The following is a 57,671-nucleotide window of genomic DNA, read 5'->3' as shown; positions in this document are numbered from 1 at the left end:
GTGATCGGGACTGACCATCCAGCCGACCCCGAGAGGGGCGGTGTAGGATTCGTAGATATTCCATGAATTGAGCAGCATTTGCTTAATGGTAGAAATTAAATCTGTGTCGCCGTCGCTATTCCCTTGTCTGCCAAACGTCAGCCGAACCCACTCGTCAGCGATTTCGTCTGCGGACAGGTCCGGGTCCCATGCCAACCGACCATAGCCATAAAGATTGGACTGGGCGAGCAAATGTCCGGTCCAATTGGTGTCTGCACCAATATTGGATACAGCGGCTATTCCATAGTTGGTATGCTTGGGAGAATGCAGAGCGCCACTCACGATACGCTTGATGGTGGAACCTTTTCCTTGGGCGTAGGTGTCAAAATCCAATACTTCCTTCCATTGGGGAACAAGGTAACATAGATGTTTCTGTTGGCCGGTGTACTCTTGCGCAATTTGAAATTCCAGCAGTACCTGAGTGGATTCCAGCGCACCGAATAGGGGGGAGACAGGCTCCCGTACCTGAAAATCCATGGGACCATTTTTGATCTGTAAAATGACATTTTCTCGAAACAGTCCATCCAGCGGTTTAAAATGGTCAAAGGCTGCGCGAGCCCGATCCGTCTTGCGATCGCGCCAGTCCTGCTTGCAGTTGTAGACAAAGCAGCGCCAAATCACACGTCCGCCAAAGGGCTGCAACGCATCTGCCAGCATATTGGCTCCATCGGCGTGATGGCGTCCGTAGCTGAACGGTCCAGGCCGATTTTCGGAATCGGCTTTGACCACAAAACCACCCAGATCAGGAACGGCGGCGTAAACTTCCTGGGCTTTGGTCTGCCACCATTCAGCTACAGCTGATTCTAAGGGATCGGCCGTGGTTAACCCGCCGAGCTGAATAGGACTGGCATAGTTAATGCTCAAGTAGATCTGTATGCCATAGGCGCGAAACACCGCAGCTACTTTAGCCACATCCGGTAGGAATTTATCTGCAATCAGCTCAGTCTCTACCTGATGGACATTCACATTGTTGATGGATAGTGCTTGAATGCCTACAGAAGCGAGCAGACGGGCATAGTCACGCAGGCGCTCCATATTTGTAGTAAAGGCATTATTGTCGTAGAAAATAGATCCGCCCGCATATCCACGTTCAACACTACCATCCATATTATCCCAGTGGTTGATCATGCGGATGGGATTAACAGGGTTGGATAATTGGTCTAGAATGGGGGCGTGCAATGATTCGGTGGTGGGCTTCAACTTCCCATCTAGTCCTCCCTGCAGGTAGCGCAGCAGATGAAAGACTCCGTACAATACGCCTTTGGAGGTCTGCCCTGCGACTGTAACGTATTGTCCTTTGAACTCATCGTTACCATGCGAAGCTGAATATGCCGGATCTGGCATCTCTATCCCGCGAATTCGGTAGCCTTCTGCACCCACTTCTGCCTGTTCCTCTGCGCTGAATCGTTCTGCGACCAAAGGATGCGCTGGGAACGTACCCAGCGCAATGAATGGCGCATTCACAGGAACGGCGCTGATCTTCGGCTGCTGTCCAAACATGGAGGTCAATCCGTGCTGAAGCTCACTCGCAGCCGATTCAAGCACTTCATCTGTCTCATGGACCACGATGACCCTGCACCAAGCGGGCAGCTTTTCTACCTTACTATTGCGGCTGTAATGCAGCCAAGCCGCATAGCCGCTCTCTTTTGGCATATCCATAAGCTTGCTCATATTGGAGCCTCCTTTTGGGCAGGTGAAGATGATCCTCAGACATGCTGTTCCTGATCCTGACTCATATGCTCAGGGAGAGTCAGACGGTTGCCGTTGCCTTCATACAGCCACAAAATAGCAGTAACTCCGCGTGGATAGTATTTGCTGCCGTGAGCAATACCGGAGAGTATCTGATCACTCCAGCACCAATAGGATTCTTCAGGGTGAAGGAGCCATGAGACGTGGGCAGCGTCTGCGGCCTGCCCAGCTTCTTCCCAAGGCAGTTCCAGCAGCTCGCGGGCAATAAACTGTGACAGATAGATTTTGCTCAGCCAGGAGTTGTTACTGGTCGAGGACAGCTTCCAGCCTCCGTCTTCAAACAGACAAACTCCCGGTACCAGTACAGTTTCCAAATGGCGTCGCAGTGCTTGGATATATCCACCGAACCGTCCATCAGGCTTAAGCGCAGCCTCACATCCTGTAAAGTAAGGGAAGATCAGCCCCTCAATGGCAGGAATAATCTGCGAGTCATTGCCTTCCTTAATAACTGCAGGAATATAGCCCTTGTCTGTCATATGTGCTGTGATTGCGGCTGCGCATTTGTCCGCCTGTAAGCCAGCCTCCTGTGAGAGGGAGTCAAGCCCTTTTGAGGCAAATATTTTTTCCAGTGCAACATATACCGCCCAGCATTTGCTGCCTAGATAAATGTTGTTGCGGGACTGACCCAGAGATACGTCCAGACTGTCGTAGGTCGTAATTTCCGCGCCTCCCCGGGTTCTAGAGCTGTCCAAGCCCATCAAGCCGTTTCGTTGTGCCGGGTCGGGGTGATCCCGCCGCAGCATGCTTTCGAAGCAGTCACACAAGACAGGCAGCATGCGTGTTGTAAATGACTGATCCTGTGTCTGCTCGATATATACCGTGGCGCAGCAAAGCCAGTTCACCAGCTCCTCATGGCTCATATAAGAGAAGCAGTCGTCAATCCCTGCCAGCTCATAACAGGAGTATCCCTGCCGGGAGAACACGTTGGCCACGCCCATATCATGCGTAAACGTGATACCACCCGGATAGGTCTGTTCCTCTCCCGGAAAGCGTACCTCATCCCGATAACTGTACCTTTGGACAAACCACTCCAGCTCGTTGCGCACCGTCCATGGATTTAAAATCAATTCATAGTAGAGCTGATCTGCCGTCAAATCGAGTGTATTCATCATCCGATACTCGCCTTCGTTCACAACCCAGATCGGTTCTCCGTCCGCTTGGTGACTAAGCAGTTGGGTGCTGCCGTAGTAGCTGTGGATCGCCTGAGCGAGCATGAATTCCTGGTCTGGGCTCAGGTTAGCCGACTCCATCCAGCGATTAGCCTGAACACAGGCTGCGGTGAGGTCTGTAAAATGCTTCAATGCATAGCTCCCCACGTCTTCAATATCCTTGAACAGCCGGGTATAGTAATACGATGCTTCGATGCCTGTCGTTACGATGCCGCCGCGATAGAAGCATATGGCGAAGGTATACGTGCGCTTCTCACCTGCGGGAACGTCCATCAGAAGCGCACCCGTCACGCCCAGGCCAAAGGATAAATTCTCGGCCATGGTCTCCCCAAGCAGCTTCTCCATTGCAAATCCGCTGGCAGGTACCGCTTCTCTACTGTTGGTCACAATGGCTGTGCTGCGCCCTTGGCCGATGCCTGTGAGTCTTCCCTCCAATGGGGTAGAATCCGTAGCGTCCCTGCGCGGATCTTCTCCAATAATGCGTATGCCGCTATACGGATCACTGCCCTGATAGCCGAAAAAAGCTTTTCGTGCTGCAGTTCCTTGCGTGTTATCGACGGTTAGCTCAGCGAATAACGCCGGAACCAACGCTGCTCGCAGCTCATCCATACCCGCGGTTCCCGGCTCGGGCACCGGGCGAACAGGAGAGTACAGCCGGAACGTCAAATCACCAGCCTGCCATGTATCCGTTCCTGCTTTTAGCTCACGGGTAATGTCTGAATCGGCAAAGGCCATAAGCTGTGGTTCCGTTCGTTTACCCTTTTTCTCCACGTCGTAGCGGGCACTTTCATCCTGTGTGGATGCAAAAAAGGGAAGCGCCTCGTATGATCCGCCATCTCTGGATTGCAGCCCAATATATACATTTTCATCGGCAGGCTTGCCCAGCTCCAAACCGAGTCCGCCGCGATTGCCCTTAAACCCAAGCGTAAAGCTGGAAAAAGAACCGATCGGTGCATGCTGCGTGTTATAAAATATATTTTTCGACATATAATGAAACCCCTTTCATAGTAAGGTTTAACTTTGACTAACTTCACTTAGAGCCTAGCATGTCAAATGGCGGGGAACCATTGTCAAATCGCTCAACTATTTATCCAAATCGCGCTGAAAGCGATATACTGGAGTATATCCATGTAAGTAAGCCAGGAGGGAAAACATGTCGTCACCACGTTTACCGAAGCTTCCCCGTTATCCAGACCTTACAGCTGCCGGAGAGGAATTCTTTTTTCCCGATGTACGGACCACGGTCAATTTGTTTGCCATTCATACACGAAGTGTCGGAAGAGAGTGGAGCTATCCGCCACACGAGCATCCTCAATATGAAATTAACATCGTGCTTGCGGGAGAACAGATCATGGTTGTGGATGGTTGCAGCTATACCCAGCGACAGGGTGATCTGGTGCTGCTGCGCCCGGGGATTGTCCACTCCAGCCATAGTAACGGAGAGGGATTTACGTATTTTTGTATGCATTTCGACATTGATGATAAGCTGTTTCTCTCGCTCCTGAGTCGTCTGGAGCAGATGCTGTTTCCAGCTGAAGGCACCGTAGCAGGTCAGATGGGACCAGCGTTGAGCAAGCTGCTCGATCTTTCAACGCCAGAAGACATAGGAGTAGGTAGTGATTCGGTGGCAAAGCGTATGCGGATTCAATCTGCTGTGTTTGAACTGTTCGCAACGTTGTGGGAGGCTGTATCCAGTGAAGCGGCCGATCTGCCGGGGCGTGGATATGTGCAGGCAGAGCTTGCCCATCAGATTGCCAGTCGTCTTCAGGGCAGAGTGAATCAGCCTTATGGACAGGCCGGATCGGTGGAAAAACAGGATGGGATCGAGGGGATTTCATCCGAGCTAGGTATTAGCGTGTCCCATTGTAATCGTGTATTCCGTAGCGTTTTCGGTGTGTCTCCCCGTGTATACCTATCCGGGCTTGTGCTGCATGAGGCCAAGTTGCTGTTAGCTGACCCGCAATGGTCGGTGCAACAAATTGCCGATATGCTCGGCTATGGGGATATTGCGCATTTTAGCAGACAGTTCAAGCGCTGGTCGGGCCAATCGCCGACATCCTATCGCAAAAGCACGGTACAGGAAAGCCCATACGAATAAAAATGAGTATGTCTTAAAAATAGTTACGATATAATCCTTATAAAGGAGCTGAGAATAATATGAATTTACATAATCAACGTGTCGTCGTGATTGGCGGCAGTGCAGGTATAGGGCTGGCAACAGCCATAGAAGCAGCAAAGCAAGGGGCAAGCATCGTGATCGCTGGGCATGATCCACTCCGACAGGCAGGAATCAATCTTTAAACAAAAACCGGTTCAACACCATACAAAGTGTTGAACCGATTTTTTATGAAAACAGGCTTGGCCCTCTTGCAACTTTTTAGCTTTGCACATCTAACCCTTTATATTTTCGCAAAATACGTGGATAAATCAACTTAGACCCGATGCATACCATCGCCAGCATGGCGAACAGCAAACCGCTCCACAGCGTCCCATGGATCCCCGCTCTGGCAATAAACCACCCCCCTGCCAGCGAGCCCAGTGATACCCCTAAGTTAATAAACGAGATATAAAGACTGTTGGCAAACGCGGGAGCTTCTTTGGCCTCATCAATCACCCAAATCTGGGCGACAATCAGTCCGCTGGTATGAACGGCCCCCCACACGATAATGATGAAGAGCGTAGGGATAAATGAAGAACTGATCCCGTACAACAGCAAATAGGTGCCCCCCAAGACTACTGGATGAAAAAGAGCGGTGCGTACCTTATGCAAGCCCATGAGCTTGCCAGCCAACAGATTGCCGAGCATCCCGCCGATGCCGAAAATAATAAGCAGAAAACTGATAACCTTGCTGCTCATCCCTGTATTTTGCCCCAAATATTCGGCAGAATAGCTATACACCGAGAACATGGCTGCAAAAATAAAAGTAGCCGCCCCGATATTGAGCCATAGCGATACTTTACGCAAAATGCCAAGCTGCTTCCGATAGGAGAACATTTCGGCTTGTGGTGTATCCGGCAGCATAAATAAAATACCGATCCCTGCAATCCCATTCGCTACCGCAGTAAACCAGAAGGAGGCCTCGTATGAAAATTGATTGGCGATATAGGCTGTAATTGGGATACCGAGTACCATTCCCATGCTCGTGCCGAGAAAGGCCTTGGCGGAAGCTTGCGTTGCTTTTTCCGGGGGATATAACGCAGTGGCAGCGACAAAGGCAAGCGAGAAATACACCGGGTGAAACAGAGCCGGAATGATACGTAAAATCACTAGTAGATAAAAGTTGGACGTATAGGCTGACAGCAAGCTTGTTATGGCAAAAACAAACAACGACATTGTCATGATTCGCTTGCGGTTAAACCTGGACATCCATAGCACCATGAAGGGACCGAACAACGCGATGATCAATGCAAATGAACTGACAAGAAACCCGGCCTGAGCTGCCGTAATATAAAAACGTTCAATGATGACCGGCAAAATGCCAACCACACCGAACTCAATCGTGTATACACCAAATAGGCCAAGCGCAATGAAAAGCAGGGGCTTACTATATTTCATTGGTTTCATTCCCTCTCCACGTCTTCCTGCTTTACGTTCTTGATTTTGCATGCTAATATTTCATTAAATCATAAAATAATAAGGCAATATTCGAAATAATACATAATAATAATTGTGTTTTTGTGATATTACCTTGAACTTAAGGAGGCTGATTTGATGGATCAAGTGGATCATAAAATTTTGTTGTGTCTACAAAACCAGGCGCGTATCTCCATGACCGAGCTGGGTAAGGAGGTTGGGCTTTCCCAGCCTGCCGTAACGGAAAGAGTGCGGCGCATGGAGGATAAAGGTATTATCACTGGGTATCGTGCCATAGTTTCACATGAGAAAGTCGGAAAGCCGATCATGGCTCACGTGCTCGTGCACACGAATCAATGCAATTCATTTGTTGAGTTTTGCCAATCTGCACCTGAAGTCATTGAGTGCCATAGAATCAGCGGCGAGCAAAATTACTTACTGAAAGTCATGGTTGAGTCTATGCTCAAGCTGGAGCAGTTCGGGGATGAGTGTGGAAAGCACGGCCACTCTACCACGTTAATTGTCCTGTCCTCGCCTGTAGACCATAAACATGTAACCCCCACTTTATTAGACCCTATTTGAGCTACCGTAAATGGCTTGGCAAAGCTCGGTTGTAAACGGACCTGACATCCCTTCGAATGCTGTATTGGTAAAGGCGACAACACTAAGTCTTAGTGCGGGATCAACAAACCACGAATGACCGTAAGCTCCTCCGAGACGCCACGTTCCGGGTGATTCTGCTGTTCCACTTTCGTCGGGATTTTGGAGTACGGTGAATCCTAGTCCAAAGCCCCGCCCCGGCCAGCCTGCCAAGGGGAGGTTCCCGGTCTGGATGGTGCCCATTTCACGGACCCATTCCTCTGAAAGCAACGGATTGCCGCCGTTTCGCAGTGTTTCCAGCAGCCGCATGAAATCTTTTGCGCTGCCAATCATACCAGAGCCACCAGAGTGGAAAGCCGTGGGATCAAAGGCTCGTGCAGGCTGAAAACGAAGTCCTGCGGTGCCTTCAAAAACCTGCGCAACCTCAAGCTCACGCATCCGCCGGGGTTCTGATATATCGTTGACATAAGGAGCCGCAAGCCGTCCAGCATCCGCGACCGCAAAACTGGTGTCGTGCATACCGAGAGGTTCGGTAACGAGCTTTTTAACAGCTGCATCAAGGGTTGTGCCACATACACGGGTAATGATAGCGCCGAGCACATCAGTAGCAATCGAATATCCCCACGCTTTACCCGGTGTATATAACAGTGGCACAGAAGCCAAACGTTGCAAGTTCTCTTCCAGCGTAAGATTTGAGAAATCCATGCCATCTGATACGCCTGCACGATGATAGGGACCGCCGCCTTCTTCCTCTAAAAAGCCATAGGTCAACCCGGCTGTATGTGTCAACAATTGGCGTACTGTAATGGAGGGCTGCTCACCACTGATTAATCGGGGGCGAAAGTCGGGCAACCAGCGTTCAATAGATTCATCGAGCTTAATCAATCCTTGGGCTGCCAAAACCAAAGCCGCAGTAGATACAATCGGTTTGGATACAGAAGAAAGCCGAAATAAAGCATCCTCATGCATAGGACGTTGTTCTTCTCGATCAGCCAGCCCCGCCGCTCGGACATACACGGGTGAACCGTCCATATATATCATGACGACTGCGCCGACCAGGCGCTTCTCGGCAAGGGTTTGATCTATAACTGCATTTACACGTCCGTCCAGACCAGCTTGTATCGCAAAAACTCTATTATCCAAACCCATAAATATCTCATCCTCTCTATGATCCAGCGGTTACCGCTTGATGGAACTTAGTTTACAGGATGGAAAGACGACATTACATAAGGTAACAAAGGTATTCAGTGAGCATTTACGTTAAAATAAAATTATATTAAAAGAATGGCCTTGGATTTAAATGAATGGGATTTTACAAGAAGTTATGCTGCGTTTTACAGTGCCTTTTTAAGTTGAGATACGTTGAAAATAGGTGGTAAAATTTACAACAAAGGGGGTTTTATTTATTGAGGATTGTATCGCGTAATAAGTTGGCTTGCTTGGTTGTCTTAGGAGGGATTTTGACCGTAATTGCTACAGGTTTTGGAGGAGGTAAGGAATCTTATAAACTTCCCGATAAGCCCAAAGAGGCTGCTGTCTCGACATTTTCAGAATATATGAACGCTTCTATGAGTCGCGATTACGACAAGATGCTTTCACTGTCTGATGATTATCGCTTTAAAACAGAACGGGCACGGCTTGATTTTCTAAAAGCCCAGGGAACACCGATTGATTATCGTATCGTGTCTGTGGATGATTCTAACCCTTCCAAGATTGTTGTTTCGTCGATAACGAAGTATGAGGATATGGAGTTACCTTCCATTAAGCATATTCTTGCTTTTGAGGAAGGAAAGTACAAGCTACAAATGAGAAATGTTGTGATCAATATGATTCCTTCATCACCTGACTACAGAACGGTCGAGTACGAGCCTGAGAAGGTAGATGACAATTTAGAAGGTAATTTCAAGTGATTTTAATTTTTCAATTTTCTAATCCCACGGTCCAAAGCGTATCCAATGAGATACCAGAAAACTAGTGTAGTGAAGTAAACAATGGCTATGGGGATGTCTGCCTCTCGCACAAATCGAAATGATTCATACATCCAAACTAGCGGGCTAATGATAGCCAATAGTATATTATAGTCGTCGTACCCCATAATATTTACAGTAATAATTAGACATGAGATTAGAACTAGCCAAAAACGAAAAGATTTCATTGCCTATACCTCCGCAATTGTATTTGTTGTTATAGACGAATAAAAAAAGCTGAAGGTAGCATTTATTCCAAATTTATTTATTAAAATGTATTAAAAAGAACGATATTTCGATCCTATTTACTTGTCACGACTTTTAGCCGTGCGGTATTCGTATGGATTTGAGTGACGCTGGATTCTTTCAGACTTTTCGATTTATGATATACTCTCGATATATGATTTGGATGGGATGGTGATGGCTGAATGAATCGTACACACGACCTAGGCAAGTTAATCAAACTAACTGGAGATAGAGCAAAACTGGACGCTAAAGCAAATGGCACATATATCGTCTACAAAACACCGGATGGTCAATTTGTTAAAGAGTACAGTAATGGTCAAGTCGAACGAATTAAAGAACAGGATATTTTATCATGAATGAGCCGTTTGCTACTATGTTTGTATTCGCAGGAAACAACGGAAGTGGTAAGAGTACAATTCGCAATCTAATCGTTGATAGACTGGGTGTAAGTGTTAATATCGATCCAGATGCGTTAGCGCGAGGGATTGATCGTGAAAACCCTGATCGACACAAAGTATCGGCAGGAAAGGAAGCGATTAAGCTAGCGCGGGATTGTATAAGAAATAAACGAGATTTTACCGTAGAGACGACACTTGCTGGTGGCAATGTGATTCGACAAATGCGAGTGGCAAAAGAAAAGGGCTTTGAAGTTATTATGTTTTATGTGGGCCTTGGTGATTATCGTCTTAATATCGAGCGAGTTGCTGCACGAGTTCGAAATGGGGGTCACCACATTGATACCGCTGATATTATAAGACGGCATCAGACCTCACTGGACAATCTTCTCTTACATCTTAAACTTATCGATCATTTATTTGTCATTGACAACAGCAGCTCAGATGGCGTGATTGTATTGGAATCAGATAGTGAAACGATAAAACACCATGTGGCGTTGTTACCGGATTGGGTTAAAATCATTGATTTTTACTTGCAAAATAAAAATACTGGTCAAGAATAAACCGACAACTGTATAATTCAGTGATCGGTTTATTCTGTATTTACATCGTATTGTGTCCACAATGCCAATTCAATGTGTATTGCACCTCAAAACGGAACCCGTTAGTAATAGACTGTTACTATTTTTTAACAAACTTTAGCAAGACGATGAACGGCATCCTGATCGTAGAGGCTTATTGGGGTTTTTTCCCTACACTTTTTTCACTGGACGTAACACTGCGTATCCGTATCCTTCTGGGAAATGCCGCTGATAATCCTGCTTTGTTTCCTCATCCCATTCATACCCCAGGCTGCTAGGGTCAAAGTTCCAAGCCTTCTCCTCCACCATTCTCATAACGTCTCCATTGTTTTTTAAATAATTGAAGGGTGGGTGGAAAAACACCAGGTAATCTGATTCGGGGATGTCCCGGCACTTCATTCCTGCGGGAATCTCTCCGGCATAGTCAGCGGCAACCGGTATTCCATAGAGATAGCCCTTCTGACCATCCTGATAAAACCAGCCCGCAGTTTGACCCAATTGTTCGGGAAGTTTGAGATGAGACATGCTTTCCAATGTTCCGCAAATTTCATCACAATTGTGACCGTTTCTCCAGAAATCGCCGTAGTTTCGAGAAGAAGTATCCCAGATTCCAATAAATTTGTGTGCTGGTATATGCTCGATTTTGACTTCAGCTTCTTGCAAATGATCCTTAACCATCTTATCCCGCTCCTTCAAATGGTAATGATAAGGAGAGAATACCTCAACACGAATGGCCAACGGAATAGGTCGGGGCTCCTTCTGGTATACAGCCGGAGTTACCTCAAACGCTTTTACAAATGCCCGTGTAAAAGCCTCCTGTGAAGAAAACCCATACTTTACTGCAACATCGAGGATGCGGACATTGCTATCCCGGAGTTCCAGTGCAGCACGGCTAATCCGGCGCATCCACACATAATCCCTTAACGTCATTCCTGTAAGAGAATGAAACTGTTTTGTACAGTAGTAAGGGGAGTAGCCTAACTGATCGGACATTCTCAACAACGAAGGTGCTGAAGTAAGATTATTATCAATCCAATCGATCATGAGCTGAACCATTTCGTTCCATTCGTACACGAGGGTTCCCTCCTTTCGACTCCATCTTAACAGCCGGAATACAGGAATATTTGACTTGAGTTGCATGCACTCTTTTGTATTATTCATGAAGCTTTAGTCAAGGGCTATGTTAGTCCTTGTTGTCTTGTTCTATTTTACTCCTCTACATAACGGATATATGGGCGTTGAAAGTACCTTTGATCAGATACGAAATAATATGGTTTGCCTATAACCAGAGGAGGGATCACAGACTTTGAGGAAATATATAATTCTTTATATTCACCTCCGCTAGAAGCATCTCTCTGTATGACATGTAGTTTTAACTAATTTAGCGGTTTCTGCTGAGTGATGATCTGAATAATAATAAATCCAGCTGAAAATCAGTGAAAAAAATATAATTCTTAAAATAGTTGCAGCCGTTTTATTCTTTGTAATCAACATTCGCGCAAACCTCCCATAATCCATTCTTTCATTTGTAATAAAATATGTATGATTGGTTATTTAACCTGTTTATGTATATTGTAAGGTGTATGATCGGTTGACGAAAGTAACTTTCACACAAAAAGCCTATCTGCCGTTGTTCCGGCAGATAGGCTTTTATAACATAAACGTCCACTATACTTCATGTTTATATGCAGTCTGTGCCTCTACATTGCAATTGCACTGACCACATACTCCCTATTGTCAGTTATTTCTACGCTGACGGGCGCGGGCCTCGCCGCCTTTGCGGCCTGCTTCTTCCCTGCTCATTTTCCCGTCGCTATCACTTTGGTCTGAATTGCCACGGGCTTCGCCGCCCTTGCGTCCGATTTCTTGATAGAATTCCTTGTCATGGTTTTTGGCAGTAGCTTCGCCACCTTTTTCACCAATTTCTTGGTAGAAGTCCTTGCCATGACTTTTGGAAGTGGCTTCGCCACCTTTTTCGCCAATCTCTTGGTAAAATTCTTTGTCGTGATTTTTAGCAGTAGCTTCTCCACCTAGACGTCCTGCTTCTTCGCGACTCATTTTGCCATTTTGGTTGTTGTTAGCCATGTTCAATCACTCCTCATCGAATTTTAGTAAAGCGGGTACGTGTATCTATTAACCGTCATGTCAGGAATTAAACATTCTATTTTTTTATAGAAAATGGTAAATAACTGGAGATATCCACCTGATTAGCGTTCCCATGCTTCGGTATGCAGTTGTTGCTGGCGGTTAAATAATGCCGGATAAATGAACAGGCTGAGCAGCACGCTAGTCAAAATAGCAGAGGTCATGGTGGTAAATACGATGAGCAATTGCAAACGCACAGCGGCAATCGGATTGGCACCTGCGATGATTTGTCCGGTCATCATGCCGGGAAGCTGGACCAGCCCTAACGTTTTTTGCCCCTCGATGGTTGGAATCATACTGGAACGTATGCAATCCTTGAGTAAAGGGAAGATGGCTTGTCTAGGCGTGCCGCCTAGCGCCAGAATGAGCATGATTTCAGGCTTGCGCAGCAGGACTTCCGACTTGAGCCGGGACACCAGCAGGCTGGACAAAATCATGGAGCTGCCAATGATCATGCCGCTAATCGGAATCATATACCGTGCTGTCGCCGGAATGATATGCAAGCCAATCAGGAACGCCTGCGTAACGATTTCCACACACAGCAGCGTCAGGAACGATTTCCACATGAGACCGGGGATAAATCGCCCTTTGCGCGCAACATTTTGTGAGGCTACGGTAATCATGAGCAGAATGAATAATACGATAAATCCGTAGCTTTGCATCCCAAAAATCAAATGCAATACATATCCAATCGCCAGCAGTTGAACCGACGCTCTGATCGTGGCGATGATCATGTCTCGGTCCAGACCGAGTTTGAAGGATTTGGACATGACGATAGCGATAAATACAAAACCGAGAGAGAGAATCAAGGCAACAATCGTCATACCCATTCTCCTGCTACAAACCTGCGGGTCTCACTATGCTGCGGAGCATTAAAAAACGTCTCCGTATCCGCTTGTTCTACCAGTCTTCCGTCGATCATCAGCCATGTTTCGTGGCCCAACCTGCGGGCTTGTTCCATATGATGCGTAATCCAGATCATCGTTGTTCCCTCTTTTTTGTTCATTTGCAGCAGCAGTTCCTCAACCTCTTTGACCGAGGCAGGGTCCAGTGCAGAAGTAATCTCATCCAGCAGTAAAATATCCGGGCGGTTCGCGAGTGTCCGCGCCAAGGCCAAGCGCTGTCTTTGTCCGCCGGACAGTTCCTGCGCCTTCTGCTCCAACAGGTCGCGAGTAAGTCCTACGCGTTCCAACAGGCCGGCAGGATCATCCAGCACCGTACCGTGCAGCCGTTCTACGGTTTGGAGATTGTATAGGACCGTTCCCTGAAGCATGGGGGCATCCTGAAAAACCAATGCTACTTTCCGTCTCAGTTCAGGGATCTCCCACTCCGATATAGGTTTGCCGAGGACACGGATATCCCCTTCATCTGGTGTCATTAGGAGGTTGCACAGTGAAAGCAACGTGCTTTTACCAGCCCCTGATGGACCGACCAACGTGGTGATTTTGCCGGGGGAAACTTTTGCCGTAATCCCGTTCAGAACAGCACGTTGCTGTCCAGACCCGGCGAAATATTTGATAATGTGATTGAATTCAATAGCTGGAAATGGATTGAGTTCCATAAATATAGCTAGCTCCTTTGTAGGGGATCGGGAAAGGGATTAGATCCGTTTTATGATCTTATTTTTTATTATATCAGTAATGACTGCTATGCTCTTCTATAAAGGTTCGATGCAGGTTGGCTGTTGTAAACGGCATTTTCTTTGTATAAACTAACAGGATTAGTTAAAATAGAATCTGGATCGACTCTGTATATGTATAAGGAACTGGATTACATAGAAATTCGATGGAAGGGGACAGGATGATGTCGCCTAGAAACGGAGTAAAACTGCAAGATATCCTGCGGGCTGCCGAGGACATTGCCAATGAACAAGGGATGGGGGATGTCACGCTCACCACGCTGGCGCAAAAGCTGCACATTCGCCCTCCGTCCTTGTATAACCACGTGAACGGATTGAACGGACTGCGCCAAGTACTGGCATTGCACAGTCTCGAACAGTTGGAGGAAACTTTGATGAGCGCAGCGGTTGGTAGAGCGGGCGAAGATGCACTGACCGCTATGGGGAAGGCGTATATGCGGTATGCTCGCGAGCGACCCGGTTTGTATGAAGCGATGCTGTATGCAACTGATCGAAATGATACCGAAATGAGGCAGGCTGCGGATCGCGTGGCCGAGCTGGTCATTACCGTCCTGTCCAGTGGTTATGGCTTTAAGGAAGAAGATTGCATTCATGCAGCGAGGGGATTCCGTAGTCTGCTTCATGGATTTGCCTCGCTTGAACAAAAGGGCGGCTTTGGTTTACCTGTGGAAGTAGACCGGAGCATTGAGGTGATGATGGCTACCTTTTTGGCAGGTCTGCGTGTGCGGCAAAAGAGAGATGTCGAGCTTACCAAAGAAGTCTGATTTCAACCTGATGCAGCTAACATGATTGCGTCGTAGACCCGAAGGGTAAAATACATCTGTATAATGTAGATGAGAGACTGCGAATACAGGAGGGGTATGAGTAAACGTACTGGTGATTGGTGCAAATGGAAAAGTAGGCAGACATCTTGTCCGTCTACTGGGGCAAAATAAATCGCATCGCGTAAAGGCGTTGATCCGCCATTCGGATCAGGCCGAAGCGCTTGAACGTTTGGGAGCAGAAACGGTGGTAGCTGACCTCGAAGGGACGGTTGGTGATATTGCCGCAGCTATAAAAGGCAGCGATGCTGTCGTATTCACAGCAGGCTCCGGTGGAAAAACAGGAGCGGATAAAACACTGCTTATCGACCTGGATGGAGCGGTCAAGGCGATGGAAGCCGCCGAACAAGCGGGTATCCAGCGCTTCGTTATGGTCAGCGCCCTACATGCGGAGAATCGGGAGCAGTGGCCTGAATCCATTAAACCGTATTATGTGGCGAAGCATTACGCTGACCGCCTGTTGGAAGCGAGCAACCTGGACTACACGATTCTTCGTCCGGGTGGTCTGACGGATGATGTGGGCACCGGCAAAGTTGCTACCGGTGAGGAGCTCACCAGCCACACCATTTCTCGTGAAGATGTGGCGGCAGCGGTGGTAGCAGCGCTGGAGGAACAGCAGACGTATCAACGTGCAATTAATCTGGTGTCTGGCAGTACGCCTATTGCTGAGGCAATCCGGCTGTAATTACGGATGAAGTTGTTGCAGAGGACGCTTATAAATGACCATAAAGCGAGAAGACGGCCACAATGGTCATCTTCTCGCTTTATGGTCATCTGGAATTACTCCGTTTGATAAAGAGGAAATAGCTAAGAAGGCTTCGTTATTAATAACAGGAGGAAAAGATTAATTCTTGTTTTGAGAGGCATCCCCGGGGGCAGAGTCCCGGGGATGCTTTTTGCTGTTTTCTCAGTACGGCCGTCCCCGTAGCAGTTCCAAGCTCCAACTCCAGCTGAATAGCAGCAAAAGTATTTGCTTAAAACTAATTATATTATTTATAATACTAATATAATTAGTTTATAATTAAGTCAAGGAGATGAGATAAATGCGTATTGTTCAGGTGCAGCATGTGTATCAATTGACGTTTATGCCCCGGCTGTTCCCGGTGAACTGTTATTTGGTGGAGGAGAAAGAGGGGCTCACCTTGGTAGATGCCGGATTGCCATACAGTACCCGTGGTATAGCACAAGCTGCGGCGCGGATCGGGCAGCCGATTATTCGAATTGTACTTACCCATGCCCATGGGGATCATGTGGGTGCGTTGGATAAGCTCAAGGCAAGGTATCCTGACGCGCAAGTGTTCATTTCAAGGCGGGACGCACCGCTGCTACAGGGCGATGTATCGTTGGAGACAGGAGAACCGGATACTCCTATTCGAGGCGATGTACCGAAGCATATCCTTACCCAGCCTGACGTTTTACTGGAGGATGGGGATCATGTAGGTTCGCTGTTGGCGATCAGTGCACCAGGACATACGCCGGGCTCGATGGCATTTTTGGATACTCGCACCCGAGCGCTAATTGCAGGCGACGCCTTTCAGACCCGAGGTGGTATAGCGGTATCGGGAAGGTTTAAGCCGCTGTTTCCTTTTCCGGCACTGGCTACCTGGAACAAGGGAATTTCGCTGAAAAGCGCCAAAAAGCTGGCGAGTTTCAATCCATCTTTATTAGCTGTCGGTCACGGCAACATGCTGAAGCATCCGCAATCTCAGCTGGAAAGGGCGATTATGGAGATGGAACGACAATCTTCAGTATGATGATTCGGTATTCAGCCAACATTCAGCCAGAACTCACAAAGTCCTAAGCTAAGGCAGATACAATATGGGAAAATAGAAACAGAGAGAGGTGCATCGGATTTGAACGTTTGGAAAGCGAACGGTCTGAAATATATACTTCTATGTAGTCTCATATTGTGTGCTGTCGCTAGTGTCGTTTCGTTATGGAGTTATTCAGGTAGCTCCGCGTCCCAGTCTGCGGCTGTTAGGCAGGGCCCATCCGGCGGGTTTGGGGGAGGGGGCGGACCTGGCGGAGGTATGAGGGGGGCGGGACAACCTACCAACTCCTCCACTGAGGGGACATCGACATCGGGTGACAAAGGTACAACGACCGGGAATGATACGTCTGTATCGAGCGGCAGTGGTGTTGCCAGAGACGGACAGCACAGAGGCCCCGGTGGCATGTCTGGTAACGGATATGGCATGGGCGGTCCTGGCGGTGGTATGGGTGGTGGAAGAAGTGGGAACTCCTCATCTGCTTATGCTACTCCGCTGGCGATTTTCGCCGCTTTGTTCTTCGGTACGTTCGTGTTTATTGCGTACCGGTTTCGGGCTCGTGAATGGAAGCTCGGGGAACGTAATCGAGGACTGATGCTGTGGACTGTGCTGGGTGTGGGTTTCTTTTTAAGAATGGCGATCGCCCCATGGATTTCGGGTCACATGGATTTAATGCTATTCCGGAACTGGGCTACGACAGCAGCGGATAGCTTATCGGGCTTTTACACGAACGGATCAAGTGATTATCCGCCGTTCTATATTTATATTTTATATGTGATCGGTCAAATCGGCTCTACGGATGCTTTCAGTCCCTATATGTCCGTGCTGCTGCGGCTTCCCAATATATTAGCCGATATCGTGACAGCGTACATGCTGTACCGGTTGGCGAGCAAACGGGTCGGCTATGGAATAAGCCTTGGATTGGCTATATTCTACGTGTTTAACCCGGCGGTGTTTATCAATTCGACCTTCTGGGGGCAGGTAGATTCTTTCTTTACTATGCTGATTGTGGGCATGATTGTGCTGCTTGTGGAAAACCGGGTCGGCTGGTCCGCCGTATTGTTTACGGTAGCCGTATTGATGAAGCCGCAGGGGATTATTTATGGGCCTGTTTTGTTCTTTGAGTTGCTGAGACAACGTAAAATACAGCCTTGGCTGTTGTCCATTGGCGGTGCCGTTGTGACGACCATTCTGGTCATATTGCCATTTTCGTGGGGGCAGGAGCCGTTATGGCTGCTAGATCTATACAAGGGAACGGTTGGCGAATATCCGTATGCTTCGGTGAACGCGTATAACTTTTTTGCACTGATTGGTGGCAATTATACGCAGGACACTACAACGCTGTTCCTGTTCAGTTACCATACATGGGGTATGATCTGCATTGTGTTGTTGACTCTATTTACATGGTGGATGTATATCCGCAGTCGCAAACCACAATTTGCAGCAGCAGCTGCGCTGGTGCTCATTGCAGGTGTATTTACCTTCGCTTCCAGCATGCATGAACGGTACTTGTTCCCTGCGGCCGCGTTAGCTGTACTGGCGTATCTGTATTTACGAGACCGCAGATTTTTGTGGCTTGCGGGTGGATTCAGTCTTACGATTTTCCTGAACACCTTTGATATTTTCTATAGCTCCAACTCTCGGGATCAATACGGTATTATTTTGTGTGTGACATCATTGTTGAATGTGTTGTTGTTTGGGTATTTGGTCAAAGTAGTGCGGGATTGCTCCAAATCGACCACGATTGAGACTGCTCCTTCTACAGACAGAGTTTCGCCAGAACTTCCTTCAGCGCAGCCTGCATGGGGAGCGTCTTCCCAAGGTGTAAACACGACAATTGATAGTTAGTGGAGTATAAAATATGCTAAAAAACCGCCTTTTAACGAAATGGAAGTGGTTGATAGATCAACTGCAATCCATAAGTTAAAGAAGCGGTTTTTTGTTGTCCTCATGTTAGAGTAACATTGTATCTATGTGTCTCAATCCATATATTCGTTCAGTTTCTGTACATCGCAGATGGTAATCTCTCTTGTACCCCTGCTATGAATAATCCCCAGCTGTTCAAATTTTACGATTTTGCGACTGATGGTTTCGCGGGTGACACCCACATAATTAGCCAGTTCCTCACGTGAAAGGGGGAGATTTATTTTAATGTAGGAGCCGTCCGGCTTGCCATATTTATGTCCAAGCTCAAGAATCATATAGGCGATGCGGATTTCCGGGTCTTTGGTAGCTAGGCTTTGAGCCAGGTTTTCGGTATGTGCCAAGCGTTTAGTAATGGTTTTGAGCAGCTTCAAAGAGATATCGGGATTGTTGCGGATCAACTGCTCCATATCATCCTTGGTGAGCATACAAATATCAGTATCTTTTAAGGCATACGCACTAAAGTTACTCAGCTCATCGCTGTTAAATATGTTCAACTCGCCAAAAAAATCGCCAGTTGTCAGAATGTGCAGAATTTGCTCCTTGCCCTGAGGCGTCATCTTCAGCAGCTTGACATGCCCGCTTTTAATAATGTACAGCGTATCCGATGCTTGTTCCTCGATAATCAGGGCTTCACCCTTCTGATATTTTCGGTGTCGGATCATGGAGCTGACCTTACACAAATCTTCGCAGGACAAAGAGGAAAAGATAGGCACTTTGCGGGCACAGGGCTCCTTTTCGCACTGGCAGGGACAGGACATCTCATTCACATTCATTCACTCCATTCATAAACCGGAAACTACAGGTTATAGCGCATGGTTGTTATTCTGTATCATCTATTGGGGCAAAATGACTTTGATCCTCACCGCAGACTGGACAAACCCAGTCTTCTGGAAGATCCTCAAACGCTGTACCAGGCATAACGTCTTCATCGGGGTCACCGATAGCAGGATCATAAATGTATCCACAGGGCTGACAAACATATTTTTTCATCTCTAGTTCTCCTTGTCATTCAAAATTTTTGTAAGCTCTGGTGCGTCCGGTTTGAGTCCCTGCATGATGGCTGTTTTGTATGGTAGTGAAGCAAGGGCATCTCCAAAGCCAATCACGCCGCAGATAGAGCCGTTTTGTATGAACATACGTGTATAAGAAGCTCGATTTTTAATAATCAGGCTGGTGTCGCAGACTTGTTCATCTACCAGACCGATGGAAAAGAGAGGAGATTCATAGCAGTTTGAAAGGGTTACAGGGAGGGGACGCTGATAGCTGACGGATGCGCCCGCCATATTAGCGCCTGCTATTTTTCCCTGCTCCATTGCGCTTTCCCATAACCCATCTACTCTACTTTGAAATTCGGCTGCATCACCTGCTGCATAGATATTGGCGGAGCTGGTCTCCATCTGTGCATTCACCAGAATGCCTTGTCCAATATCAAGGCCGATTTGGCGAGCAAGCTCCGTATTCGGTACAATTCCGATAGAGTACACGACATGCTCGCAAGGGATAACAGAGCCGTCCTGTAGTTCCACACCTTCTACGTGATCTGTGCCTTTAATACGTTTTACGCCTTGCCCAAGGTGGATCTGAGTACCCCGTTCGGTCATTTGATCGGTCAAAATAGCGGAGGCCTTTTCATCTAGCTGGCGGGGCATAAGCCGATGCGAAGCTTCCAGTATGGTTACAGCATACCCTGCTTGCTGGAAGGACCAGGCGGTTTCCACGCCTTGAATACCGCCCCCGATGATACATATCCGGTCTCCCTGTCGCAATTCTGCTTTAAGGCTATCTGCATCTTGTCGAAAACGGATATTGTGAACGTTCCTTAGAGAAGCCCCATCCAGCACAAGCTTACGGTTGTGAGCTCCTGTACACAGCAGCAGCTTGTCATAAGCAACGGTTTGTCCATCTATTGTTTTGATAGTACAGTCCTCAGGATGTATCTCGGTTATCTTGATGCCGGAATACACATGAATTCGTTGATTGGCAAACCACTTTTCCTTTTTGATCAGGATTTTGTCACTGTGCAAATCAGTGAATAGTCCCTTGGAAAGTTTGACTCTGTTATACGGAAAGGATGCTTCCTCCCCGTAAATAGAAATTTCGGCCAGCTCATCATGATCTCTAATCGCTTTTGCCGCGTTGACGGCGGCGACACTGCCTCCGATAATAACGTAATGTTGGTTACCCATTCAGTATCTCTCCTATTCGCTATACGCTACTGTGTTTTAAATAACACTAAGCAGTAGATCTGAGACAAATTCAGCGGCATTTTTAATTTTTTTCACTTTTTCAACTTCTGTAGGAGAGAAACGAATACGTACCGGGAATTCCACATGGGTCATACCCGTTGATTTGATTACATCTGAAGTGCTTTGGACCTTCATATTAGTACCGTTCAAGTAATCCTGTACAACTTCAATGGCTTCCCCGCTCCAACCGTAGGAACCAAAGGCAGCAGCCAGCTTGCCTTCCAGATTCATCTTTTGCATTTGTTGCAATAGGTCTTCCAATTTGCCCGTCATATCGGCATATTTAGTAGAGCTACCAATGAACACAGCATCTGCTGAGGCAATACTATTCAATATTTCCGTTTCATCCGCTTTATCCACGTCCCATAGCTCCACCTTGATTTGGTTCTCCAAAAAGCAGTCCTTCAGGATGTTTGCCATTTTTTTAGTGTTATTTTTTAGGGTGGCATAGACAATCGCTACTTTTTTATCCTCCTTGGTTTCGGTACTCATAGAGGCGTACAAATCAATAAACTTGGCAATATCATGTCGGATCGCGAAGCCGTGGGAAGGTGCAATCATCTCAATATCCAGATCGGCAACAGCTTCGATTAATGTACGCACATATCTGCGATGTGGATGAATAATAGCCTGATAGTATCCGATAAAGTCCTCGGTGATATCAAAACCAGCCTCATCGGCAAATAGATGCTCTACAGCCACGTGTGTACTGAAAATATCGCAAGGGAACAAGATTTTATCTTCTATACAATACGTAATCATGGTTTCTTCTGTATGCAGATAAGGAGTTTCTTTGAACAGCAGCGTTTTGCCTCCAATGTCCAGTTGATCCCCATCCTTGATTACGAGGAAGTTGCGATGCTGAAGCTTGTACATTTGTTGAATTTCCGGAACGGCAATCTCAGTGCAGACAATCGTAGCGTTCGTTGCCTTGGAAGCAAGTGCCGCCAATCCGCCCGAGTGATCTGGTTCCGTGTGATTGACGATGATATATTGAATATCCAATGGATCGATCAATTCGGTTACAGCTTCGGCAAATTCTCTACCGAACGCCATATCCACGGTATCCACAATGGTTGGCTTTCCGGTTTTTAATAGATATGCATTATAAGTTGTACCCTTTGATAGTAAAAGACGATGAAAGGGAACCTCACGATTATCAATTTTTCCTACCCAATAAATATCCTTTGCCAGCTTGAATCCGGGCTTCATAGGAATAACCTCCTGCTTGTTATTGTTTTAGCATCTTGCATAATCCGATTCTAGTTGGATGTGTCGATGAAAAAGATGATTGAAATCAAATTTTTAAATATTTTAAAAGTATTTTCACTTAAATTTAGTTTTGTGATTGCAATCACAAGTCGAGCGAAATAATCCAATACAATAAAGGTATTAATCCATCTTAAGCAAATTTAATTTCAAACAGGAGCGTGAACCAATATGAAAAAATCAAATCTCATTCAATTTCAGGAATATAAGGAAGCTGCGTTTACAAAACGAATTGTGCATAAGGAAGCCGACAATGTAATTTTTATTCTCAACTTTACTCCTAATGCTGAGTTGCCAACACATAATCACCCAGGAGCGAATGTATATTTGCTTGTTCTTGAAGGCAGCGGTATTGTAACTGTGAACGGCGAAGCAACGGAAGTTGTCCAAGGGGATATCATTCATGTTACGGGAGATGAGCACTTTTCCTATCGTGGCGGTGCAGAGGCAAATTCCAGTCTGCATGTAGTGTTGACCCAAACGCCAAGTGAAAGCTATGCGCAGAACATATAAAAGAGGACACAGCAGCAACATGCTCATATAAAAAAAAGAAAAAGGTTATTTTTTTTACACTCGTATTGATAATGAATATCATTATCAAATTTTAAGAAGAGGTGTTAATAGCCAATGCAGACAGTAGATTACAAACAGGTGCCAGGGCACTGGATATTAGCAAGTCTCGGTAAGCGCGTGCTTAGGCCCGGAGGGTTAAAAACGACACGTTGGATGATAGAGGGACTTGACGTAACCGGGCAGGATGAGGTTATTGAGTTTGCCCCCGGATTGGGTATAACTGCCCAAATCACACTGCGGCTTAATCCCCGTCGTTATATTGCGATTGAACAGAATGAGAAGGCGGCTTCTATCGTAAAAACGTATGCAAGCGGAGCAAATCGGGAAGTCATTATTGCCGATGCTGAACAGGTTCCGTTGCCGGATGCCTCTGCGACGGTGGTATATGGGGAAGCCATGCTGACGATGCACACAAGGGCCAAGAAGGCGCAGATTATTTCGGAAGCCAGGCGGCTTTTGAAAGCAGGTGGGAAGTATGCTATTCATGAGATGTGCCTTGCTTCTAACCATATTGAGCCTGCGCTCAGAAAACAAATTTACAAGGATTTGGCTGTATCCATGAGAGTTAATGCGACACCGTTGACGGTGTCAGAGTGGGAACAGTTACTGAAAGAGGAAGGCTTTAAGGTCGTTAAAATCTATACGGTTCCCATGCACTTATTGCATTTGCCACGTATCATTCAGGGAAAATTGCCTTTAACCTTATGCGTAACCATGCTGCCCGGACAAGGGTTATGGGTATGCGCAAGCAGTTTGTAAAGTACGCCGACCATCTGCAAGCAGTCAGCATCATCGCTGAGCGATAGCCTGAATTCACGAATAAGAGAATAAAGCTTTTTACGCAATACGAAAAAAAGGAGACGAACCCCTATTCAGGGATTCGTCTCCTTTTTGTATATTTGCTGCTTTGGTTTGGCCGCTGGCGTGCGCATGCTTTGCACCCCTCTGTTCGTCATATAATACGCGTAACGAAAATTTCCAATTCCTGATGTTTTACATTACCATAGTGACTGAGATCATTGGAATAGTTAACCAAAATAATAAAATAGGCATACTTCAAAAGGAGGAAGCGTGTTATGAAGCTGCATCGAGCCATTGTGGTGGATGATGAAACCTTTACTCGTAAAGGGCTGCTTCAACTCATGGATTGGCAAGCCTGTGGTTTTGAAGTCGTAGGAGAAGCTGATAACGGTGAGGATGCGCTGGAGCTAATCAGCCGTATTCACCCGGACCTGGTCATTACCGATATTCGTATGCCTGTGCTGGACGGGTTAGAGCTGATTAGGTCTGTGCTCGAACAGAGTACAGAACATCCCGCGTTTATTATCTTAAGCGGCTATAGTGATTTTGCTTATGCGCAGCAGGCAATCCGCTATGGGGTTCATGATTTTATGCTTAAGCCGATTGATGAGGGTGACTTTTCGGCTACATTGCGCAAGCTGAGTGAAAGACTGCATCGTGAACAGCAGAATGCGCAACGATATCAGAATCACCATGCAGGTGGGCTGTTAGAGACTGTGATGATGAACCCAGTGGATGATGTAGTGGTGACACAGTGGGAGCAGCAGCTACGGCTTGGGGAAGCCACTTATATGTACTATGTACTCGTCGAGCTGAATGACCAACATCCCTGGCGCTCCGGTGACAATAATATCATGCTATCGCTTTTCCAATTCAGGGAGCTTATAGAGCAAGCGCTTCATCGGTTAATGGATGGCAAGTACCCTCTCTATGTTCATGAGCATCGTAACCGGATTGGTCTTATCGTACCGGACTTCCTTTTGGAGTGTTTTGAAGGCAAGGTCGAAGTTCTTATGAAAGCGCTACAACGCGAGATAGAGGGGATGAAGACACTAAAAGATCAGCTGGGAAGTCGAGTTTTCATCTATGCAGGAAAGCCTGTGAATCGGTTGCAGGATATCCAGCAGTCCTATGCCTGTGCGAAGGAGGCAGTGCTCCATAAATACATTTATGACCATGGCGGTATTGTTGTATATCTACAGGAGGAAATGCCACCACTTCACTATAAGACCATCCCTCAGGACGTACTGGATCGCTTGACGGAACAAGTTGAGGAACTGCGGTTGGATGAGCTGCGTGTGGCCGTGGATTATTTATTTAGCAGCTTTCGGGAGGAGTGTTATGCTCCTGAGGCTATGAAAATGAGTCTGCATCAGTGCGTACTTAGTATCGTTCGGGTCATTCAAAACATGCAGGGAGATGAGCGCTCACTTCAGTCACTAGAACCGATGATGAACTGGCAGGACATGAACCTGTCCCTGGGTGAACTACAGCGATTGTTTACAGCTTTTGCCGAGGAAAGTGGAAGGTATATCGGGGTTCTGCGCAAGGATTGTCAGCAAGGAGGCATCCAGCACATCCGTGCTTACATTGAGCAGCATGCCGCCGAGAATATAAGCCTGAAAAGTATTGCGGCTCGCTTTTACATGAACCCGGTATACCTCGGTCAATTGTTCAGAAAAACGTATGGTGTGTACTTTAACGAATTTCTGCTGAAATTGCGCGTTCAGGAGGCGAAACGCTTGTTGCGGCAGACGGATCTGCGGATTTATGAAATTGCTGAGCGCGTGGGCTTCGGCAGTTCAGACTACTTTGTTACCCAGTTTGAAAAGATGGCGCATGCCACACCAAGCGAATACCGCAACAGCCTGATTGTTGGCAACGAGTCAGAGAGGGCCGGCGAATGAAGATGCTGAGAATGACTCTTGATCATGTACGACTGCGAGATAAAATGCTGCTGCTTTATTTTCTCTGTGTTTTTACGCCTGTAGTGCTGACCAATCTGATTTTTTACCATGTCACCTCGCAAAACGTGAAGGAACAGCGTATGCAGGATATTTCGCGCGCACTGGAACAGATTAAAATTGAATTTTACCGTGAATTTGAAGATGCGATGGAAATCTCGTCTATCTTTTATACTGATCATCAGCTCAATGAGGTATTGGAAGAAACATATCCCCACCCTGCTGACTATATCGCCGCTTATGACTCTTATTTACGTCATATCTTGAACAACACTTACAGTCCTGCATACCATTCCGTAGGTGGAATTACGATCTACACCAATAATTCAACGCTGCTGAATTCCGGGGGAATCAGCTTTATAGATGAGGGAGTCAGAAGTTTGCCATGGTATACCAAAATCTCGCCTGGACGCCAGTCCAAGCCTATATTTGTACGTACCGATGACAGTACAGGTGAACAGACGTACCCTTTTAGCCTGATTCGGCGGATGAACTACTTTTATTCCCAAAATGGTCGTGAAAAAATACTGAAAATAGAACTGCGAATGTCGTCCATTCGGGAGATTTTCAATAACCTGAATTTGCAGGGAAGTCTCTTTCTGCTGAACGAACGAGGGGGAATCGAATATACAACGGACCCCAAAGTGGATATAAACCACAAAAATGTGGCCTATAACACTCTCAAGCTGCCCGAGGACACGATGGAGTTCAAGACAAATTATGTGCTTACGAGCAATCTGAATGGCTGGAGCATTGTGGCTGCGGTATCGAGAGATGCAGTGCTGTATGAAATGCAGGAATCTCGCAATTTTGTGCTCTTGTTAACCTGTGTAAATATGCTGCTGCCTACATTAATCATTATTTGGATTACACGTTCGTTGAACGTGAGGATTCATCGTATTTTAAAGCATATGAAGAAGGTGAAAAACCAGCATTTTGAGCTGATTCGCGGTATAGAGTCGCGAGATGAGATCGGGCAATTAACAGGGGAGTTTAATCGGATGACGCTGAAAATAAAGCGACTGATTAACGATGTCTATATGGCCGATATACAGCGAAAAAATCTGGAAATTCAGCGCAGACATGCCCAGTTGAATGCACTCCACAGCCAGATCAACCCACATTTTCTGTTCAATGCACTGGAGACGATTCGCATGCGGAGCTTGATGAAGCATGAGGATGAGACAGCGCGCATTATTCATAACATGGCACGGATTTTCCGCAATTCGCTGGTGTGGAACAAGGATCGGGTTACTTTGCGGGAGGAGCTGGAGCTGATCCGTTGTTTTCTGGAAATTCAGCAATATCGCTTTGGTGAGCGAATACAGTACGAAGTGCAGGCTCGCTCTGAAGACTTGGACAATCTGCTTCCCAAAATGGTCGCGCTGACACTGGTTGAAAATGCAAGTATCCACGGCATTGAGCCGCTAAAGCATGGAGGACGCATTGAGATTCATTTTGAGCATGAGGAAGGACAACTGATTCTAACGGTTCGGGATGATGGGGTGGGCATGTCTGAGGAACAGGTACAACGCTTGTATGGTTACATGCAAAGGCAGGAAGAAATGGGTGAGCGTATAGGTCTACAAAATGTCATATATCGTCTTAAACTTTACTACGGGAGCCACTTTGAGCTTGCCATTCGCAGTGCACCCGGCGAGGGTACGGAGATTCGAATTAGGATTCCTGTGGATCGGGAGTGAGGTGGAGAGCAGTACCTATTTTGCTTTGAAGGACCTTTACCTATAGTTTTCTAAGTAACACCTTTAGATTGACAGGTGAACGAAATGAACAGCATTTTATAAAATGAAAGTGCTTACAATTTAGGGTGTGCGGGATTCTCAGCACTTGAGGTACATGCGCACGATATTCACACACAATCGACAAAAGAGGGCGAAAGGGGAGGGTCTGGCATGACAAGCAAAAGGTTCGGAATCATCACTCTGGTAATGGTTATGATGGCGTCTATGATCGCTGCTTGCTCAGGGAGCTCGGGCAAGGAGCCGGCGTCAGGAGATAGCAAGGAGAAGGTCACATTCACGTATTTTAATGCCACTGCGGGGAGGGACACTAATACCAATGAAACGCGGATCGGCAAAATCCTGGAGGATCAGACGGGGGTAAACTGGAAGCTGGAGCATTTGGTGGGTGATTCCAATACGAAGATCGGTACATTTATTGCCAGTAACGATTACCCGGATGTGATAGTACCGGATGGCACGATCGATAAGCTGCTGGATGCCGGGGCTTTTATTCCCCTGAATGATTTGATCGACAAATATGGACCAAATATTAAGCGTGTATATGGACCGTACTACAACTTGATGAAGGCGGAGGATGGGAACATTTACTTTCTGCCGCTAAGTGCGGTGGTAGGCGATTATTTACCTGCGCCTAACTTAGAGCAAGGAGCCTTTTGGGTGCAACGCAGGGTATTAAAAGAAGCGGGATATCCAAAAATCAAAACACTTGACGAGTATTTAGCCCTGATTCGTAACTATGCGAAAAAGCATGCAGATGAGGGATTGACTGGGTACCTGGCGTTAACCACGCAGGATAGGTTTTATGCTCTTACGAACGCACCGATGCATCTGGCAGGCTATCCGAATGATGGCGGCACGATTATTGATATGAAAACACACCGGGCCACGGATTATGGAGATATGGAAATCACAAAGCGGTATCTGAAAGAGCTAAATCAGCTCAATGTAGAGGGCCTATTTGATAAATCGTCCTTTGTGGACAATTACGATCAATATTTGGCAAAGCTGACCTCGGGTAAGGTGCTGGGCTTTTTCGACTACCGCTGGCAGGCGGGGCAGGCCCTGAATAATCTGCAGGAGGCTTCCAAGCAATCGGGCAATGATGATATGGAGTATATAGGGCTGCCTGTTGTATACGACCAGAATATAAAGGATCAGTACATTGATCCTTCGTCATTCGTTAATAACCGAGGCATAGGAATTACGGTCAGTGCCAAGGACCCGGTGCGTATCATCAAATTTTTTGACAACCTGCTGACGGACGAAAACCAGATATTATCCAACTGGGGAATCAAGGGAGAAACCTATGATGTAGATAAAAAAGGACGCTTTTACCGGACTGAGGAGCAAATTAAGCAGACTGGTCAGGACGCGTTCCGCGAATCATTCGGGTTCAAATATTTTGAATACAGTTGGCCGCGATACGGTAGCGGTTCTACCCTGCCTGACGGCAACTCGGTTGGCCCCGGACGGCAGCCTGAGGTTGCGCGTATGTCCTACACCGAGGGAGATAAAAAGCTACTAAAAGTCTATGGTGTAGAGTCCTTCTCGCAAATGTTTTCCGCACCTGACGAGCGCCCATGGTATCCGGCCTGGAGTATTCCGATTGCTCAAGGCTCAACTGCGCAGCTCTTCCAGCAAAAGAAGGGGGACCTACAGCGCAAATATTTCCCGCGTTTGGTGCTGTCTGCACCGGAGCAGTTTGATGCGATTTGGAATGAATACACCACTGAATTCAACAAGCTGGATGTAAAGGCGTATGAGGAGCTGATCACGAAGGAGGTTGCCAAAAAAATCGAAAATCCCGGTAAAAAGTAAAGGAGGAAGCAGCTATGGGCCACTCGTCACCACCACCTGTCACGATCTCCTCGGATCATTTGCCGCCCTCGCGGCGAACCGGCTTTAGGGGATTTATGCACAAGCTGAATCAGCAACGGGCACTGGTATGGATGTCCGTCCCTTTTTTAATCTGGCTGTTCATCTTCAAGTATTTGCCCATCTGGGGCTGGACGATTGCCTTTCAGGATTTTAAGCCTGCCCGCAAGTTGCTCGATCAGCAATGGGTCGGATTAAAACATTTCCATTTTCTATTTCAGGATGAACACTTTCTGCGGGTCATGCGCAATACGCTGGCGATGAGCTTTATTAATCTGGTGCTGGGCTTTGTCACCGCTATAACATTAGCGATTTTGCTGAATGAGCTTCGTCAGATCATGTTCAAGCGGGTCGTGCAGACGGTCAGCTATCTGCCACATTTTATTTCGTGGGTGGTCGCGGCTAGCATCATCAGTACGGCGCTGTCTGCGGATGGCGGCATCATCAATGAGGTGCTGATGTGGCTGGGGTTGATTAAGGAGCCTATTCTATGGCTGGGCGAGGGAAGCTATTTTTGGGGCATTCTCGGTGCATCGGAGGTATGGAAAAATGTCGGCTGGAACACCATCATTTATTTGGCCGCGATGACGATGATTGATCCCTCGCAGTATGAGGCAGCCGAGATGGACGGAGCCGGGCGTTTTCAGCGGATTTGGCATGTGACATTACCGGGGTTGAAGCCTGTATTTATCATCCTGCTCATTATGAACATCGGCAATTTACTGGAATCCGGCTTTGAACCGCAATACTTACTGGGCAACGGCATGAACGTGGATTACTCGGAGAATCTGGATATTTTCGTGCTGAAATATGGTATTCAGATGGGTAATTTCTCGCTTTCCATTGCTGCTGGGATGTTCAAAACGGTGGTCAGCTTCATCTTACTGTTTAGCGCCAATCATATTGCGAAGCGGTTAGGGGAGGAGAGGCTGTTCTAGAATAAAGGGAGTTATGGGGGAGAAGGCCGCTCCGCGTGCGGATTGTTCTTCCGATCGCTGTTATCCCCGTATTTTCTTATTGGAATAAAGATCATAGGTTAAAATCCGGGGATAAAGGCGAACGCTCCGCTTCTTCAGAACAATTCCGCCCGCTCCGCTGCTACCCGCCGTAAAGTCACTTTTTTTGAGAACTGAGGGTAGTGGCAAGGGGAGAGTTTAAGGAAGGCGCGTGACTCGCGCTTCCTTGGGTAAATGTGCCATCATGGTTGGCTCAGCTTCGCTATCGCTTGTTTTTAGGATTGTGCTAGTGGTGGTGGTAACAGAAGGTGCATGCTCATGCATACTACAGGTGCAAGTCAGTGGATTTTTAGCAGGCCGCTTCGCTGACCTCATCAAAACCTTATCAAACGAACTAAAACATGACTTCTTATAGTACCAATAATATTTCACCAAGGTTAACTCCAATTGCCACTAATATAACCACTCAAAATAACAGTTCCAAGTAACAGCACCAACAAGCTCCAATAACAATTAGTTGAATTAGGGTGCGCGATCCAAATGCCTAAACTATTTTTTAGAAAGGAGCGGAAGTCATGGGCAAAGGGAAGGCCGTACACGGGCGATTTCGGGCCCCCTCAGATCGAATTTTTGATGCGTGCAATATCGGGTTTATGCTCTGCCTGATGGTGTTCACGCTGTATCCGTTTTTAAATACGCTGGCGGTTTCGTTAAATGAAGCGAATGATTCGATTCGGGGCGGGATCTATTTGTGGCCACGTGAATTCACGTGGAGTAATTATGAATTTGTGTTCAAGGAAGCGACGATTTTCCATGCTACGCTGATTTCTGTATTACGTACAGTTGTGGGTACAGTGACTTCGGTATTTTGCTGCGCGATGGTGGCGTATACGATCAGCCGGCCGGAATATGTGCTGCGCAAATTTGTTTCAATTGCTTTTATTTTAACGATGTATTTTAGCGGGGGATTGATTCCAAACTTTCTCCTGATTCGTGAGCTTGGGATGTTGGGGACTTTCTGGGTGTATGTCGTGCCGGGATTGATCGGGGTGTTTAATGTGATTGTCATTCGCTCCTTTATTGAGGGATTGCCGGAAGGGATTTTGGAGTCGGCGCGTATTGACGGGGCTGGGGAGTTTGCCACTTTTATGCGCATCGTTTTGCCGCTGTGTGTTCCCGTACTGGCGACGGTGTCGCTGTTTACAGCGGTGGCACAATGGAATTCCTGGTTTGATGTGTTTTTGTACAATTCATCATATGAGCAATGGAGCACTCTTCAATATGAGCTGATGAAAATCCTGCAAAATTCTAACACGTCTGTTAACGGTCAGGACTATGCGAGCCAATTCGCTGGTTCGGAAAATCTGGCCAAGTCGGTCACGCCTACCTCGATTCGGGCCACGATGACGATTGTCGCTTCAGTGCCTATTATTTTAGTGTATCCCTTTTTGCAAAAATACTTTGTGAAGGGTATGACCTTGGGCGGTGTCAAAGGATAGTAAATGAAAACCAATGGTGCCAAATACCAATTCCAAAAAATTAGAGTACGGGAGGGATTGCTTTGCGGTCATGTTGGGTTAAGCCTTTTTGTCTGGTACTGGCTGGAGCGCTGTTGTTATCGCCTGTCGGTTGGTGGGGAGCGTCTGTGGCGAAGGCAGCTCCGTCTATAGAACATTCCCCGCCCGTTTCGGATATGGTGCTATCGGCGGGTAGTATCCATAAGACCATTGGAACGTATGGATTTGAGCAAGGAAACAGCGACGGCTGGAAGCCCCGAGGAACTTATACCCAAATTGCATCCGTCACGGAAGCAGCATATGGCGGCACGCACAGTCTGAAGGCAACCGCTCGTACATCGGCTTGGAACGGGGCGGAGCTGGATGTGAAGTCGCTGTTGCAGCCGGATGTGGAGTATGAAATTAGTGGCTATGTGAAGCCGGATGGTCATTCTGCGGTTCCGAGCATGGTTAAACTTACAGTGGAGCAGCAGCCGACAGGCGGGACTACGACATGGAAGACGGTAGCGCAGACAGAGACGGCGGATACATCATGGATCAAACTTCAGGGGAAATATACTTTTACCGGGGGGATGGATGCATTGAAGCTGTATGTGGAAAGCTCGAATCCAGCGCAGGCCTACTATGTGGATGAGGTAGAAATAACACAGGTATCGAAGACGCCAACGGAGCCGGGCAATGGTATCGTATCCGGGTTTGAAGATGGTACGGCTCAAGGATGGGTGTCCCGTATGGGTACCGAGACCGTACAGGTTTCGGACGCCGATGCACGAAGCGGCTCATACAGTCTGCTGACAACAGGCAGACAAAAGACATATGCCGGACCCAAGCTGGATGTGACTGCTACGATGCAAAAGGGCAGCCGATATACGGTCAGTGCCTGGGTGAAGCTGGCGCCGGGTGAGCAGCCTGCCAAGGTGAGGCTTAGCGTACAGCGTGATCATCAAGGGGATAGTGCGTATGAAACTGTTGTAGGCGACACGGCTACTACGACAGGGGGATGGATGCATTTGTCTGGTACGTATACGCTTGCGCATGATGCAGACACCGTTTCCATGTATTTGGAAACGGCAGAAGGAACGTCTTCCTTTTATATGGATGATTTCGAGCTGTCACTTGTACCACCGCTGGCTATTGAAAAGGACATTCCTTCTTTGCATGGATTATATGGGGGACAGTTTAGCATTGGCACGGCGATTGAAGCCTTCCAGACCGAAGGGGCTTACGGTGAGTTGGTACAGAAGCATTTTAACAGCGTCGTTGCAGGGAATGCGATGAAGCCGATCTCCTTACAACCGTCCGAGGGACAGTTCCATTGGGAGGAAGCAGATCAAATTGTGCAGTTTGCTAGACAGCATGGACTGGAAATTCGCTTCCATACTTTGGTGTGGCATAACCAGACTGGGGATTGGATGTTCAAGGATAAGAATGGACAGCCGATGACGCCGACTGCTGAGAATAAAAAGCTTTTGCTGGATCGGCTGGAGACGCATATTCGCGCTGTTGCAGCCCGGTATAAAAATGTCATCACCGATTGGGATGTGGTGAATGAGGTCATTGATCCTGATCAGCCGGACGGCATGCGCCGCAGCAAGTGGTATCAGATTACCGGTACTGATTATATTGAAAAAGCATTCCGTGTCACGAGGGAAGCGACGGGTCCGAACGCACGGCTATTCATTAACGATTACAACACGCATGAGCCGAAGAAACGGGATTTTCTGTACAATTTGGTACGTGATCTGCTCGCTAAAGGTGTACCGATTGACGGGGTAGGCCACCAATCGCATATCCGCCTGGAGTTTCCCGCTATTAGCGAGATTGAGCAGTCCATAGAGAAGTTTGCTTCGCTTGGTCTGGATAATCAAATTACCGAGCTGGATATGGGGCTTTATTCCAATGACACAGATCGCTATGAAACGATTCCAGAATCTATGCTCATCCGGCAGGCTCACCGCTATCGGGTGCTGCTCGATATGTTTTCAAGACAGCAGGAACATATCAGCAATGTGACGATTTGGGGTACGGATGATGGAAATACGTGGCTCAGCACGTTTCCGATAACCCGGCTGGATAAGCCGCTACTATTCGACGAACGGTTAAAGGCCAAATATGCCTATTGGGCACTTGCTGATCCGTCCAAAGTTCCGCCGTTGCCAGCAGGGAACAACGAATAAATGGTTTGAATACATGCCGGGCTTGTTTTGCCTTATTCTATGCTGTATCGAACGTCGCTTTATACAAGCATAAAAGCAGGCTGTTCTTCACATGTGACATGTAAAGAACAGCCTGCTTTGCTATCGTAAAGGAATGCATTTTTATTCCAAATTGGCGTGTTGACCAAACATAGATTTGGAGGTCAGCTTGCGCAGATCCATCGTTCTGAGTACCAATGCGTCACCGTACAACAGCAGGGTTTGCTCAAACAATGAGCCCATGGGCTGGATCGTCTGGTAGTCCTTGTTGGACGGGTCCTTGGCCGCACCAGGCAGCTTGACGATGATATCGGCCAGTTTGCCAATGGTGGAACCGGGAGAAGTGGTTAGTAGCGCCAGAGAGGCTCCGAGTTTCTTTGCTTTTTCTGCCATGGAGATCAGGCTTTTGGTTTCACCAGAGCCTGAACCGATAATGAGCAGGTCGCCCTCGCCCAAACCGGGAGTTACGGTTTCCCCGACTACGTAAGCTTGAATCCCCATATGCATCAGCCGCATTGCCAGCGAGCGAATCATGAACCCTGAGCGGCCCGCACCTGCCACGAATACCTTATTGGCAACGGCGATGGAATGGATCAGCTGTTCCGATTCCGTATCACTGATCAATTGTGGAACCAATTGTAGCTCCTTGAGTACCTCAGATAAATATTGAGAGGTTTCCATTGGGGTTAACCTTGTTTGATGAGCTGTTGCATTTGGGAAGCTACAGCCTTTTTGTCGTCCTCGCCAGTGATACCACCACCGACGATAACCAGATCCGGTTGAGCCTTCACGACCTCAGCCAATGTGCTCAGCTTAATACCGCCAGCCACGGCAGTTTTGGAGTTTTTCACGACTTTTTTGACGGTTTGCAGTGCTTCGAACGGGCTTTGTCCTTCAGCTTGCAGATCGTAGCCTGTATGCACACAGATGTAGTCAACGCCCAGAGCGTCAATTTCTTTCGCGCGTTGCTCCAGGTTTTTAACACCGATCATATCCACCAGAATTTTTTTGCCGCCTTGTTTTTTCGCTTCTTCTACTGCGCCTTTGATTGTTGCATCTTCAGCTACAGCCAAAATCGTAACGATATCTGCCCCAGCCTTGGAAGCTTTTAGCACTTCATAGCCCCCTGCATCCATAACCTTCAGGTCAGCCAGCACTTTCAGATTCGGGAATGCTTCTTTCATTGCTTTTACTGCATGAAGTCCTTCGTTGATAACAATCGGCGTACCGATTTCTACGATATCAATATACGACTCTACTTCTTTTACCAATGCAATCCCTTGCGGGATATCTACTAAGTCTAAAGCCAATTGAAGTTCCATGTTATTAACTTCACTCCTTAAGTGAATTTATATTTTGATGAACAGGTACATGCTCTGTTGAGTATCAATCTATACTTTAGTTTCATGCACAGGTTTGATTGTAAGGCTCAGCTATCCGGTTGAAAAGTACGCACTAATTCGTAACGTAGTTACCCCCACGATACTATAGCATCATAAAAACCATCCATGAGAGAGCCTACATTTTGTCTTCTTTAGCATTATTTCTATAAGGGGAGTCAACTATTCGTAACCGATAACCGTACACAGCAATGTAAGGTTGCAAAAAAAGAAGGTAGCGATGATTGAATTGACTTCAAGTTAGGTTTTGACTATATTTGTAATATAATGGTATACAAAAAATGGAGGCTAAGAGTATAACTACCCTGAAGAGTAGCCGCTGTGCTAAGGGTAATCGCAATTTTCAGGATAGGGAGGCGGGTTTTAGTGGAAGAGGTCCTGAACCAAAGGGAAGCCATTTATTTGTTGTCGGACAGCCACGAACTCGATAAAGCTTGTGAGTTGTTTAGAATCAGCTACACACATAATGATTGGGATGAAGCAAACAAAGTAGCAGACTATCTGCATACGTTGGCTGAAAACCTGTATCACACCCAACTGAGAAATGCTGCAGACGGCAAGTATGAGACATTGGACACCAAACACCCGCTAGTGTTTTATTATGCTTACAGTTATTTGGCAAAATCTATTTACTATCAGAATATGGGCAAGTATGAGGAAGCCAGAAACTATATTATGAAGTATAGCGAAATGGGTTGGTTTATGGGGCTGGATCAGAGCGGTCACGAAGAAGTAGAGAGATTCCGTTTCCTTGCCAAGGCCAATTTATTTACGATTGAATTACTTTCGGGGAGAAGGGAACTTTTGCCTGAGTACGTTCAATTTCTTCACGACAATGACGAGGAGCTACTTCCAGGATTGGTTGGTATTGCCGAAGCAGCTAACCTGAATAATTGGAATATAGACGACCTGCTGAACGATTTTGCCGATGATATTAAGATATTTGAAGGTTATGAAGATAGAGCAAACCGCGTATATTATTTAAAACTGGTCAACCAATTGGCCATTTACCATTTCAAGAAGAAGCAGTACTCCGTTGCCTTAAATTATGTCCTTGATTCTCTGCAATTCTCTGCCAGTGTAGAAGCGAATGCCGATTTCAGGACACTGGTTGCTCTGTTTGAGACTTATCGAGATTTGGCAACACCATCACAGCAAGAGCAATACCAAACCATTTTATTAAGGGGGCTTCATAATGAAAAAGGCATTAATCTCGGTAACTATGGTCTTGGCGTTTCTTAGTATTGCTCTTCCGTTGGGAAATATTTGGGGAGGGTTAGACCCTGTGATTCCTTCAAATCATGGTGTTTTTTCTTATACTGCTTGAGTTTCAGATTTAGACCTTCAAGCCCGATAGGGCTTTTGTACATAAAAGGAGCACACTTTTACGCATTTTGCGATCAGTGTGCTCCCCTTTTTTATGGCAAGATTTATTTTACGACATACGAAGTCAGGTCATTGGCCAGATGTTGCATCGTTTCACTCGCCTTTTGCATACGCTCCATCACTTCAGTGAAAGAGCCTACCAGAGTCGCCTGCTCTTGAGAAGAAGAAACAATTTGCTCAATTTCCTGCTCCATTTGACGAATGGAGTTCTGTACATCCTTAAGGGCTCCTTCAATATCGACCGTCGCCTTTTTGGATTCTACGGATAGCTTGCGCACCTCTTGAGCGACGATACCAAAGCCTGCTCCTGCTTCTCCGACACGCGCGGCCTCGATCGCTGCATTCAATCCAAGTAGGTTGGTTTGATCAGAAATTTCCTTGATGAACACAGCTACCTGATTGATTTTACCCGAGTTTTGTACGGCGATTTGGGTGTTTTTCAAAATCTGTTCACTGGTTGCCTGAAGCTCCTCGGAATGAGCCGCCACATGCTGTACCATATCAATGAGCTGCTCGGTGATGGAGAGGTTCTCGGATACGATTTGATCCAGTTGATTTTTGTTAGTCAAATTATAAGAGGCCGCAAATGCTGCAATGACTTCACCTTTCTCGTCAAATACAGGAATACTGATCATATCAAGAGGAAACCCTAGAATTTCAGCAGGGATGTGGGTCAGGCTGGGCTCACGTCCATTTTTAAGCATGGCAAAATCTTTATAGTCTTCGAGCAGCTCCGAACCCGTTTCAAAGCCGAGGTCCATACCCTCAGATTGGGTATACATAAGGACATGAGTGCGGTCGAAGAGAGCAAGGGTCACTTTCTCACGCATAATCTGTTGTATGTAGGGAATGGCTGCAATTAATGCATCTATTGTATTCAAATAGATAACCTACCTTTCTTTACTAGATATATTTTTTATAGTCTCGTATATAGTTGTCGGTCTAAAGACGGATAAAAGTTATAAAGATATTGAAAATTTAAAGGGAAATGAAAGCTTCAGAAAAAAAGGCATACCGTTTCCATTACGGAACGATATGCCTTCTATTTAACCTTAACATGTCAGTGCTGTGTATAGGTAGTTCACTTGCCGCGTTGCTCGAACAGTTGTGCGATTTCCACAATAACCTTGGTAGCAAGTACCATGTTGTCCACCGACACGTATTCAAACTTACCGTGGTAGTTCTCCCCACCTGTAAAAATATTCGGTGTAGGCAGTCCCATGTAGGATAGCTGTGAACCGTCTGTACCGCCACGAATCGGCTTAATAATGGGTTCGATATTCAGCTTTGTCATTGCTTCATAAGCGACATCGACGATATGCTTGACTGGCTCTATTTTCTCTTTCATGTTGTAATACTGATCTCTCAATTCCAGCGCAATACGGTTTTCTCCATATGCGGCCTGCAGCTCTTTGACTACATTTGTTAAATAAGCTTTCCGGTTTTCAAAGCTCTCGCGGTCAAAATCACGGATAATATAGTATAGCTTAGCTTGTTCTGCCGTGCCTGTAGACTCCAAGAGATGATAGAAGCCATCATATCCGTCTGTATATTCCGGGGCTTCGTTTGCAGGTAACCGACTGTGCAGCTCCATAGCGATTTTGGCAGCGTGGATCATTTTGTTTTTAGCCGTACCGGGATGCACATTCACACCGTGAATGGTAATATGGGCGGCTGCGGCGTTAAAGCTCTCATACTCCAGTTCTCCGAGCGGTCCGCCGTCTACCGTATAGGCATATTCAGCGCCAAAAGCGGCTACATCAAAGCGTTCCGGTCCTCTTCCAATCTCTTCGTCCGGTGTAAAAGCAACGCGAATTTTGCCATGTTGAATTTCTGGATGGTCAATCAGGTAGTGGATAGCTGTCATGATTTCTGCGATCCCGGCTTTGTTGTCTGCACCGAGCAGGGTGGTACCATCTGTTGTGATCAGGGTGTGGCCTTTATATTGAGTCAGTTCGGGAAACTCACGTGGAGAAAGAACCACACCAAGCGAAGCATTCAGCGTGATATCGCCCCCATCATAGTTTTCCGTCAATTGCGGCTTTACCCCTGCGCCAGTCAGCTCGGTAGCCGTATCGAGGTGGGCGAGAAAACCGATGACGGGAACCTCTTTATCCGTATTGGAAGGAAGGGTCGCCATCACATAACCATGATCATCAATAGTTACGTCTGTCATACCAATGGCTTTCAATTCGCCCACCAAGAGGTTGCCCAATGTGAGCTGTCCGGGTGTAGTGGGGCAAGTGTGGCTGCTTTCATCAGATTGGGTATCTACCTGAACATATGTAGTCAGGCGGTCAATCAGTTCCTGTTTCATGTGTGTATCCTCCTTAGTGTCATTTCTATTATGGTACGTATTTTATCATGATTAGGCTTATAATATGAAAAAAATGGTTGACCCTTTTAGGAATGACGGGTTGTGTTGCACAGGGGAGACGAGTAAGATAATAGTAAAATAAAAGTAAAAATAGAGTAAAACGATTAAAGGAGTCTGCAATGCCTACGTTAAAAGATATCGCCCAGGAGGCAGAGGTTTCGATATCCACGGTCTCCCGAGTGCTGAATTATGATGAAACACTGTCTGTATCAGAGGAAACGCGGCGTAAAATTTTTGAGGTTGCCGAGCGCATGAAATATACGACGGTTAAGCGTAAAAATGGTGGTATTGGTCGTCAGCCCCGCAAGAAGGCAGAGGGACCCATCCGGTTGGGTATGGTGCACTGGTTTAGTGCGTACGAGGAACTGGAAGACCCTTATTATCTGTCTATCCGGTTTGGCGTGGAAAAAGAGTGCCGCCAAAGCGGGGCGCAGCTGGAGCGTATTTTCAGAAGAGAGGACCTGACTACGCTGAAGGTATCATCCGAAGGGCTACATGGACTGATCGTGCTGGGGCATTTTAGCAGCGAAGAGGTAGAACGTATGCTGGAACTGCCCATTCCTTGCGTCTTTCTGGATCATCCGGTAGAGCGTACAGGGGCAGACTATGTGGTCATTGACCTTGCTCACGCTACGGCTGATGCACTGGATTATTTGATGGGCGCAGGCCATCGTCACATCGGATATGTAGGTATGGGCAAGGATGAGCAGTCCCATGATTCCGAACGAGTCGAGCTAGATGCCCGCTATGAGACGTTTTTGCGGTATCAGGAACAGCACAGGCTATGCACGTCGGATGATATTCATGTGTGCGGAGGAACGGCGGCAGACGGCTTCCGTGCGATGGAAGCGGCTATTCTGGCAGGACCAGAAAACCTGCCTACAGCCTTCTTTGTCGCGAGCGATTCGGTGGCTATTGGGGTGTTGAAGGCGCTGGAGCAGCATCAGCTTGCGGTGCCGGAACGTATCTCAATTGTTGGCTTCAATGATATTCCGACAGCGGAATATTTGACCCCATCTCTGTCAACAGTCAAAACGCATACCGAACTGATGGGAGAAACGGGCGTTCAGCTCTTGCTGCATACGGTACGCAACGGTGCAAACGAGGTGGGGCGCAAGGTCATCATTCCGACCGAGCTAATGATTCGCAACAGCAGTGCGCCGCTGCATACCGATGCCAAATAAAATCGACGCTATGGATTTGGACAGCCCCGCCTTCTGGGGCTGTTTTTTTTGATTATAAAAAGATACAAAAATGGATTGACAATTGTCTTGGAAATGCTTACATTGAACATATATTTATTTTACTAAGTTTTACTCATCATTTTTACTTAAATATTTTACTATGGTATAAGAGTGGAAAATAAAAGGTTGAGGTGACTGCCCATGCGTACCATTTTGCCGTTGAATGACCAATGGTTTTACCTTCCTGAATATGTCGAGAGCGAAGTAAGCGCAGGCATTGATGCAGGTCGGTATGAGCCAATTCAGCTGCCGCACACCAATGTAGAGCTTCCGTATAATTATTTTGACGACAAGGCATTTCAGTTTATTTCTACGTATAAAAGAGAGCTGAACATTCCGGCAGATGCCAAAGGTAAGCGAGTGTATGTTGATTTTGAAGGAGTCATGACCTATGCCCAGGTATATCTAAACGGGGTAAAAGCGGGGGAGCATAAAGGTGGATATACACCGTTCAGCGTTGAATTGACCGAACTTGCCGAGTATGGCGGCTCCAATGTGCTCACAGTCATTGTCGATTCCACGGAACGGGACGACATCCCTCCCTTTGGGGCAGTCATTGACTATCTGACCTACGGCGGTATTTACCGCGAAGTGCAGCTGCGAATAGTGGAGCCTGTACACCTTGGAACGATATTCATTCAGACACCGGAGCCGCTTGCGGCAAATAAGGCGGTGCGCGTGGTCGTGGAGCTGGAGGGCATCGGCGATCAACAGGACGACTTGACGGTCGCGCTGCAATTGCTGGACGGAGCGAGCGTGAAGGCGGAGACCGAGCTGGCAGCGGTGACGGCGGCTGAAGTAACGCTGGAGCTGAAAGAGCTGGGCGGCCTGCGGCTTTGGGATATAGATGATCCCAAGCTGTATGAAGCGAAGCTGACGCTGCTACGAGGCGGAGAAGAGTTGGATCAGATGACCGTGCGCTTTGGCTTCCGCGAGGCCGAATTTCAGCCGGACGGTTTTTACTTGAACGGGCGGAAGATCAAGCTGCTTGGCTTGAACCGTCACCAGTCCTATCCGTACGTTGGCTATGCTATGCCCAAAAGAGCGCAGCGTCGTGATGCAGATGTGCTCAAGGAGGAGCTGGGGCTGAATATGGTACGGACATCCCACTACCCTCAGTCCCGTCATTTTCTAGACCGCTGTGATGAAATCGGATTGCTCGTTTTCGAAGAGATTCCGGGTTGGCAGCATATTGGCGGTGAAGCGTGGAAGGAGCAGGCGGTGAGGGACGTAGAGGACATGATTATCCGTGATCGAAATCATCCCTCCATTGTAATCTGGGGCGTACGAATTAATGAGTCGCAGGATGACCATGATCTGTACACGCGTACCAATGAGCTGGCACGAAAACTAGATCCGACCCGTGCTACGGGTGGTGTGCGTTATATTGTAGGCAGTGAGCTGCTGGAAGATGTATATACGATAAATGATTTTGTTCATGATGGGGGGCACAAAAAATATTTGGCGAAGGAAATCCGCAATTTTGATACGTATGACGATACAGAAGGCGTAGATGGCGAAACGACAGGCTTGCGCCAGCCGTCTCTCGTTACAAAGCTGGATCATCCGGTTCCTTATCTGGTAACGGAATATAACGGGCATATGTACCCGACGAAACGTTTTGATCAGGAGGAACGGGTAATGGAGCATGCACTGCGCCATACGCGGGTCCAAAATGCTTCCTATGCCGATGAGGGCATTGCCGGAGCGATTGGCTGGTGTGCTTTTGACTATAACACGCATGCTGATTTTGGTTCCGGTGATAAAATCTGCTACCACGGTGTCATGGATATGTTCCGCCTGCCTAAATTTGCAGCGAGCGTGTACCGGAGCCAGAAGAACGTCGAACAGGAAATCGTTATGGAGCCGGTCACTTACTGGTCTCGTGGCGAGCGAAATATTGGGGGCATCGTGCCGCTGGTTGTGTTCACCAATTGCGATGAGGTGGAGTTCATCTACGGTCATGAGCGCAAAGGTATTTATCGTCCGAACCGAGAGAAGTACCCGGCGCTTCCTCACCCCCCTGTCGTGATCGACGAGCTGACAGGCCACTGGGGCATGAAGTGGGAAGACGCTGTATTCATTGGGTACGTAGACGGGCAAGAAGTGATCCGCAAATACTTTTCACGTAATCCGGTGCCGACAGAGCTACGGGTAGCTGCAGATGATATGGTACTGGAAGCTGGCGATTGGGACGTAACCCGAGTAGTAGTGGATGCTCTAGACGAATACGGCAATGCCCTGCCGTTCTATACAGATCCTGTTTCGGTGGAGGTCGAGGGAGTGGGTCAATTGATCGGTCCTTCAAGCTTATCCCTAATTGGTGGACGCATTGCATTCTGGATTCGTACAAAGGGTGAGGTGGGCAATATCCGCGTGAAGGTTTCCGCGCCTTCTCGTTTCGGTTCGCAGGAATTGAGCATTGACGTGCAATAAGGAAGCAAAGGCAACATACAATCCTGCTAACTGCTTTTATACTGTCTGATACTTCTATTATTTAGTAAGGAGTTGTCCGCAGATTCTGCAAAGGATCTGAGAGGGCAACTCCTTTTTTGCATAGGTTAGGGTACGTTAATCTATAAGTCTTTCAAATTGTGTCTTATTACTGAGTCACTTAACGTTACGCTCGTAGATTGGAAGCATAAAATACACTATCAAGCGCAAGGGAGGTGAATCCTATGGCGATTCTATTACCTCAGCAATTCTATTCTCTCGCAGCTAATATTGGTAAATCATACTTTGAAAACTTGAACGGTGGCGCGAATGCTACAATTACCGTTAATAATAACGGTCCGGCACCGATCGATCTTGTCGTAACTCGTGTCAATGCACCTGTGATCACTTATGTTATCCCCCCAACTAACAGCCTCACGTTAGAGGTTGCTTTACTGCTGGTAGCTGCTCTGCAGACTACCGCAGCTGGAGCAGCTACGGGTACGATCCAGATTGCGACAGCTGATTTTTAACCTGTAACGACCTGATCCTCTAACTCTAGCTTTGCCGTATGGCAAGGTTAGAGTTTTTTTTGTTTGAAATTTTCTGAAACTTTTTTCATATTGTGCCGATATATACATATAGCATAGCAAACAACAACATCGAAAAGGAGTACCCTGTATGAGCTTTAGTAATCCGGTTTTACGTGATGATATCTTTTTGCGCGAAGATGAAAGAGAAGCTAGTGAACAACGCATGACCATCGGAGGAACGGTGAACAAAACGTTGCTTCTGCTGGTTCTGCTCATCGTCTCTGGAAGTATTACCTGGTACATGACCTACGAAGGAACCGTAGAGGTGCTATCTTTGCTGACGGCAGGCTTTATTGGTATGGCAGGCGTAGCACTTGCGATATCCTTTTTTCCAAAAACGGCTCCATTACTCTCTCCTGTATATGCGATTCTGAGTGGTTTTGCTTTGGGTGGCGTTTCAGCTTTTATGGAGTATGAGTACCCTGGAATTGTAGCCAATGCCATTTTACTGACCGTGGGTATCTTGTTCTTGATGCTCTTTATGTACACACAGCGAATCATCAAGGTGACACGCGGCTTTATCTCATTCGTTGTCCTGTGTACGATGGCGATTTTTCTGGTGACGCTGGTTGATTTTATTTTGAACTTTTTCGGTATGAATGTTCCCTATATCCATGAAACAGGTTGGCTGGGTATTGGCATTAGTTTATTTATCGTGATCATTGCGGCTTTGAATCTGCTGGTTGATTTCAATTTTATTGAAGAGCAAGCAGATCAAGGCGCACCCAAATATATGGAATGGTATGGTGCTTTTGCATTGCTGGTGACTCTAGTATGGCTGTATGTACGGATTTTGGATCTGTTGGCCAAATTCAGTAAGAGGGACTAAGTGTAGGGTGAGAAGAAAAGGATGGCTGAATGCCGTCCTTTTTTGTATTAAATAGACGGTTTAAAAATTGCATTTTACGTTAAATACATAGAAGTTGGGTAAAACATAAAGACAGACAGGAGAGGAGTGAGTGCATGTATCAAGTGGTGCTGGTTAGGCATGGACAGAGCGTGTATAACCGACAAAACCTGTTTACGGGCTGGACGGACGTGGACCTGACTGAACAAGGGACTCATGAGGCCATTGAGGCGGGACGTATTCTCAAGGAGGCTGGTTATAAGTTTGATTTGGCATTCGCCTCTGTGCTAAAACGTTCTATCCGCACGCTGTATCACATCTTGGATGAGCTGGATCATCTCTGGATACCTGTGCAGAAATCATGGAAGCTGAATGAACGCCATTACGGTGCTCTTCAGGGGCTTAGCAAGCTGGATTCCGCCGTGCAATACGGCGAGGAGCAGGTTCATATCTGGCGGCGTAGTCTGACGGTGCGGCCCCCCATGCTGGATGAGCAGGACGAGCGGAGTCCGCATCGGGAAGAGCGTTATCGAAATATTAAGCCAGAAGAGCTGCCGCTTGGGGAAAGTCTGGAGGACACCGTGCATCGGGTCGGTGAGTTTTGGAAGCAGCGGATTGTACCTTTGATTCTCAAAAAGGATCGAGTTATCATTTCTGCACATGGTAACACTTTGCGGGCCTTAATCAAGTATATGGAGAATCTGGACGAAACCGCATTGCTGGATTTGAATATTCCGACAGGCATTCCACTGGTGTACGAGCTGGATGAGCATATAGATCCCATCCGGCGCTTTTATCTCGGTGATCCGAGTCATGTAGAGGCTAAGAAGCAGGCCGTGGCCAACCAAAGCAAGGTAACGGAGTGACTTTCCATACACAAAGAGGACAGGGCGCTTCCTCGCATCCTGTCCTCTTTGTGTTGGGTATAGATTAAGCGTTCGCTTCCACTTCTTCTGTTTCCTGGCTGTCTTCCTCTGCGGGAAGTGCCCACACCGATACACTGCCGGCACGAACGGGAAATATGCCGTAGCCATCCTGCTCAATCTTTACGGTATGATCGTGATGTCCGGTCAAATCCATCCATTCTTCCCCTACACGTTGTTTGCCTACGAACATGCGCTTTTCTCCGTCATTTGCGTTGGTGATCACCACAGCACATCCGGAGCCTTCCAGTTCAGGCACGCCTTGACGAACCCATCCAATCGTATGGGGATCATCGAAATAATCTTTTTGCTCACCATAAGCTTTATGGTACCGGGCATATAGAAGCGGGTCTAGCTCAGCCTGCTTGCCTTTCACGGGCGTTTGCCCCTGGATACCGTAGTAATCGCCGTAGAACACACAGGGATAACCGTCCTTGCGCAGCAAGATGAGTGCATAGGCGCTAGGCTTGAACCAGTCCTCCACCCAGGATTCGAGCGCTTCATGCGGCTGGGAATCATGATTATCGACAAAAGTAACCGAGTTCAGGGGATGGGTATGAACAAGCGTATCCTCGAAAATGGTGCTTAAATCGAAATCCTTGCCACCCAAGGAAGCGCTATGTAGTTTGTAGTGGAGGGATACGTCAAACAGGTCGATTTTATAATCAATGGTATCCAGGAACTTTTGACACGATTCCAGATCCGGTTTCCAAAACTCGCCTACCATATAAAAATCCTGCCCGCGTTTTTTAATCATTTCTGTAGCAAACTCTCGTACAAATTCATGATTAATATGCTTGATTGCATCCAGACGGAATCCGTTGCATTGCAGAGTATCTACCAGCCATTTCCCCCAACGGATCATCTCTTTGCGCACATCCTGATGATTATAGTCAATATTGGCGAACATTAAATAATCATAATTGCCGAATTCATCATCTACATTTTCGCTCCAGCTTTTATTTTTACCTAAAATACGATAGATTCCTGTCCGGTCCTGGCTTGCATCGTAATCGGTTCCGTTAAAATGTTCAAAGTTCCATTGAAATGTGGAATACTGACCTTGACGGCCGGGGAACGTAAATTTAGTCCAGCCTTCGATATCAAAGGGCTCGGAAATGACTTCATTGCGGTTATCCGGGTTAACCTCGACGACCTTGAATACTTCAGTTTCATCCGCGCCGGCCTTATGATTCATGACCAGATCGACATAGACGGCCACGCCGTGGCGAACACAGGCGGCAACAGCCTCCAGCAGGTCTTCCCTGGTTCCGTATTTGGTGCGCACCGCACCTTTTTGGTCAAATTCGCCCAGATCATAAAGGTCATAGACGCCGTATCCCGTATCCTCGGGCGATTGGCCTTTGGTGACAGGTGGAATCCATATCGCGTCAATTCCTTTGGCCTTCAGTTCCGGCGCCAGGCGGGTAAGCTTTTTCCAGTGAGAACCGTCAGCTTCGACATTCCACTCGAAAAATTGCATCATCGTATGGTTCCTTTTCATGTGCGTCCCTCCTTCATATATAACAAGTTACCCACCAAGTGAGGGGGGCTAAACGTCAGACGGTCAATATGATGCTGAATGAAGAACAAGGATCGCTGTATAACGTATGCTGAATCATTAAAATTTGTTATACCTGAGTGTTCACAACGACTCGGGTAGCTAGAAAAGAGAACGTGAAAACGGTAAAATGAATCTAACTTAACAATAGTTCGGGTTTTGGGCAAACTGTGAAGCGCGAGCAACAGAGGAAAGGAGGAGTGGACGTGACAGAAACACAGCAGAACAAGGATGAAGCAAGCAAACCGCTGATTAAAAAATGTACGTATTGTCAGGAGATGAAACCTTTAACGGACTTTCAGCGCAGAACGGGTCGCCGGGCTGGTCCTTATTCCCGGCGTGGTCCTTGCCGTTCCTGCCGGGGGTTGGCCCCGCAAGAACGTGCGGCTACGTCCGCTCCCTCCGGCGAGGAAACAAATCCCTCGGCTGCTCCCGTGACGCAGCATAGCCTTGAAGCAAATACGGCTGCGCACAGCCTGGAGGCGTCGCTACCTATGGAGGCACAACGCCCCTGCAGGAAGCCGGTCACGGACAAAGCGCGTGAGTGCCACCGGCAACGGGTTCGGCATCTGCTTAGCAGGCTGAAGCCTGCGGATACCCGGACGTTGCGGCTCAATCGCAATGGCATGATTCGGCTAAGAGGCAAAACCGACCAGGGGAGACGCTGGCATCAAGAGATTGAGCTTGATCTGGCCATGACCTTGGTCAGAGAGCGTATGGCGGTGATTGTTAATCCATACACCGTGCGCAGACTGTATAGCAACAAGGAATTTCGTCAATATGTGCTTAAGCGTGACCGCTATACTTGCTTTTTTTGCGGGGGCTACGGTGACACGATTGATCATTTACTGCCTCGGGCAAAAGGGGGGCACACGACGCCGGTCAATTGTGTATGTGCTTGCAATGAATGCAATCAAGTTAAGGCTGCCCGCGATGTAGATGAGTTCATTGAGTCTGGTGTACCGCAGCCGTCTCCTGATGATTTCGAGGCACCTGATAATCCTGACGCTTCTGAAGGCACCCTACATACGTAGGGCGACTCTTGGAGCGTAGATCCCTTAGTACAGTTCTACTTCAAAGCCGGATTCCTTCCAGGCTGTTGTTCCGCCTTCGATAAAAGCTACATTGGTAAAGCCCATCTGCTGGAGTGTATAAGCTGCCAATGCAGCTTGTCCGCCTGCCCCACAAGTGGTGATAATCGGGCGGTTGCGGTCACGTAGACGTTCGTCACGCAAATCCTGTGGAACCTCCAAGTCAGCGCGGATGGGCAGCATGCCCAATGAAATATTGGCGCTTCCGCGAATCAGACCGCAAGCGCCTGCATCATGGGAGTCCTGTACATCGATAACGAATGTATCTGGATTTGCCTCCATTCGCTGACGTGCCTCCTGTGAATCAATGCCCTGAACGTGCTGCCTCGCTTCTTGAACCATATCTCCAAATGTTTTAGCCATCATTTAAAACCTCCGTATGAATATATTTTGTGTTATTTTCATATTATCGAACTAAAACTCACTCTCTTTATTACCCTCCTCTAGCATAAGATGACCCTTCTTTTAAGGGAAACTTGGACAAAAATCGAGCTTATTCTAATTTTTATCTAAAATAACAATAAAAATTTTGCAGAAATTTGTGCAAATTTAAAATTTCTTCGACGATTGTGTCGTGAAAGGTGTAATATAGAGGTATAGGGTTCCGTTTCGGCCTGTTGTAGTCACGAAGGAGCGCTTCGTGGAATATTCCGCAGCAGTAACAACAGAATACCGTCTGAGCAATATACAATTGGCATCTGCGATAAATCAGTCTTGCCCTGTAGGGTATAGGCCGGTTTTAGCTGTGCTTCTTGCATGTTTAAGGGCGTGAATTCGATGAACGTTTTATTGCTAGAGTTTATGGATACAGGTTACGAGAAAGGAATGGACTTCTATTTTCACAGTAAAGGAGGACGTTCACGCATGTCTGAAAACCAACAAGAGGTGGCAGTAACACAGGAAGCTACCAAAGAGTCTCGGGATGTATTGGACCAATTGATGAAACCGGAGGTTCAGCAATCGCTGACCGTGCTGGTAGAAAATCTGCCCAAGTTGACTGAGATGGTTACTTTGATGACCGACGCTTATGATGTAGCTCGCAGTCTGGCGACTGACCCTGTCTTTATCGGAGATATGAAAAGCTCCATGGGAGAGTTTGTGAAGCCTGTTACAGATTCGGCTAAAGGATTGGCTTCTGCTGCAATTGAAGCAAATGACCGTGTACAAACTACGGACGGCAGTGTAGGTCTGTTTGGCCTGCTCAAAATGCTTAAAGATCCGAATGTACAAAAAACGCTGCGTTTCAGCCAGGCTTTCCTGGATATTCTGAATGAGCGCCAACGCGAAAGCAAATAATTACCTGATCGAGAACGGAGGATGGACATGTCGAAGCAAATTTTGATCTTGGGCGGCGGATACGGCGGATTGCTGGCCGCTCTTACAGCACGCCAGCATATGGACGCTAGCCAAGCCACCATTACAGTGGTTAACCGCTTTGCGTCGCACCAAATTATTACGGAACTGCACCGTTTGGCGGCAGGTACAATTGCCGAAAAAGCTGTTGCGCTTCCTTTGGAAAAACTGCTGCGTAACAAAGAAATTATCCTGAAAGTGGATACTGTTTCCGAAATCAAGCCTGATGATAAAAAAGTAACCTTGGCCAGTGGCGCTACGTTGAGCTATGACGCTCTCGTTATTTCCCTGGGCAGCGAAACGGCTTACTTTGGTATTCCAGGACTGCAAGAGCATAGTTTCACGCTGAAATCTGTGGCAGAAGCCAATCGTATTCGCGCACATGTGGAAGCTCGTCTGGATGCTTACAAGCAATCCGGTAACCAAGCAGACGCTACAATCGTTATCGGTGGTGGCGGTCTGACAGGCGTTGAGCTGGTGGGCGAATATGCTGACAAATTGCCTGTAATTTGTCGCGAAAAAGGTATTAACTACGAAGATATCAACTTGTATTGCGTAGAAGCTGGACCATCTATTTTGGCAGGCTTCCCTCAACCACTGGTTGATCGTGCAGTAACAAGCCTTGAAAAACGTGGCGTTCAAATCGTAGCGGGTGTTCCGATTACAGAAATGAAAGCTGACGAAGTTCTCTTGAAAGACGGACGTTCGATCAAAACGAACACACTGATCTGGACAGGCGGCGTACAAGGTAATGCACTGGTTGGCGCATCTGGTATCGAAGTAAACCGTGGTCGCGCAACTGTGAATGGTGCACTGCAATCGACTTCTCACGAAGACATCTTCCTCGCTGGCGACAGCGCAGTGGTGTTCCCGGGTGAAGGCGAGCGTCCATACCCTCCAACTGCACAGTTGGCTTGGCAAATGGGCGAATTAGTTGGTTACAACATCTTCGCTTATTTCAACGGAGCGAAAATGGAACGCTTTACACCAGTCTTCTCCGGTACACTGGGCAGCTTGGGCAGAACAGACGCGATCGGTACTGTAGGCGCGAATGGCACCCAACTGAAAGGCGCTGTAGCTACTTTGATGAAGGAAGGCAGTAACATCCGTTACTTGTCCCACATCAAAGGACTTTTTGCATTGGCCTATTAATATTCCTTATATTTTATATGTTTCATTGGAAGAGAGCGCTATTCAGCGCTCTCTTTTTTTGTAGCTTTTCTTTTCGACACTAGAGTTGCTTACGATTCATTAGTCTTAATTCACTTCATCTTCGCTAACTCTGCCACCTGTACAGGGGGGAGCGCACCTTCAAATATACTCAGATCATCAATAGATCCTTTGAACGCAGGGTCCCACCAGTTGACACCTAAGCTGAATGTTCCAGATTTGGAGGTAAAGACATCTGGGAATTCTGAACCGATAAATTGAAGCTCGCCATTCACATACACGGCTAACACCCCACGTTCTACAGTGAAGGCGAGATGGGTCCATTCATTTGTTTTGATCTTTAGGCCAGTACTGCCGGTATACCAAAGTGAGCTGCCGGACCAGACCATTGTATTATCCTTCTCGGGTCCTCTGGGCAGAAGGCTAATCCAGTGGTTACTATCCATAGCTCCAAAGAAAGTTGGTGTATGCAGAGTTAAATCGCTTGGTTTTACCCACAGTGACACGGAATATGCTGAGCTGGATATGAGTCCTTCAGGTAGAGCAATGCCTGACTTTCCATCAAGGACTACAGCTTGGCCCTTTACGCCTTCAGCGTAGGATACACTTCCACCCTGGCGATCGATTCGGTCACCGATAACTTCTCCATTAGCAAAAACATTTTGCTGATCCTCCAGATTATTTTCAAATGTGTATGACGCAGTCAATGTTGCTTTCTCATAAGGGGATACCGTGATGTTAAAAACTTTGTCCCGACCACGTTCTCCTTTGGTAATGGTAGCCGTCAAAGTGGCAGATGCAGCCTTTTCTCCGATTCCTGGACGCTTGATTTCACCTGTATCCGTAATGACGCTTTGGTCTGAAGTTTTCCAGGTAATTCGGGATTGCCGACTGCCTTCCTTCGGAAGATTCAGGCTAGTCGTCACCCGACTTGTATCGCCAAGATCTAATTCACGATACACACTGTCCACTACTGTCGTATCGGTCATATCAGGGAGCTTACTGCCCCAAGCCATCTCACCTTTATTCGATAAAACTGTAAACGCCAGGATGTATTGATTCGAAACCTGATCCCATTGTCTTAAGAATACCCCATCCAACACAGCACCATCCAGTGTTAATTGGATATTCGCATCCCCTGACTTGCGCCATGTTCCTCGCACATCGCCTTCGATGGTATGATCTGCTCTAAGCTGAATGAATTGTGTATTCTTGATCGTAGCCGAAGAATCACTGCCATGATTAATATATTGATAATCGCCAATGAATTGTTTCTCATCCAGCTTTGTAAGCGTCTCGCCACCGTAACGGTAAGGAGCTACGACAGGCCAGTCATCCTGATTCATGAACATTTGGTGTACACGCAGCTCATGTGTCTCCCCCTGCTGAGGGAATCGGGTATGAAAAACGACAAACATTTGTCCAGTAGCAGGATCGGTGTATACAGAATTGTGTCCTGGGGAAACATAGCCGTAGCCAGTGCCTGTACCGGGGTCTCCTATCTTACTATCGAACAAGAAATTACCTATCAACTTGTTGCCATAAGTTGTATTTTTGGTGTTTGCCGGCAAAACAGCATTCTGTCCTTTGGCATCTTTATAAGGTCCTGTCGGTTTCTTAGAACGGAATAACCTCATGTTATACCCTCCGTCGGCTGCAAGACTGCCGTAGGTTACATACAAATAGTAATAACCCGTTTTTGGGTGGTATTCAATATACGGACCTTCCCCGGACTCACCGTATCCACCTGCGATCTTGGTGCCAAAATAACGATCAATCAGACGGTCATCCTCCGTAGTTCCATCTTGACCTGGATACATGGGTTTGCCAGTTGCCTTATCCAGCTCCAGTAAAAATATTCCCCCGGACCATGATCCATACGTCATCCACAAGCGACCGTTTGCATCGTAAAAAACGCTTGCATCGATTGCATTTGGGAACATCCGGTTCGCATAAGAACCATCGGTATTAAACCATCCCGGTCTGAGCCCCTCAAGCTTGCCTTCCTTAATGAGTTGTTGAATCGGCGTATTTGTCCATTTTTTATCTACCTTGCTATCTTTATCGAATGCAGTCTCCTTCGTAAAACCAGTGTGTATAATGGTATCCACATATTGATATGGACCCTCGATTTTAGGTGCAACTGCAATGCCGATCGCGGAACGAATGTAGGTGGAAGATGCGCTATAATAAATCATATATGCCCCTTTTGTCCCATCCTCATTGACATAATGCTCATTCCAAAATACATCGGGCGCCCATACCGAGAATCCTCCCTTACTATCCGCATCATTCTCACCCGCCCAAGCGAAAGATCCAGCTAGATTCTTCGATAAGTCCCCGTAAAGTGTGTTCCCAGGCGTAGTGTAACCGTTTGCAAAAGAAGTCCAGTTTGTAAGATCTTTTGACTTCGCCGCAGAGATGTGTGACCCAAATACATAATAAGTGTCACCGTCTTTGACAATGGAAGGGTCATGAACCGATACATTAGAGAAGGTTGGCGCATCCTGCTTATTATTCTGGTCTGGCACCGTTGCCGCCGCGTCTATTGCACCTAATGGTGCGCTTGCGATTGCTAATAATAATGTTAGTGTTATTGCAATGCTTTTCCTGACTTTACGTTTAACAAAACTTCTCATCATACACATTTGCCCCTTTCTGAATTGGAATACAGTGATATATTCTGCTTTCATCGCTAAATACCTTTCTATTTATAAATATTATTAATGTATTTATGAATTATATGGCTATAAGGAGGGTCTCGGCATCCAACACCGAGGTATACCTGTAAAATGAATCCTCATTATTTTAGATTGAGTCTTTCGGAGGATGATCTTTATTTAGGTAAAAATTATAAATTATGGTTGACGTTATGTTTTTGTGAGGATAAGCTAGTTATGAAAAATAAGTCGTAAGAACTGTTACTTGAACAAATTGTTGTTTTAACCTAAACGCTAACAAAGGAGAGCATTATGAAAATCAGACTGTTGGTCTGCCTTATGATTGTACTAAGTTTTGCTACTGCACACTCCAATTCGACATCAGCCCATGCTCATACCCCCATACAGTTGAAGGTCAATGATCATTACGTTTTATACACCTACCCTGCATCACCCTTTGTGGATAAGAAGGGAAGGCTGCTTATACCGCTCCAAGCGGCTGAGGATATACTGGGCGGTAAAGTAACTTATAATGCAGCGAACAAGACGGCTGCTGTTGATCTGTTGGGGCGTAATGTAACGGCAACGATTGGATCACCCGAAATATCGGTTAACGGCGAACCCATGACAATGGATACAGTCCCTATCATGCTAAGTAATGCAATGTTTTTGCCGGTATCCATTTTGTTGAAGGATACAGATGCGAAGATGGAATGGGATCCCAAACGTGGCTTATTGAAACTAAGACATGATAGCTTCACGGAAAGTCCAGTTCTTATGAGGTTTAAGGGACAAGACTTGGCCCAAGTCATTGATGCGAATGCATTTGATCTTAATTCCTTTGGCTGGGATCAAAGGCAAGGTGTATTGAATATTCATGCTACGTATAAGAGCGACTTATCGCCCGCCTTCAAGCAAATTGACTTTAATCCTCTGATTGTTTATAGCAAAGGGACCTATAGTGTATATCCTTATTCTAAACCCAGTATGTTTTACAAAGTTAAAATAACCAGTCCTGGTAATTTGGTTTATACAATGAATATCGATACAATCGATGCGGATAATGATTATGTAAAATATATTACTTCCGTAGGTAGGATGATTAAATAGTGGAATGCATATGATTGTGCATCATAAAAAAGCGACAAAGGCTTCATGGCCTTTGTCGCTTTTTTTGGAAGATTAATCTTAGAAGGTAATGATTTGACTGCTGTTCCCTTTATTGCGTATAGTTCCATCGACTCTATCAATGGACTCTTCGTCTTTAAGAAAATTAATAATGCCATCTGTCAGGTTGCTTCTTTGTAAATTTGACATTTTGTTCCAATCATCCGGATTTACATACACATCCACGTTAGCTTTACTGCTGTCGCCTCTTACGCTGAAATCAAAGCCGTATCCGGCGTAGCTGCTGTATCTGTTGAATAAATCACGTTGGATACTGCTTGCGTCGAAAGATGTACCTACTTTTTTAATCGTAACATCGCCTCTGCTATTGGTTGTAAAGGTTGCTAATTTATCTCTATTACTAGAGTTCTTAACCGTACCCTCTACCTCGGCATCTTTGTACTCTTTCAAAATATCTTCAACGATATCTTCCAGATAGGTTCTTTGTTTGCTGCTGGATAAACCTTCCCATCTGGATTTCGTCATTTCGATGGTCACTGTAATATCGTTTTTGTTGCCACTGAGCTCAATATCCGAATTAGTATCGTAGGCATCGCTGTGATCATCGTTCAGCTCCTTTTGAAGATCTTTCAAGGTGCTAGAACTATTTTTGCTCGCTTCATCTTTTAGCGTCTGATTGTCTTTTTGCAATTGAGCGATGGTAGCGTCTTTCGTCGTGTTTGCTGCTTTTGCTGTGTTGAGCTCTTGAGTCAGCGTCGTAATCTGGTTGTTCAGCGCCGTAACTGTAGACTGGTCAATCGGAACGCCGTTGTCAGCAATGACTACGCGTTTGTTTGTGCCATCCCATGTTACTTTTTTATCCAAAGCTGTACCTGCCAGCTTCAGCGGGATATACGTCACGCCATCCAGCAGAAATGGTTCTGTTTTAGCATCAGCAGGAACCTCGGTTCCGTTGTAGATGATTTTGATATTGTTATATACTGCTTGGATCGGCTTAGTCACTTGTGCGGCATATGTGGACTGGCTGAAAAGAGCCCCGGATATGGCCAAGGCGGATACGGCAGTGATGATGACAGGTTTTTTGATAGATTTCAGTGATTTCATTCGTTGGTCTACCCCTTTATTTAAGAATTATAGCCTGGTTCATAGACTAGAGTAACATTAATGCCTACAAAATCCAACAGGTTGGAAGAGTCATTATGGGTTGTGCTTATATTGGTTAGACGCAACAGCAACCGTAAAAGTTGCCCTGTTTGCGCAAAAGTTTTTCCAAAAGTATCCGAACAACACAAAACAAGCCCGCTGCACAAGACAGCGTGACTTGTTGGTAAAACAGTGCGTCGAGGTTATCCATTCAGGATTATTTGCCGTCCTTCAGTTTGCCTGCTGTTTCCTGAAGATGGCCTTTGGCCTTATCCAGTTTACCTTCGGCTTGAAGGGACTTATTATCGGTAGCATTCCCGATTTGGTCCTTGATTTCACCTTTGGCTTTGTTCACATTACCTTTGATTTTATCGCTAGTTCCGTTATCCTTCATGTTATAGCCCTCCTTATGTGATCGAACTTTCATTCAGCATGCTGTAGTTAGTCATTACCCGAGCGAGGGTAATACGAAACCAGAGGCTGTATATCACAGACGGGGGTATAATGTTGGGTACGGGTTAAATCAGAACGTGAAGTGGGGAGTGAGCGCATGCTCAAAATTTTATTATTTATTCTCGTTATTCAAATTATTTACGTATCGGCGTATACACTGCGCATGATTCTGACGCTGAAAGGACAGAAGTACATTGCTGCGCTCATTAGCACCGTGGAAGTTACGGTCTATGTGTTGGGCTTGAATGTTGTGCTTAAGTACCTGGATCAAGTGGCAAGTCTTGCAGTATACGCCATTGGCTATGCATTGGGCATTCTTATTGGAGCATGGATTGAGGAAAAAATAGCGCTCGGTTATGTCACCGTTAAGGTGATCAGCAATGAGATCAATGGAGGAATTGCCAATGCGCTGCGGGACAAGGGATACGGCGTTACAGCCTGGCTGGGCAGTGGACGTGATGGAGAACGCCTGGTAATGGAAATTTTGGCTAAACGGAAAAACCAGAATAAGCTGTATCAGTCCATTCTGGAGCTGGATCCTAAGGCTTTTGTCATTACGGTAGAGCCGAAGCAATTTCATGGCGGTTTCTGGACCAAGGCTATCCGTAAATAAACATTTTGGTAAATTGCGCATATTTTTTGGAGGTTGGAGCATATTAATACCCGGACAGGTGGGAATTAACAGTAAGCCGACAGGGGATATTACCCTATAAAAACCGAGGGGGGATATAGATGTACAGACGCCAGGCCCCGGAAATCATTCCAGAGGAAAATACGGCTATTTGGTCGTGTACAAACGAGGGTTGCAACGGTTGGATGCGAACGGATTTCACCTTTTTGAACGAGCCGGCTTGTCCATTTTGCCAAGCCTCGATGGGGCAAGAAATGCGGATGCTGCCGATTCTCAATCGGGCGGGCAATTCCTTTGTCGCCCAGCGCTCCTAATCCAGGGTTTTGCAAAATCCACAATTGAATGTGAGTACGATGATCACACTGCAGAATTTATGAACGTCAAAAGCCGCTCCAGCGACATGCTGAGCGGCTTTTGGTTGTGGAAAATTGAGAATAGCGATGACCTCTCCCCAAAGTAAGATATGCATTGATCATGGTCTCTGGATGGGCTGCACGGAATCACGATATACAATATGTCCCTGCACCAGGACTCGACCAAAGCGGCTGCCGGGATGACTTATTTTTTTCATCATTGAATCAATCGCGGTACGTGCCATCTGCTCGATGTCTACTCCGACCGTGGTCAGTTGCGGAACAATAAGAGTGGCGTATACATCGTTGTCAAATCCGACCACAGAGCAGTCTTCAGGTACGCGGTATCCCAGACCAATGAGCTTGTGTACCAGATTGTGAGCGACCTGATCGCAGTTACATACAAAGGCAGTTGGTAGCGGCTGAGGAAGCTCCATTTCAACATAAGTACCTTCGTCGTCCCGGTCACTGAGCACCCACTCGTTACGGAGGGGCAGTCTGTGCTCCAGCAAGGATTTATAGTAGCCGAGGAAACGATCCTGAATACTACTGGTGGAATAGATATTGCCTACATATGCAATATCACGATGCCCCTGGGCGATCAAATAGTTGGTCAGCTCATATGCTCCGTAGAAATTATCCGTCACCACGGAGTCGATATCGGCATGTTCATCATAAAAATCGAGAAACATTTTGGGTAGATCCATGGTTTGTACCAGCTCGATATATGGCTTGCTCACTTGACCCAGGAGAATGAAGCCGTCCACCTTGCGGTCGTAATAGATACGTGGCAGATTAAGCTGTTCTTCGTCTTCGCGATGAAGGATGTGAAGGATGCCATAGTAGCCGTATGGCTCCAGTGCCCGTGAAATTTGCTGGTAGATGTGCAGATAAAACGATTGGCCGGGGCCAGTAAAACGTTCAGGAATGACAACACCTATGTTATAGGTGAGGCCCTCCTTCATGGACTTGGCAACGGTATTGAAACGATAACCCATTTCGCCCGCGAGCGTCTTAATACGCTCTTTTAGCTCCTCGCTAACCCCATCCTTGTCATTGAGCGCCTTCGACACGGTCACGCTGCTTACTCCCAGCTTATCTGCAATATCCCGCATCGTAACGTTGCTCTTCATTCCTGTTCCGCCT

Annotated in this window: 51 protein-coding genes and 1 pseudogene (1 of these 52 only partly in view); 30 read left to right on the top strand and 22 right to left on the bottom strand. The window is 46.8% G+C overall.

The window, feature by feature from the left end:
- Positions 1–1,710: the 5' portion of an alpha-glucuronidase family glycosyl hydrolase gene (locus tag G9G54_RS11315; RefSeq protein ID WP_165178058.1), read on the bottom strand. 459 nt of this gene lie to the left of the window's left edge; the window shows 1,710 of its 2,169 coding nt (coding positions 1–1,710); it begins with the start codon at positions 1,708–1,710; the stop codon falls past the left edge of the window.
- Positions 1,711–1,745: 35 nt separating this feature from the next.
- Positions 1,746–3,944 carry a glycoside hydrolase family 52 protein gene (locus G9G54_RS11310; RefSeq protein WP_165178056.1) on the bottom strand — a complete coding sequence of 733 codons (2,199 nt, stop codon included), beginning with the start codon at positions 3,942–3,944 and terminating at the stop codon, positions 1,746–1,748.
- Between the two features lie 166 nt (positions 3,945–4,110).
- Between G9G54_RS11310 and G9G54_RS11305 the strand changes: the two genes are divergently transcribed.
- Both G9G54_RS11305 and G9G54_RS11300 read left to right on the top strand, forming a co-directional pair.
- A complete protein-coding gene (locus G9G54_RS11305) occupies positions 4,111–5,055 on the top strand; it encodes a helix-turn-helix domain-containing protein (RefSeq protein WP_165178054.1) in 945 nt (314 codons plus the stop codon).
- Between the two features lie 59 nt (positions 5,056–5,114).
- Positions 5,115–5,222: pseudogene (locus tag G9G54_RS11300) on the top strand (SDR family oxidoreductase); the annotation flags it as partial.
- A gap of 112 nt (positions 5,223–5,334) precedes the next feature.
- Here the strand turns inward: G9G54_RS11300 and G9G54_RS11295 are convergent.
- Positions 5,335–6,513: an MFS transporter gene (locus tag G9G54_RS11295; RefSeq protein ID WP_165178341.1), complete on the bottom strand. Its 1,179-nt coding sequence runs from the start codon at positions 6,511–6,513 to the stop codon at positions 5,335–5,337.
- A 156-nt stretch (positions 6,514–6,669) separates the two neighbouring features.
- Between G9G54_RS11295 and G9G54_RS11290 the strand changes: the two genes are divergently transcribed.
- The gene (locus tag G9G54_RS11290; RefSeq protein WP_023990936.1) at positions 6,670–7,113 is read left to right on the top strand and encodes an Lrp/AsnC family transcriptional regulator; all 444 of its coding nucleotides are present in this window, start codon (positions 6,670–6,672) and stop codon (positions 7,111–7,113) included.
- Here the strand turns inward: G9G54_RS11290 and G9G54_RS11285 are convergent.
- The gene (locus G9G54_RS11285; protein ID WP_165178050.1) at positions 7,099–8,280 is read right to left on the bottom strand and encodes a serine hydrolase domain-containing protein; all 1,182 of its coding nucleotides are present in this window, start codon (positions 8,278–8,280) and stop codon (positions 7,099–7,101) included. The two genes, G9G54_RS11290 and G9G54_RS11285, sit on opposite strands and share 15 nt — an antisense overlap.
- Positions 8,281–8,537: 257 nt before the next feature.
- Here G9G54_RS11285 and G9G54_RS11280 point away from each other — a divergent pair, with 257 nt between their 5' ends.
- The 3 genes from G9G54_RS11280 (at position 8,538) to G9G54_RS11270 (ending at position 10,302) form a co-directional block, all read left to right on the top strand.
- Positions 8,538–9,041: a hypothetical protein gene (locus tag G9G54_RS11280; RefSeq protein ID WP_165178048.1), complete on the top strand. Its 504-nt coding sequence runs from the start codon at positions 8,538–8,540 to the stop codon at positions 9,039–9,041.
- A gap of 485 nt (positions 9,042–9,526) precedes the next feature.
- On the top strand, positions 9,527–9,700 hold the full coding sequence (locus G9G54_RS11275; RefSeq protein ID WP_023990932.1) for a hypothetical protein: 174 nt from the start codon (positions 9,527–9,529) through the stop codon (positions 9,698–9,700).
- Positions 9,697–10,302 carry a zeta toxin family protein gene (locus tag G9G54_RS11270; RefSeq protein ID WP_165178046.1) on the top strand — a complete coding sequence of 202 codons (606 nt, stop codon included), beginning with the start codon at positions 9,697–9,699 and terminating at the stop codon, positions 10,300–10,302. The genes G9G54_RS11275 and G9G54_RS11270 overlap by 4 nt, the downstream gene beginning before the upstream one ends.
- Positions 10,303–10,491: 189 nt before the next feature.
- Here G9G54_RS11270 and G9G54_RS11265 read toward each other — a convergent pair whose 3' ends face one another.
- From G9G54_RS11265 to G9G54_RS11250, 4 genes are all read right to left on the bottom strand, one after another.
- Positions 10,492–11,394 (bottom strand): AraC family transcriptional regulator, encoded by a 903-nt coding sequence (locus tag G9G54_RS11265; protein WP_165178044.1) that lies wholly within the window; start codon positions 11,392–11,394, stop codon positions 10,492–10,494.
- A gap of 663 nt (positions 11,395–12,057) precedes the next feature.
- Positions 12,058–12,405, bottom strand: a complete 348-nt coding sequence (locus G9G54_RS11260; protein WP_165178042.1) for a KGG domain-containing protein — start codon at positions 12,403–12,405, stop codon at positions 12,058–12,060.
- A gap of 122 nt (positions 12,406–12,527) precedes the next feature.
- Positions 12,528–13,289: an ABC transporter permease gene (locus G9G54_RS11255; protein WP_165178040.1), complete on the bottom strand. Its 762-nt coding sequence runs from the start codon at positions 13,287–13,289 to the stop codon at positions 12,528–12,530.
- Complete coding sequence (locus tag G9G54_RS11250; protein ID WP_165178038.1) at positions 13,286–14,026, bottom strand: ABC transporter ATP-binding protein; 741 nt, start codon at positions 14,024–14,026, stop codon at positions 13,286–13,288. Before G9G54_RS11250 ends, G9G54_RS11255 begins: the two co-directional genes overlap by 4 nt.
- 242 nt (positions 14,027–14,268) lie before the next feature.
- Here G9G54_RS11250 and G9G54_RS11245 point away from each other — a divergent pair, with 242 nt between their 5' ends.
- From G9G54_RS11245 to G9G54_RS11230, 4 genes are all read left to right on the top strand, one after another.
- Positions 14,269–14,868, top strand: coding sequence for a TetR/AcrR family transcriptional regulator (locus tag G9G54_RS11245; RefSeq protein WP_165178340.1), 600 nt, complete (start codon positions 14,269–14,271; stop codon positions 14,866–14,868).
- A gap of 112 nt (positions 14,869–14,980) precedes the next feature.
- The gene (locus tag G9G54_RS11240) at positions 14,981–15,610 is read left to right on the top strand and encodes an SDR family oxidoreductase (RefSeq protein WP_238807951.1); all 630 of its coding nucleotides are present in this window, start codon (positions 14,981–14,983) and stop codon (positions 15,608–15,610) included.
- Positions 15,611–15,968: 358 nt separating this feature from the next.
- On the top strand, positions 15,969–16,679 hold the full coding sequence (locus tag G9G54_RS11235) for an MBL fold metallo-hydrolase (RefSeq protein WP_165178036.1): 711 nt from the start codon (positions 15,969–15,971) through the stop codon (positions 16,677–16,679).
- A gap of 99 nt (positions 16,680–16,778) precedes the next feature.
- Positions 16,779–18,542 carry a glycosyltransferase 87 family protein gene (locus G9G54_RS11230; protein WP_165178034.1) on the top strand — a complete coding sequence of 588 codons (1,764 nt, stop codon included), beginning with the start codon at positions 16,779–16,781 and terminating at the stop codon, positions 18,540–18,542.
- A gap of 131 nt (positions 18,543–18,673) precedes the next feature.
- On the opposite strand, the gene G9G54_RS11225 is transcribed toward G9G54_RS11230, so the two are convergent.
- The 4 genes from G9G54_RS11225 to G9G54_RS11210 form a co-directional block, all read right to left on the bottom strand.
- On the bottom strand, positions 18,674–19,378 hold the full coding sequence (locus G9G54_RS11225; protein ID WP_165178338.1) for a Crp/Fnr family transcriptional regulator: 705 nt from the start codon (positions 19,376–19,378) through the stop codon (positions 18,674–18,676).
- 61 nt (positions 19,379–19,439) lie between these two features.
- Positions 19,440–19,610, bottom strand: a complete 171-nt coding sequence (gene rd, locus G9G54_RS11220) for a rubredoxin (RefSeq protein WP_007432984.1) — start codon at positions 19,608–19,610, stop codon at positions 19,440–19,442.
- Positions 19,611–19,612: 2 nt separating this feature from the next.
- A complete protein-coding gene (locus G9G54_RS11215) occupies positions 19,613–20,806 on the bottom strand; it encodes an NAD(P)/FAD-dependent oxidoreductase (RefSeq protein WP_165178032.1) in 1,194 nt (397 codons plus the stop codon).
- A 36-nt stretch (positions 20,807–20,842) separates the two neighbouring features.
- The gene (locus tag G9G54_RS11210; protein WP_165178030.1) at positions 20,843–22,078 is read right to left on the bottom strand and encodes an FprA family A-type flavoprotein; all 1,236 of its coding nucleotides are present in this window, start codon (positions 22,076–22,078) and stop codon (positions 20,843–20,845) included.
- A 228-nt stretch (positions 22,079–22,306) separates the two neighbouring features.
- Here G9G54_RS11210 and G9G54_RS11205 point away from each other — a divergent pair, with 228 nt between their 5' ends.
- From G9G54_RS11205 to G9G54_RS11170, 8 genes are all read left to right on the top strand, one after another.
- Positions 22,307–22,648: a cupin domain-containing protein gene (locus G9G54_RS11205; RefSeq protein ID WP_103047231.1), complete on the top strand. Its 342-nt coding sequence runs from the start codon at positions 22,307–22,309 to the stop codon at positions 22,646–22,648.
- Between the two features lie 114 nt (positions 22,649–22,762).
- A complete protein-coding gene (locus G9G54_RS11200) occupies positions 22,763–23,467 on the top strand; it encodes a class I SAM-dependent methyltransferase (RefSeq protein ID WP_238807949.1) in 705 nt (234 codons plus the stop codon).
- A 317-nt stretch (positions 23,468–23,784) separates the two neighbouring features.
- Positions 23,785–25,416, top strand: a complete 1,632-nt coding sequence (locus G9G54_RS11195; RefSeq protein ID WP_165178028.1) for a response regulator — start codon at positions 23,785–23,787, stop codon at positions 25,414–25,416.
- Entirely contained in the window at positions 25,413–27,176 is a 1,764-nt protein-coding gene (locus G9G54_RS11190; RefSeq protein ID WP_165178026.1) for a sensor histidine kinase, read from the top strand. Before G9G54_RS11195 ends, G9G54_RS11190 begins: the two co-directional genes overlap by 4 nt.
- A 210-nt stretch (positions 27,177–27,386) precedes the next feature.
- Positions 27,387–29,054, top strand: a complete 1,668-nt coding sequence (locus tag G9G54_RS11185; protein ID WP_165178024.1) for an ABC transporter substrate-binding protein — start codon at positions 27,387–27,389, stop codon at positions 29,052–29,054.
- 14 nt (positions 29,055–29,068) lie between these two features.
- Positions 29,069–30,049: an ABC transporter permease gene (locus G9G54_RS11180; protein ID WP_165178022.1), complete on the top strand. Its 981-nt coding sequence runs from the start codon at positions 29,069–29,071 to the stop codon at positions 30,047–30,049.
- A gap of 593 nt (positions 30,050–30,642) precedes the next feature.
- On the top strand, positions 30,643–31,566 hold the full coding sequence (locus tag G9G54_RS11175) for a carbohydrate ABC transporter permease (protein WP_165178020.1): 924 nt from the start codon (positions 30,643–30,645) through the stop codon (positions 31,564–31,566).
- Positions 31,567–31,628: 62 nt separating this feature from the next.
- Positions 31,629–33,761 (top strand): endo-1,4-beta-xylanase, encoded by a 2,133-nt coding sequence (locus G9G54_RS11170; protein ID WP_165178018.1) that lies wholly within the window; start codon positions 31,629–31,631, stop codon positions 33,759–33,761.
- Between the two features lie 141 nt (positions 33,762–33,902).
- Here the strand turns inward: G9G54_RS11170 and hxlB are convergent, their stop codons facing one another.
- Together hxlB and hxlA are read right to left on the bottom strand one after the other, a co-directional pair.
- Positions 33,903–34,460, bottom strand: coding sequence for a 6-phospho-3-hexuloisomerase (hxlB, locus tag G9G54_RS11165; protein ID WP_069290647.1), 558 nt, complete (start codon positions 34,458–34,460; stop codon positions 33,903–33,905).
- A gap of 5 nt (positions 34,461–34,465) precedes the next feature.
- The gene (gene hxlA / locus G9G54_RS11160) at positions 34,466–35,101 is read right to left on the bottom strand and encodes a 3-hexulose-6-phosphate synthase (protein WP_165178016.1); all 636 of its coding nucleotides are present in this window, start codon (positions 35,099–35,101) and stop codon (positions 34,466–34,468) included.
- 444 nt (positions 35,102–35,545) lie between these two features.
- Here hxlA and G9G54_RS11155 point away from each other — a divergent pair, with 444 nt between their 5' ends.
- Positions 35,546–36,421, top strand: coding sequence for a DNA-binding protein (locus G9G54_RS11155; protein ID WP_165178014.1), 876 nt, complete (start codon positions 35,546–35,548; stop codon positions 36,419–36,421).
- A 188-nt stretch (positions 36,422–36,609) separates the two neighbouring features.
- Here the strand turns inward: G9G54_RS11155 and G9G54_RS11150 are convergent, their stop codons facing one another.
- Positions 36,610–37,446, bottom strand: a complete 837-nt coding sequence (locus G9G54_RS11150) for a methyl-accepting chemotaxis protein (protein ID WP_165178012.1) — start codon at positions 37,444–37,446, stop codon at positions 36,610–36,612.
- Between the two features lie 200 nt (positions 37,447–37,646).
- Positions 37,647–38,882 carry a peptidase T gene (gene pepT / locus G9G54_RS11145; RefSeq protein WP_023990904.1) on the bottom strand — a complete coding sequence of 412 codons (1,236 nt, stop codon included), beginning with the start codon at positions 38,880–38,882 and terminating at the stop codon, positions 37,647–37,649.
- 179 nt (positions 38,883–39,061) lie between these two features.
- Between pepT and G9G54_RS11140 the strand changes: the two genes are divergently transcribed.
- The 5 genes from G9G54_RS11140 (at position 39,062) to gpmA (ending at position 44,925) form a co-directional block, all read left to right on the top strand.
- On the top strand, positions 39,062–40,126 hold the full coding sequence (locus G9G54_RS11140) for a LacI family DNA-binding transcriptional regulator (protein ID WP_165178010.1): 1,065 nt from the start codon (positions 39,062–39,064) through the stop codon (positions 40,124–40,126).
- A 201-nt stretch (positions 40,127–40,327) separates the two neighbouring features.
- Positions 40,328–42,622 (top strand): glycoside hydrolase family 2 protein, encoded by a 2,295-nt coding sequence (locus G9G54_RS11135; RefSeq protein WP_165178008.1) that lies wholly within the window; start codon positions 40,328–40,330, stop codon positions 42,620–42,622.
- Between the two features lie 242 nt (positions 42,623–42,864).
- Positions 42,865–43,152 (top strand): hypothetical protein, encoded by a 288-nt coding sequence (locus G9G54_RS11130; protein ID WP_061829478.1) that lies wholly within the window; start codon positions 42,865–42,867, stop codon positions 43,150–43,152.
- 148 nt (positions 43,153–43,300) lie between these two features.
- Positions 43,301–44,041 (top strand): Bax inhibitor-1/YccA family protein, encoded by a 741-nt coding sequence (locus G9G54_RS11125; RefSeq protein WP_023990900.1) that lies wholly within the window; start codon positions 43,301–43,303, stop codon positions 44,039–44,041.
- A 134-nt stretch (positions 44,042–44,175) separates the two neighbouring features.
- Positions 44,176–44,925, top strand: a complete 750-nt coding sequence (gene gpmA, locus G9G54_RS11120) for a 2,3-diphosphoglycerate-dependent phosphoglycerate mutase (RefSeq protein ID WP_165178006.1) — start codon at positions 44,176–44,178, stop codon at positions 44,923–44,925.
- Between the two features lie 64 nt (positions 44,926–44,989).
- On the opposite strand, the gene G9G54_RS11115 is transcribed toward gpmA, so the two are convergent.
- Positions 44,990–46,486, bottom strand: coding sequence for an alpha-amylase (locus G9G54_RS11115; protein ID WP_165178004.1), 1,497 nt, complete (start codon positions 46,484–46,486; stop codon positions 44,990–44,992).
- Positions 46,487–46,749: 263 nt separating this feature from the next.
- Between G9G54_RS11115 and G9G54_RS11110 the strand changes: the two genes are divergently transcribed.
- Entirely contained in the window at positions 46,750–47,577 is an 828-nt protein-coding gene (locus tag G9G54_RS11110) for an HNH endonuclease (protein ID WP_165178002.1), read from the top strand.
- A 24-nt stretch (positions 47,578–47,601) separates the two neighbouring features.
- Here G9G54_RS11110 and G9G54_RS11105 read toward each other — a convergent pair whose 3' ends face one another.
- The gene (locus G9G54_RS11105) at positions 47,602–47,997 is read right to left on the bottom strand and encodes a rhodanese-like domain-containing protein (protein WP_023990896.1); all 396 of its coding nucleotides are present in this window, start codon (positions 47,995–47,997) and stop codon (positions 47,602–47,604) included.
- Positions 47,998–48,498: 501 nt separating this feature from the next.
- Between G9G54_RS11105 and G9G54_RS11100 the strand changes: the two genes are divergently transcribed.
- Together G9G54_RS11100 and G9G54_RS11095 are read left to right on the top strand one after the other, a co-directional pair.
- On the top strand, positions 48,499–48,930 hold the full coding sequence (locus G9G54_RS11100) for a DUF1641 domain-containing protein (protein ID WP_013312528.1): 432 nt from the start codon (positions 48,499–48,501) through the stop codon (positions 48,928–48,930).
- A 27-nt stretch (positions 48,931–48,957) separates the two neighbouring features.
- Positions 48,958–50,139 carry an NAD(P)/FAD-dependent oxidoreductase gene (locus G9G54_RS11095; protein WP_061829474.1) on the top strand — a complete coding sequence of 394 codons (1,182 nt, stop codon included), beginning with the start codon at positions 48,958–48,960 and terminating at the stop codon, positions 50,137–50,139.
- 110 nt (positions 50,140–50,249) lie between these two features.
- Here G9G54_RS11095 and G9G54_RS11090 read toward each other — a convergent pair whose 3' ends face one another.
- Positions 50,250–52,799, bottom strand: coding sequence for a LamG-like jellyroll fold domain-containing protein (locus G9G54_RS11090; protein WP_165178000.1), 2,550 nt, complete (start codon positions 52,797–52,799; stop codon positions 50,250–50,252).
- Between the two features lie 330 nt (positions 52,800–53,129).
- On the opposite strand from G9G54_RS11090, the gene G9G54_RS11085 reads away from it, so the two are divergent.
- Positions 53,130–53,927: a copper amine oxidase N-terminal domain-containing protein gene (locus G9G54_RS11085; protein WP_165177998.1), complete on the top strand. Its 798-nt coding sequence runs from the start codon at positions 53,130–53,132 to the stop codon at positions 53,925–53,927.
- Between the two features lie 78 nt (positions 53,928–54,005).
- Here the strand turns inward: G9G54_RS11085 and G9G54_RS11080 are convergent, their stop codons facing one another.
- Positions 54,006–55,049 carry a stalk domain-containing protein gene (locus G9G54_RS11080; RefSeq protein ID WP_165177996.1) on the bottom strand — a complete coding sequence of 348 codons (1,044 nt, stop codon included), beginning with the start codon at positions 55,047–55,049 and terminating at the stop codon, positions 54,006–54,008.
- A 256-nt stretch (positions 55,050–55,305) separates the two neighbouring features.
- Entirely contained in the window at positions 55,306–55,482 is a 177-nt protein-coding gene (locus G9G54_RS11075; protein ID WP_013312524.1) for a CsbD family protein, read from the bottom strand.
- A gap of 156 nt (positions 55,483–55,638) precedes the next feature.
- On the opposite strand from G9G54_RS11075, the gene G9G54_RS11070 reads away from it, so the two are divergent.
- Complete coding sequence (locus tag G9G54_RS11070) at positions 55,639–56,154, top strand: DUF2179 domain-containing protein (protein WP_023990890.1); 516 nt, start codon at positions 55,639–55,641, stop codon at positions 56,152–56,154.
- A 119-nt stretch (positions 56,155–56,273) separates the two neighbouring features.
- Positions 56,274–56,486: a cold-shock protein gene (locus G9G54_RS11065; protein ID WP_025721956.1), complete on the top strand. Its 213-nt coding sequence runs from the start codon at positions 56,274–56,276 to the stop codon at positions 56,484–56,486.
- A gap of 158 nt (positions 56,487–56,644) precedes the next feature.
- Here G9G54_RS11065 and G9G54_RS11060 read toward each other — a convergent pair whose 3' ends face one another.
- Positions 56,645–57,658, bottom strand: coding sequence for a substrate-binding domain-containing protein (locus tag G9G54_RS11060; RefSeq protein WP_023990888.1), 1,014 nt, complete (start codon positions 57,656–57,658; stop codon positions 56,645–56,647).
- Between the last annotated feature and the right edge of the window lie 13 nt (positions 57,659–57,671).

The sequence above is a fragment of the Paenibacillus sp. EKM212P genome (genome assembly GCF_011066115.1).
Lineage (GTDB): Bacteria > Bacillota > Bacilli > Paenibacillales > Paenibacillaceae > Paenibacillus > Paenibacillus polymyxa_B.
The sequence above is the reverse complement of the archived record's forward strand: the minus strand, read 5'-3'. Positions and strand labels throughout refer to the sequence as shown.

Bases quoted from the DNA above. Each gene is read 5' to 3' on its own strand.
- G9G54_RS11205 (WP_103047231.1), top strand. From the start codon at position 22,307: ATGAAAAAATCAAATCTCATTCAATTTCAGGAATATAAGGAAGCTGCG.
- G9G54_RS11260 (WP_165178042.1), bottom strand. From the start codon at position 12,405: ATGGCTAACAACAACCAAAATGGCAAAATGAGTCGCGAAGAAGCAGGA.
- G9G54_RS11305 (WP_165178054.1), top strand. From the start codon at position 4,111: ATGTCGTCACCACGTTTACCGAAGCTTCCCCGTTATCCAGACCTTACA.
- G9G54_RS11185 (WP_165178024.1), top strand. From the start codon at position 27,387: ATGACAAGCAAAAGGTTCGGAATCATCACTCTGGTAATGGTTATGATG.
- hxlB (WP_069290647.1), bottom strand. From the start codon at position 34,460: ATGGAAACCTCTCAATATTTATCTGAGGTACTCAAGGAGCTACAATTG.
- G9G54_RS11105 (WP_023990896.1), bottom strand. From the start codon at position 47,997: ATGGCTAAAACATTTGGAGATATGGTTCAAGAAGCGAGGCAGCACGTT.
- G9G54_RS11295 (WP_165178341.1), bottom strand. From the start codon at position 6,513: ATGAAATATAGTAAGCCCCTGCTTTTCATTGCGCTTGGCCTATTTGGT.
- G9G54_RS11195 (WP_165178028.1), top strand. From the start codon at position 23,785: ATGAAGCTGCATCGAGCCATTGTGGTGGATGATGAAACCTTTACTCGT.
- G9G54_RS11080 (WP_165177996.1), bottom strand. From the start codon at position 55,049: ATGAAATCACTGAAATCTATCAAAAAACCTGTCATCATCACTGCCGTA.
- G9G54_RS11200 (WP_238807949.1), top strand. From the start codon at position 22,763: ATGCAGACAGTAGATTACAAACAGGTGCCAGGGCACTGGATATTAGCA.
- hxlA (WP_165178016.1), bottom strand. From the start codon at position 35,101: ATGGAACTTCAATTGGCTTTAGACTTAGTAGATATCCCGCAAGGGATT.
- G9G54_RS11285 (WP_165178050.1), bottom strand. From the start codon at position 8,280: ATGGGTTTGGATAATAGAGTTTTTGCGATACAAGCTGGTCTGGACGGA.
- G9G54_RS11085 (WP_165177998.1), top strand. From the start codon at position 53,130: ATGAAAATCAGACTGTTGGTCTGCCTTATGATTGTACTAAGTTTTGCT.
- G9G54_RS11210 (WP_165178030.1), bottom strand. From the start codon at position 22,078: ATGAAGCCCGGATTCAAGCTGGCAAAGGATATTTATTGGGTAGGAAAA.
- G9G54_RS11115 (WP_165178004.1), bottom strand. From the start codon at position 46,486: ATGAAAAGGAACCATACGATGATGCAATTTTTCGAGTGGAATGTCGAA.
- G9G54_RS11140 (WP_165178010.1), top strand. From the start codon at position 39,062: ATGCCTACGTTAAAAGATATCGCCCAGGAGGCAGAGGTTTCGATATCC.
- G9G54_RS11310 (WP_165178056.1), bottom strand. From the start codon at position 3,944: ATGTCGAAAAATATATTTTATAACACGCAGCATGCACCGATCGGTTCT.
- G9G54_RS11125 (WP_023990900.1), top strand. From the start codon at position 43,301: ATGAGCTTTAGTAATCCGGTTTTACGTGATGATATCTTTTTGCGCGAA.
- gpmA (WP_165178006.1), top strand. From the start codon at position 44,176: ATGTATCAAGTGGTGCTGGTTAGGCATGGACAGAGCGTGTATAACCGA.
- G9G54_RS11090 (WP_165178000.1), bottom strand. From the start codon at position 52,799: ATGATGAGAAGTTTTGTTAAACGTAAAGTCAGGAAAAGCATTGCAATA.
- G9G54_RS11225 (WP_165178338.1), bottom strand. From the start codon at position 19,378: ATGTCCTGTCCCTGCCAGTGCGAAAAGGAGCCCTGTGCCCGCAAAGTG.
- G9G54_RS11250 (WP_165178038.1), bottom strand. From the start codon at position 14,026: ATGGAACTCAATCCATTTCCAGCTATTGAATTCAATCACATTATCAAA.
- pepT (WP_023990904.1), bottom strand. From the start codon at position 38,882: ATGAAACAGGAACTGATTGACCGCCTGACTACATATGTTCAGGTAGAT.
- G9G54_RS11135 (WP_165178008.1), top strand. From the start codon at position 40,328: ATGCGTACCATTTTGCCGTTGAATGACCAATGGTTTTACCTTCCTGAA.
- G9G54_RS11075 (WP_013312524.1), bottom strand. From the start codon at position 55,482: ATGAAGGATAACGGAACTAGCGATAAAATCAAAGGTAATGTGAACAAA.
- G9G54_RS11130 (WP_061829478.1), top strand. From the start codon at position 42,865: ATGGCGATTCTATTACCTCAGCAATTCTATTCTCTCGCAGCTAATATT.
- G9G54_RS11060 (WP_023990888.1), bottom strand. From the start codon at position 57,658: ATGAAGAGCAACGTTACGATGCGGGATATTGCAGATAAGCTGGGAGTA.
- G9G54_RS11070 (WP_023990890.1), top strand. From the start codon at position 55,639: ATGCTCAAAATTTTATTATTTATTCTCGTTATTCAAATTATTTACGTA.
- G9G54_RS11255 (WP_165178040.1), bottom strand. From the start codon at position 13,289: ATGACGATTGTTGCCTTGATTCTCTCTCTCGGTTTTGTATTTATCGCT.
- G9G54_RS11215 (WP_165178032.1), bottom strand. From the start codon at position 20,806: ATGGGTAACCAACATTACGTTATTATCGGAGGCAGTGTCGCCGCCGTC.
- G9G54_RS11270 (WP_165178046.1), top strand. From the start codon at position 9,697: ATGAATGAGCCGTTTGCTACTATGTTTGTATTCGCAGGAAACAACGGA.
- rd (WP_007432984.1), bottom strand. From the start codon at position 19,610: ATGAAAAAATATGTTTGTCAGCCCTGTGGATACATTTATGATCCTGCT.
- G9G54_RS11245 (WP_165178340.1), top strand. From the start codon at position 14,269: ATGTCGCCTAGAAACGGAGTAAAACTGCAAGATATCCTGCGGGCTGCC.
- G9G54_RS11065 (WP_025721956.1), top strand. From the start codon at position 56,274: ATGTACAGACGCCAGGCCCCGGAAATCATTCCAGAGGAAAATACGGCT.
- G9G54_RS11190 (WP_165178026.1), top strand. From the start codon at position 25,413: ATGAAGATGCTGAGAATGACTCTTGATCATGTACGACTGCGAGATAAA.
- G9G54_RS11095 (WP_061829474.1), top strand. From the start codon at position 48,958: ATGTCGAAGCAAATTTTGATCTTGGGCGGCGGATACGGCGGATTGCTG.
- G9G54_RS11100 (WP_013312528.1), top strand. From the start codon at position 48,499: ATGTCTGAAAACCAACAAGAGGTGGCAGTAACACAGGAAGCTACCAAA.
- G9G54_RS11275 (WP_023990932.1), top strand. From the start codon at position 9,527: ATGAATCGTACACACGACCTAGGCAAGTTAATCAAACTAACTGGAGAT.
- G9G54_RS11290 (WP_023990936.1), top strand. From the start codon at position 6,670: ATGGATCAAGTGGATCATAAAATTTTGTTGTGTCTACAAAACCAGGCG.
- G9G54_RS11180 (WP_165178022.1), top strand. From the start codon at position 29,069: ATGGGCCACTCGTCACCACCACCTGTCACGATCTCCTCGGATCATTTG.
- G9G54_RS11235 (WP_165178036.1), top strand. From the start codon at position 15,969: ATGCGTATTGTTCAGGTGCAGCATGTGTATCAATTGACGTTTATGCCC.
- G9G54_RS11175 (WP_165178020.1), top strand. From the start codon at position 30,643: ATGGGCAAAGGGAAGGCCGTACACGGGCGATTTCGGGCCCCCTCAGAT.